At 40.7% G+C, this 57671-nt stretch carries 53 protein-coding genes and 1 pseudogene (1 of these 54 running past the window's edge); 21 read left to right on the plus strand and 33 right to left on the minus strand.

Going from position 1 to position 57671, the window contains the following annotated elements; translation table 11 throughout:
- A pseudogene (locus ACK4HU_RS13140) lies at nucleotides 1-1411 on the minus strand (hypothetical protein); the annotation flags it as partial.
- Between the two features lie 1129 nt (nucleotides 1412-2540).
- Here ACK4HU_RS13140 and ACK4HU_RS13145 point away from each other — a divergent pair.
- Nucleotides 2541-3977 carry an aldehyde dehydrogenase family protein gene (locus tag ACK4HU_RS13145; protein WP_409807453.1) on the plus strand — a complete coding sequence of 479 codons (1437 nt, stop codon included), beginning with the start codon at nucleotides 2541-2543 and terminating at the stop codon, nucleotides 3975-3977.
- A gap of 2 nt (nucleotides 3978-3979) precedes the next feature.
- Nucleotides 3980-4837, plus strand: coding sequence for a prolyl oligopeptidase family serine peptidase (locus ACK4HU_RS13150; protein WP_409807455.1), 858 nt, complete (start codon nucleotides 3980-3982; stop codon nucleotides 4835-4837).
- A gap of 40 nt (nucleotides 4838-4877) precedes the next feature.
- Here ACK4HU_RS13150 and ACK4HU_RS13155 read toward each other — a convergent pair whose 3' ends face one another.
- Nucleotides 4878-5111, minus strand: a complete 234-nt coding sequence (locus tag ACK4HU_RS13155) for a hypothetical protein (RefSeq protein ID WP_409807457.1) — start codon at nucleotides 5109-5111, stop codon at nucleotides 4878-4880.
- Nucleotides 5086-5688, minus strand: a complete 603-nt coding sequence (locus ACK4HU_RS13160) for an RNA polymerase sigma factor (RefSeq protein ID WP_409807459.1) — start codon at nucleotides 5686-5688, stop codon at nucleotides 5086-5088. The genes ACK4HU_RS13155 and ACK4HU_RS13160 overlap by 26 nt, the downstream gene beginning before the upstream one ends.
- Nucleotides 5689-6030: 342 nt before the next feature.
- Here ACK4HU_RS13160 and ACK4HU_RS13165 point away from each other — a divergent pair, with 342 nt between their 5' ends.
- The 3 genes from ACK4HU_RS13165 to ACK4HU_RS13175 are packed head-to-tail and all read left to right on the plus strand — an operon-like array spanning nucleotide 6031 to nucleotide 8024.
- Nucleotides 6031-6375: a DUF3127 domain-containing protein gene (locus ACK4HU_RS13165; RefSeq protein WP_409807461.1), complete on the plus strand. Its 345-nt coding sequence runs from the start codon at nucleotides 6031-6033 to the stop codon at nucleotides 6373-6375.
- Between the two features lie 33 nt (nucleotides 6376-6408).
- Nucleotides 6409-6864, plus strand: coding sequence for a hypothetical protein (locus ACK4HU_RS13170; RefSeq protein ID WP_409807463.1), 456 nt, complete (start codon nucleotides 6409-6411; stop codon nucleotides 6862-6864).
- Between the two features lie 53 nt (nucleotides 6865-6917).
- The gene (locus tag ACK4HU_RS13175; protein WP_409807465.1) at nucleotides 6918-8024 is read left to right on the plus strand and encodes a DUF4221 family protein; all 1107 of its coding nucleotides are present in this window, start codon (nucleotides 6918-6920) and stop codon (nucleotides 8022-8024) included.
- A gap of 12 nt (nucleotides 8025-8036) precedes the next feature.
- On the opposite strand, the gene ACK4HU_RS13180 is transcribed toward ACK4HU_RS13175, so the two are convergent.
- The 3 genes from ACK4HU_RS13180 to ACK4HU_RS13190 all read right to left on the minus strand — a co-directional run bounded on the left by ACK4HU_RS13180 (nucleotide 8037) and on the right by ACK4HU_RS13190 (nucleotide 11063).
- Nucleotides 8037-9611: a ribonuclease E/G gene (locus ACK4HU_RS13180; protein WP_409807467.1), complete on the minus strand. Its 1575-nt coding sequence runs from the start codon at nucleotides 9609-9611 to the stop codon at nucleotides 8037-8039.
- A gap of 190 nt (nucleotides 9612-9801) precedes the next feature.
- Nucleotides 9802-10629 carry a tetratricopeptide repeat protein gene (locus tag ACK4HU_RS13185; RefSeq protein WP_409807469.1) on the minus strand — a complete coding sequence of 276 codons (828 nt, stop codon included), beginning with the start codon at nucleotides 10627-10629 and terminating at the stop codon, nucleotides 9802-9804.
- Between the two features lie 125 nt (nucleotides 10630-10754).
- Nucleotides 10755-11063 carry an HU family DNA-binding protein gene (locus ACK4HU_RS13190; protein WP_092733185.1) on the minus strand — a complete coding sequence of 103 codons (309 nt, stop codon included), beginning with the start codon at nucleotides 11061-11063 and terminating at the stop codon, nucleotides 10755-10757.
- 145 nt (nucleotides 11064-11208) lie between these two features.
- Between ACK4HU_RS13190 and mutY the strand changes: the two genes are divergently transcribed.
- The 5 genes from mutY to ACK4HU_RS13215 all read left to right on the plus strand — a co-directional run bounded on the left by mutY (nucleotide 11209) and on the right by ACK4HU_RS13215 (nucleotide 20572).
- Entirely contained in the window at nucleotides 11209-12273 is a 1065-nt protein-coding gene (gene mutY, locus ACK4HU_RS13195; RefSeq protein ID WP_409807471.1) for an A/G-specific adenine glycosylase, read from the plus strand.
- A 44-nt stretch (nucleotides 12274-12317) separates the two neighbouring features.
- Entirely contained in the window at nucleotides 12318-12791 is a 474-nt protein-coding gene (locus ACK4HU_RS13200; RefSeq protein WP_409807472.1) for a single-stranded DNA-binding protein, read from the plus strand.
- A 73-nt stretch (nucleotides 12792-12864) separates the two neighbouring features.
- Nucleotides 12865-14214: a gliding motility-associated protein GldE gene (gldE, locus tag ACK4HU_RS13205; RefSeq protein ID WP_409807474.1), complete on the plus strand. Its 1350-nt coding sequence runs from the start codon at nucleotides 12865-12867 to the stop codon at nucleotides 14212-14214.
- Between the two features lie 393 nt (nucleotides 14215-14607).
- Complete coding sequence (gltB, locus tag ACK4HU_RS13210) at nucleotides 14608-19098, plus strand: glutamate synthase large subunit (protein ID WP_409807476.1); 4491 nt, start codon at nucleotides 14608-14610, stop codon at nucleotides 19096-19098.
- Between the two features lies 1 nt (nucleotide 19099).
- Nucleotides 19100-20572 carry a glutamate synthase subunit beta gene (locus ACK4HU_RS13215; protein WP_409807478.1) on the plus strand — a complete coding sequence of 491 codons (1473 nt, stop codon included), beginning with the start codon at nucleotides 19100-19102 and terminating at the stop codon, nucleotides 20570-20572.
- A 109-nt stretch (nucleotides 20573-20681) separates the two neighbouring features.
- On the opposite strand, the gene ACK4HU_RS13220 is transcribed toward ACK4HU_RS13215, so the two are convergent.
- Together ACK4HU_RS13220 and ACK4HU_RS13225 are read right to left on the minus strand one after the other, a co-directional pair.
- The gene (locus ACK4HU_RS13220) at nucleotides 20682-21086 is read right to left on the minus strand and encodes a DUF4890 domain-containing protein (protein ID WP_409807479.1); all 405 of its coding nucleotides are present in this window, start codon (nucleotides 21084-21086) and stop codon (nucleotides 20682-20684) included.
- 94 nt (nucleotides 21087-21180) lie between these two features.
- On the minus strand, nucleotides 21181-22509 hold the full coding sequence (locus tag ACK4HU_RS13225; protein ID WP_409807481.1) for an NAD(P)/FAD-dependent oxidoreductase: 1329 nt from the start codon (nucleotides 22507-22509) through the stop codon (nucleotides 21181-21183).
- Between the two features lie 144 nt (nucleotides 22510-22653).
- On the opposite strand from ACK4HU_RS13225, the gene ACK4HU_RS13230 reads away from it, so the two are divergent.
- Together ACK4HU_RS13230 and yjjX are read left to right on the plus strand one after the other, a co-directional pair.
- On the plus strand, nucleotides 22654-23361 hold the full coding sequence (locus ACK4HU_RS13230; protein ID WP_409807483.1) for a YebC/PmpR family DNA-binding transcriptional regulator: 708 nt from the start codon (nucleotides 22654-22656) through the stop codon (nucleotides 23359-23361).
- A gap of 20 nt (nucleotides 23362-23381) precedes the next feature.
- Nucleotides 23382-23948, plus strand: a complete 567-nt coding sequence (gene yjjX, locus ACK4HU_RS13235) for an inosine/xanthosine triphosphatase (protein WP_409807485.1) — start codon at nucleotides 23382-23384, stop codon at nucleotides 23946-23948.
- A gap of 204 nt (nucleotides 23949-24152) precedes the next feature.
- Here yjjX and ACK4HU_RS13240 read toward each other — a convergent pair whose 3' ends face one another.
- Nucleotides 24153-25139 (minus strand): NTPase, encoded by a 987-nt coding sequence (locus ACK4HU_RS13240; RefSeq protein WP_409807486.1) that lies wholly within the window; start codon nucleotides 25137-25139, stop codon nucleotides 24153-24155.
- An 81-nt stretch (nucleotides 25140-25220) separates the two neighbouring features.
- On the opposite strand from ACK4HU_RS13240, the gene ACK4HU_RS13245 reads away from it, so the two are divergent.
- Both ACK4HU_RS13245 and ACK4HU_RS13250 read left to right on the plus strand, forming a co-directional pair.
- Nucleotides 25221-26147 carry a M28 family peptidase gene (locus ACK4HU_RS13245; protein ID WP_409807488.1) on the plus strand — a complete coding sequence of 309 codons (927 nt, stop codon included), beginning with the start codon at nucleotides 25221-25223 and terminating at the stop codon, nucleotides 26145-26147.
- Between the two features lie 43 nt (nucleotides 26148-26190).
- Nucleotides 26191-27969: a chloride channel protein gene (locus ACK4HU_RS13250; protein WP_409807490.1), complete on the plus strand. Its 1779-nt coding sequence runs from the start codon at nucleotides 26191-26193 to the stop codon at nucleotides 27967-27969.
- 422 nt (nucleotides 27970-28391) lie between these two features.
- On the opposite strand, the gene mtgA is transcribed toward ACK4HU_RS13250, so the two are convergent.
- Genes mtgA through ACK4HU_RS13270 form a run of 4 tightly spaced genes read right to left on the minus strand, consistent with a single transcriptional unit; the run spans nucleotide 28392 to nucleotide 33684 of the window.
- The gene (gene mtgA / locus ACK4HU_RS13255; RefSeq protein ID WP_409807492.1) at nucleotides 28392-29087 is read right to left on the minus strand and encodes a monofunctional biosynthetic peptidoglycan transglycosylase; all 696 of its coding nucleotides are present in this window, start codon (nucleotides 29085-29087) and stop codon (nucleotides 28392-28394) included.
- A gap of 6 nt (nucleotides 29088-29093) precedes the next feature.
- Nucleotides 29094-29888, minus strand: a complete 795-nt coding sequence (locus ACK4HU_RS13260; RefSeq protein ID WP_409807494.1) for a class I SAM-dependent methyltransferase — start codon at nucleotides 29886-29888, stop codon at nucleotides 29094-29096.
- Between the two features lie 18 nt (nucleotides 29889-29906).
- The gene (locus ACK4HU_RS13265; RefSeq protein ID WP_409807495.1) at nucleotides 29907-31841 is read right to left on the minus strand and encodes a DUF3857 domain-containing protein; all 1935 of its coding nucleotides are present in this window, start codon (nucleotides 31839-31841) and stop codon (nucleotides 29907-29909) included.
- A complete protein-coding gene (locus ACK4HU_RS13270; RefSeq protein WP_409807497.1) occupies nucleotides 31834-33684 on the minus strand; it encodes a DUF3857 domain-containing protein in 1851 nt (616 codons plus the stop codon). Before ACK4HU_RS13270 ends, ACK4HU_RS13265 begins: the two co-directional genes overlap by 8 nt.
- 199 nt (nucleotides 33685-33883) lie before the next feature.
- Between ACK4HU_RS13270 and ACK4HU_RS13275 the strand changes: the two genes are divergently transcribed.
- Nucleotides 33884-34348, plus strand: a complete 465-nt coding sequence (locus ACK4HU_RS13275; RefSeq protein ID WP_409807498.1) for a MaoC family dehydratase — start codon at nucleotides 33884-33886, stop codon at nucleotides 34346-34348.
- Here ACK4HU_RS13275 and ACK4HU_RS13280 read toward each other — a convergent pair.
- The 7 genes from ACK4HU_RS13280 to ACK4HU_RS13310 all read right to left on the minus strand — a co-directional run bounded on the left by ACK4HU_RS13280 (nucleotide 34336) and on the right by ACK4HU_RS13310 (nucleotide 41901).
- Nucleotides 34336-34542 (minus strand): hypothetical protein, encoded by a 207-nt coding sequence (locus tag ACK4HU_RS13280; RefSeq protein WP_409807500.1) that lies wholly within the window; start codon nucleotides 34540-34542, stop codon nucleotides 34336-34338. The two genes, ACK4HU_RS13275 and ACK4HU_RS13280, sit on opposite strands and share 13 nt — an antisense overlap.
- 1 nt (nucleotide 34543) lies before the next feature.
- A complete protein-coding gene (locus ACK4HU_RS13285) occupies nucleotides 34544-35419 on the minus strand; it encodes an SDH family Clp fold serine proteinase (RefSeq protein WP_409807501.1) in 876 nt (291 codons plus the stop codon).
- Between the two features lie 153 nt (nucleotides 35420-35572).
- Entirely contained in the window at nucleotides 35573-36895 is a 1323-nt protein-coding gene (locus ACK4HU_RS13290; RefSeq protein WP_409807503.1) for a serine hydrolase domain-containing protein, read from the minus strand.
- Nucleotides 36896-36947: 52 nt separating this feature from the next.
- On the minus strand, nucleotides 36948-39386 hold the full coding sequence (locus ACK4HU_RS13295) for an outer membrane beta-barrel protein (RefSeq protein ID WP_409807505.1): 2439 nt from the start codon (nucleotides 39384-39386) through the stop codon (nucleotides 36948-36950).
- Nucleotides 39387-39600: 214 nt separating this feature from the next.
- Entirely contained in the window at nucleotides 39601-40206 is a 606-nt protein-coding gene (locus tag ACK4HU_RS13300) for a superoxide dismutase (protein ID WP_409807506.1), read from the minus strand.
- A 104-nt stretch (nucleotides 40207-40310) separates the two neighbouring features.
- Nucleotides 40311-40790, minus strand: coding sequence for a nucleoside deaminase (locus ACK4HU_RS13305; protein WP_409807508.1), 480 nt, complete (start codon nucleotides 40788-40790; stop codon nucleotides 40311-40313).
- Nucleotides 40765-41901, minus strand: a complete 1137-nt coding sequence (locus ACK4HU_RS13310; protein WP_409807510.1) for a hypothetical protein — start codon at nucleotides 41899-41901, stop codon at nucleotides 40765-40767. The genes ACK4HU_RS13305 and ACK4HU_RS13310 overlap by 26 nt, the downstream gene beginning before the upstream one ends.
- 192 nt (nucleotides 41902-42093) lie before the next feature.
- On the opposite strand from ACK4HU_RS13310, the gene ACK4HU_RS13315 reads away from it, so the two are divergent.
- Both ACK4HU_RS13315 and ACK4HU_RS13320 read left to right on the plus strand, forming a co-directional pair.
- Complete coding sequence (locus tag ACK4HU_RS13315; protein WP_409807512.1) at nucleotides 42094-43305, plus strand: porin; 1212 nt, start codon at nucleotides 42094-42096, stop codon at nucleotides 43303-43305.
- 186 nt (nucleotides 43306-43491) lie between these two features.
- A complete protein-coding gene (locus ACK4HU_RS13320; RefSeq protein ID WP_409807514.1) occupies nucleotides 43492-44601 on the plus strand; it encodes a Na/Pi symporter in 1110 nt (369 codons plus the stop codon).
- A gap of 2 nt (nucleotides 44602-44603) precedes the next feature.
- On the opposite strand, the gene deoC is transcribed toward ACK4HU_RS13320, so the two are convergent.
- Together deoC and ACK4HU_RS13330 are read right to left on the minus strand one after the other, a co-directional pair.
- Nucleotides 44604-45266 carry a deoxyribose-phosphate aldolase gene (deoC, locus tag ACK4HU_RS13325; RefSeq protein ID WP_409807515.1) on the minus strand — a complete coding sequence of 221 codons (663 nt, stop codon included), beginning with the start codon at nucleotides 45264-45266 and terminating at the stop codon, nucleotides 44604-44606.
- Nucleotides 45267-45271: 5 nt separating this feature from the next.
- Nucleotides 45272-46480 (minus strand): NAD(P)-dependent oxidoreductase, encoded by a 1209-nt coding sequence (locus ACK4HU_RS13330; RefSeq protein WP_409807517.1) that lies wholly within the window; start codon nucleotides 46478-46480, stop codon nucleotides 45272-45274.
- 35 nt (nucleotides 46481-46515) lie between these two features.
- Between ACK4HU_RS13330 and ACK4HU_RS13335 the strand changes: the two genes are divergently transcribed.
- Nucleotides 46516-47112: a methyltransferase family protein gene (locus ACK4HU_RS13335; protein WP_409807518.1), complete on the plus strand. Its 597-nt coding sequence runs from the start codon at nucleotides 46516-46518 to the stop codon at nucleotides 47110-47112.
- A 13-nt stretch (nucleotides 47113-47125) separates the two neighbouring features.
- Here ACK4HU_RS13335 and ACK4HU_RS13340 read toward each other — a convergent pair whose 3' ends face one another.
- Genes ACK4HU_RS13340 through ACK4HU_RS13355 form a run of 4 tightly spaced genes read right to left on the minus strand, consistent with a single transcriptional unit; the run spans nucleotide 47126 to nucleotide 50267 of the window.
- Nucleotides 47126-47680, minus strand: coding sequence for an FKBP-type peptidyl-prolyl cis-trans isomerase (locus ACK4HU_RS13340; RefSeq protein ID WP_409807520.1), 555 nt, complete (start codon nucleotides 47678-47680; stop codon nucleotides 47126-47128).
- A 2-nt stretch (nucleotides 47681-47682) separates the two neighbouring features.
- Entirely contained in the window at nucleotides 47683-48228 is a 546-nt protein-coding gene (locus tag ACK4HU_RS13345) for an FKBP-type peptidyl-prolyl cis-trans isomerase (RefSeq protein ID WP_409807522.1), read from the minus strand.
- A 35-nt stretch (nucleotides 48229-48263) separates the two neighbouring features.
- On the minus strand, nucleotides 48264-49190 hold the full coding sequence (locus tag ACK4HU_RS13350) for an FKBP-type peptidyl-prolyl cis-trans isomerase (RefSeq protein ID WP_409807524.1): 927 nt from the start codon (nucleotides 49188-49190) through the stop codon (nucleotides 48264-48266).
- A gap of 42 nt (nucleotides 49191-49232) precedes the next feature.
- A complete protein-coding gene (locus ACK4HU_RS13355; RefSeq protein ID WP_409807526.1) occupies nucleotides 49233-50267 on the minus strand; it encodes a DHH family phosphoesterase in 1035 nt (344 codons plus the stop codon).
- Nucleotides 50268-50454: 187 nt separating this feature from the next.
- On the opposite strand from ACK4HU_RS13355, the gene ACK4HU_RS13360 reads away from it, so the two are divergent.
- Nucleotides 50455-50877, plus strand: coding sequence for a nucleoside-diphosphate kinase (locus ACK4HU_RS13360; RefSeq protein WP_409807527.1), 423 nt, complete (start codon nucleotides 50455-50457; stop codon nucleotides 50875-50877).
- Nucleotides 50878-51013: 136 nt separating this feature from the next.
- Here ACK4HU_RS13360 and ACK4HU_RS13365 read toward each other — a convergent pair whose 3' ends face one another.
- The 5 genes from ACK4HU_RS13365 to ACK4HU_RS13385 form a co-directional block, all read right to left on the minus strand.
- Complete coding sequence (locus ACK4HU_RS13365) at nucleotides 51014-51796, minus strand: hypothetical protein (protein WP_409807529.1); 783 nt, start codon at nucleotides 51794-51796, stop codon at nucleotides 51014-51016.
- Between the two features lie 184 nt (nucleotides 51797-51980).
- Nucleotides 51981-52796, minus strand: coding sequence for a TPM domain-containing protein (locus ACK4HU_RS13370; protein ID WP_409807531.1), 816 nt, complete (start codon nucleotides 52794-52796; stop codon nucleotides 51981-51983).
- Nucleotides 52777-53211, minus strand: coding sequence for a TPM domain-containing protein (locus ACK4HU_RS13375; protein WP_409807533.1), 435 nt, complete (start codon nucleotides 53209-53211; stop codon nucleotides 52777-52779). Before ACK4HU_RS13375 ends, ACK4HU_RS13370 begins: the two co-directional genes overlap by 20 nt.
- Before the next feature lie 2 nt (nucleotides 53212-53213).
- A complete protein-coding gene (locus tag ACK4HU_RS13380) occupies nucleotides 53214-53804 on the minus strand; it encodes a LemA family protein (RefSeq protein ID WP_409807535.1) in 591 nt (196 codons plus the stop codon).
- A gap of 104 nt (nucleotides 53805-53908) precedes the next feature.
- The gene (locus tag ACK4HU_RS13385; protein ID WP_409807537.1) at nucleotides 53909-55165 is read right to left on the minus strand and encodes an aspartyl protease family protein; all 1257 of its coding nucleotides are present in this window, start codon (nucleotides 55163-55165) and stop codon (nucleotides 53909-53911) included.
- A gap of 208 nt (nucleotides 55166-55373) precedes the next feature.
- Here ACK4HU_RS13385 and ACK4HU_RS13390 point away from each other — a divergent pair, with 208 nt between their 5' ends.
- Nucleotides 55374-55853 (plus strand): Fur family transcriptional regulator, encoded by a 480-nt coding sequence (locus ACK4HU_RS13390; protein ID WP_409807539.1) that lies wholly within the window; start codon nucleotides 55374-55376, stop codon nucleotides 55851-55853.
- Here ACK4HU_RS13390 and ACK4HU_RS13395 read toward each other — a convergent pair.
- Entirely contained in the window at nucleotides 55831-56280 is a 450-nt protein-coding gene (locus ACK4HU_RS13395) for an SRPBCC family protein (RefSeq protein WP_409807540.1), read from the minus strand. The two genes, ACK4HU_RS13390 and ACK4HU_RS13395, sit on opposite strands and share 23 nt — an antisense overlap.
- Complete coding sequence (locus ACK4HU_RS13400) at nucleotides 56280-56894, minus strand: heme-copper oxidase subunit III (RefSeq protein ID WP_409807542.1); 615 nt, start codon at nucleotides 56892-56894, stop codon at nucleotides 56280-56282. Before ACK4HU_RS13400 ends, ACK4HU_RS13395 begins: the two co-directional genes overlap by 1 nt.
- Nucleotides 56895-57017: 123 nt before the next feature.
- Between ACK4HU_RS13400 and mfd the strand changes: the two genes are divergently transcribed.
- A protein-coding gene (mfd, locus tag ACK4HU_RS13405) for a transcription-repair coupling factor (RefSeq protein WP_409807543.1) crosses the window boundary here: on the plus strand, nucleotides 57018-57671 show its 5' end (the start). The gene runs 2697 nt beyond the window's last position; the window shows 654 of its 3351 coding nt (coding positions 1-654); the start codon lies at nucleotides 57018-57020; its stop codon lies off the right edge, out of view.

Genomic DNA, 57671 nt, shown 5'->3' on the forward strand with positions numbered 1-57671 from the left:
CATCGTTCACCGCAGCGTACGTGCCCCCTGACGTGATGTTCTTGGCGATGGTCAACGCCGCACGCTGATCCGCAGTCGCAGTCTCCGTGTCGGTATTCGAGGTCACCGTCTCGTTCTTATAGGTCGTGCTGGCAGAGGCCGTGTTGGTCACGCTGCCCGCATTCAGATCCGCCTGGCTAATGGTGTAGGTCGCCGTTACGGTCACACTCGCACCCGGTGCCAATGGACCTGTGCCTGAAGGAATGTTCGCAATCCTGTCATCAGCAACCGCAAACGGTCCTGCCAATTCCACATTGCCACTGTTGGTGATCACATACTCGTAGCTCACCACATCGTTCACCGCAGAGTACGTGCCGCCTGCCGTGATGTTCTTGTCGATGGTCAAGGCAGGGGTCTGCGTAACAGTCACCGTCTTTATATCGGAAGCTGTTACTTCCGGTCCTACTTGAGGTTTTCCTGAAACTGAAGCTGTATTTGTAACACTTCCCGCATTTACATCCGCTTGGGAAATGGTATAATTTGCGGTAAATGTAGCAGTAGCTCCTGCCGCCAAGCTTGGTATAGTGGATGGCGTAATCGCTGACAATCCGACCAAAGGATCGGTTACTGTAACATTACTAAGAACTACATTCCCAGTATTCTTTACTGTAAAGGTGTATGTAACAACTTCGTTAAAATCGTAAACTTCCTTGTTTGAAGTCTTTACGATTTCAATAGATGGCTCGGGGACGACCAAATTACAAATCGGAGGGCGCTCAGCCGATCTTAGGACTGCATTTAACAATAAACGCTGACCATTAATAGCAGTAATGCCTGTGCCTGAATATTCATGACCCCCAAGAAAGTGGATAAATCCGCCTTTTGTGGAAGTAACGCCACTTGCTCTGGCGACATATGATCTATATTGATTTGGTTTAGCTAGCGAAGAAACAATCTTTGTCCCACCAACAGGATCAGTAGTAAAACCCATATCCCGAAGTGATCCTCCTTGAGTAGCCAAAAGTCCCTGAAATTGGGCAAAAGGCTCAAAATGATTGTCATAAACAAAATCGGTAAATTTAGTTTCATCAATAAACCCATTGGTGGCAAAAATTCTACCGGTGACAAATCCTTGGTAAGAACGAACGCCAGCACATTGAGCCAAAAAATTCCCCCCATCCAACACGAAGTTCCTGACCTTTGTAACCTTGCTTGCATCATTGAATTCAGAATGAGGTTCAGTTGCAACTGTAAAGCAGGAATTTCCAGATAGATTATCAGCAGTAGTTAGTTGGTAATGTGTACTTATTTGTAACCCTGCTGCTTTGAAAATATCTTCATGAATACTAGTCTGATTTCCATCATTCAAAAGAGCCACCTTCGGCTTGTGTGTTAAAATCTGTGCTACCTTTACCGTTGTTTCGGATTGCAATTCATAAACATTGACTTTAGTCCCTGTCAGTGCATTAAAACTATCAATTACAATCTGAGCCTGGGCTTCAAACCCCGGAAAGATTGCAATCGGCCCAGACCTAAAATCCCTATTAGCATGACTGCCAATGGTTGGGTAGCGCAGGCGTGCATTGGCACTAAAATCTATACCATCTTTACTTTTTGTATTATCAATAATCCAAACGAGTGGTATATCGGCGTGTAGGAGACGTACCGCAAGACCATAAGCCCTAACGTTAAATGAACTACTGGTGGCTAGAGTACCATTCTGATGAAGATTGTCCATCGGAATAATGAGTGTCCCAGCAGGTAAGTTCTCGGATTGGTTTTGAGCTTGGGCGGTATTTATACTACCAAGAAACAGAAGCATCAAAACAAAAAATAATCCTTCACTGAAATTTCTTAAAAATTTGATTTGAAAAATCCCAAATTTTCTAGGATTGATCTGGCAATTGAATGACCTGGCCATATTATTAAAATTTAAATTTTTCGAGTTCGTAAACGTTTTTCTATACTTTTCTCTTTTTATTCTCTCTCCTTCAAATCTGATTCATTTGAAAAACCCAATTAAGATTGGATTAACGTAGAAGTATTTCAGGACGGTTTTACTCTCACTACATCATATTTGCTGTAAAAATACACTTAATTGTTTTTCATATCCAAACCATTTTTGAAAAATTTTCGATTTATAATGCATTTTTTTTTATTTGAAATACTTTTTTTTGAGAATATTATTCTTTTTGTGGAATAATTTTTAGGTATCTGTTAAACAAAATTAAGGAATAAATTTTTTTTATGGTATGAACTTTGAAGATTTACAGTTGGGGATTTTTTTTCTCATTTAACCCGAGGTCCCTGATTTTTTAAATAAATGGAAATGTGATTTTTGCCATTGGGCAAATTTCCTCTGCTTATAATTTATTTTGAAAGGCCATACCTGTCGGCAGGCAGGTGAAATGCTCCGAAAAATCATTCCACTGTAAAATCCCGTATGTACGGATCATAAGCATTTCATTTTATTAAAACCCTTATTATTAAATATTTCGTACTATAGAATTCAAACATAAAAATTTACAATTGTAATATTTGTTTAACTGAAACATGAGCTCATGCTAGAAATAATTTCCACTGAATCCCCCAAATTTGATTTTTCAACTATTTTTTCCAAGCAGCAGAAAACTTCCCTTCGTTGGAGATCATCAACCTTAGAGGAACGCTCTGCCCGACTGATTAAACTCCGGAACTGGATCAAAGAAAATCAGGATCAAATACGTCAAGCGCTTTGGGAGGATTTCAAAAAACCAGCCTCAGAGGTGGATCTAAGTGAGATCTTTCCCGTAACCTCCGAAATAAATCACACGCTGAAGAATCTGAAAAGCTGGATGAAACCTCAGGGCATCAGTACACCATTGTCAATGATTGGTACTAGTGGAAAAATTTATTTTGAGCCGAAAGGAACTGCCTTAATCATTTCACCTTGGAATTTTCCTTTCAATCTCACAGTCGGTCCTTTGGTTTCGGCAATTGCTGCAGGATGTCCTGCGATGATCAAACCTTCAGAATTCTCCCCTTCCACTTCCACTTTGATCGAAAAAATGGTGAAAGCTGTTTTTCCACCTGAGGAGGTATCTGTTTTTTTGGGTGAAGTAGAGGTGTCTCAGGAACTTCTCAAGCTCCCATTTGATCATATATTCTTCACCGGAAGCCCGGCGGTGGGTAAAATAGTCATGAAAGCTGCGGCAGAACACCTCACGTCAATCACATTGGAGCTCGGAGGAAAATCTCCTGCAATCATCGATGAATCCGCTGACCTGAATGATGCCGCAGGGAAATTAATCTGGGGGAAATTTGTCAATTGTGGGCAAACTTGCATAGCACCTGATTATATATTGGTCCATGAGTCACAGAAAGATCGTTTGATTATGGAATTGAAGGGCTTTCTCCAAAAGTTCTACGATTCCGGGTTTAAAGGAATAGAAAAGTCACCGGATTACGCAAGAATTATTGGACCACGTCATTTCAATAGACTTAGTGGCTATTTGGAAGATGCAGTTTCAAAGGGTGCCACCCTTGAATTTGGAGGAAAAACGGAAAAATCCACATGCTACTTCGAACCTACACTTTTGTCAAATATTGCAAAAGAAATGGACGTGTTCCAAGAAGAAATTTTTGGACCCATTTTACCCATTTTGACTTTTTCTAAAATCGATGATGTCATTGCATTAATCAATTCTAAACCCAAGCCACTCGCACTTTACTACTTTGGAAGTGATACCCGTAATTCCAAAAAGGTGATTGAAGAAACGAGTTCCGGAAATGTAGTAATCAACGATTGTATTATACATTTTCTTCATAACAATTTACCCTTTGGAGGAGTAAATAACAGCGGAATGGGAAAAGCGCATGGCCATGCAGGATTTTTGGCATTCAGTCATGAAAAAGGAGTGCTCAAACAGCGAGTTGGAATAAATAATGTCACGCTGCTTAGACCTCCCTATGGGATCAAAGCCAAAAAAATCATCCAATCCCTAATCAAATGGTTTTAACAATGGAAAAACATGTATTTAAACTTTTGCCAATCTTTGGTTTTGCTTTAGTTCTATTTTTCTCAGCATGCTCTACGGACCCTGGTTCAGAACCTTTCTTGGCGGCGAGGGATATCCTCGACGAATCTTATGGGTCTGATTTAAGACAAAAAATGGATGTTTATTTGCCTGCAGGCAGGACGCAATCCGATACTCCACTCCTTATATATATACACGGGGGTGGTTGGATTGACGGAGACAAAAGTGAGTTTTTGCAGGTAAAACCCATCTTGGAAAAGGAATTCCCGGGCTATGCCTTCGTCTCCCTTAACTACAGACTTTATGATTTTGCGACAGGAAGGAATGGGATTCCAGATCAGGAACAGGATATTATTTCTGCATTCAACTTTATCGAAAGCAAATTACCGACCTGGAATATTTCGGATGATTTCATTATCTCAGGAGCCAGTGCAGGGGGTCATTTGGCCTTACTGCACGCTTATAAAAACAACACCTCAGACATTAAGGCAGCGGTAGTATTCTTTCCACCAACCGATTTAATAGAGCTTTTCCCTTTTAGTAATTTCACCTCATTGGGACTAACGGCCCTCCTTGGAGGAACACCAAGCACGGCTAGGGCCGCATATTTAGCCTCTAGTCCGACGAGCCATATTGATTCCAAAGACGTCCCGACAATTTTTTTTCATGGCAACCTGGACACCGTAGTTCCAATTAGCCAAAGTCAACTTCTGGAACAAAAGCTAAAAAGTGCTGACGTTAGGCATAAGTTCACGCTTGTCCAGGGTCAAGGCCATGGATTTACCTCCGAAACATATACTGCCTCACTTCGGGAGGCTAAGGAATTTATAGGCAAATTTTAAATGAAAAAACCCCGACGTTTGTCAGGGTTACCAATAATTTTCAGACTTTTTGAAGTCCCGTAGAATGCGCCATTGATTTGATGGCGTTTACTACTTTCTCCGAAGGTTGCAGACGAATCTGGTTCAATTGCTCTATCATGCTCAGCATCTCCACGTATTCTTGCATCAGGGATTGTTCGCTATGCAAGGCTTGCATTAAGAGTTCTTGTTCTACCTCGGGCATTTCCTGGTAGATGTACCGTACCAGGTCATTTGGGGTAAATGATTTTATCATAGGCAAAGTTTAGTTGTTTCATTTTCTTCCTTAGGTGGATCAGCGCGTATCGCATTCTCCCCAAGGCGGTATTTATACTGACTCCAGTCTGATCGGCAATCTCCTGAAAACTCATGTCCAGATAATGCCGCATGACCAATACTTCTTTTTGAGCTTCGGGAAGCTCCTCGATCAGTTTCTTTACCATTTCTAGCGTCTCCTCTTTCACACGATGATCCTCGACAGAAGCTTCGGCAAACATCAGAGAATTGAACAGATTTGATCCATCTTCCATCAGAATGGTAGGATAGCGCTTGGACTTACGGAAATAGTCAATGGCTAAGTTATGCGCAATGCGCATCAACCAAGGCTGAAATTTCCCCTCCTCACTATACCGGTCTGAATGGATTGTCTGAACGACTTTCACAAATACGTCCTGGAGCAAATCCTCTGCTACATACTGATCCTTAACGATCAGATAAATTGTGGTAAAAACTTTACTTTGGTATCGATCTACCAAAAGATCAAAAGCAGCTTCGCTGCCATTACGATACTGAGCTATCAACTCGCTGTCCTGCGGACCTATTCGCTTATTCATTTTAAGTTGGTTTATAAACAACGTAGAAGTCTAAGCCATAGTATCGGTTAAGTGTGAAAGAAATAAAAAGGTGAAATCAATTGTGTATTCTGTTCAAGGCATCCAATCTAAGACGTTTTTAGAATACATGTCAAGCATCTGATAAAATTCGAGAGGAAGTTTTGAAAAAGGTCATTTCGCAAACTTTTATTTTAATGAAATCTCTCCGCAAACCTCGCATAGCCAATGTCCATGCCAGAAAACATTTAATAACACACAATTCTTAACTCTTTTTACTCACCAAACAACCCAAAAAATCCCCTCCAATTCCTATCTTCGTAATATTATCAAGATAAAATTAGCATGGATTTAAGCGGAAAAATAATAAGCCAACTGCCTGAAGTAGGAGGAAATTCAAAAACAGGAAATGCTTGGAGAAAGCAGGAATTTATCCTCGAAACTGGTGGACAGTACCCAAAGAAAGTATGTGTGTCACTTTGGGGAGATAAAATTGACCAATTTGGATTGAAAGTGGGTGAACAGGTTACGCTGGGAATCGATGTAGAAAGCCGAGAATATAATGGTCGCTGGTATACAGAAGTCAAAGCCTATAAAGTAGATCGAACTGCAGGTGGTGGGGCTCCTTCAGCAATGCCGGAGGTCGATACCTTCTACTCCGAAAGCGAAGAAGACAAGCTTCCATTTTAAACAAAATTCAGTTTTTTTTAACTTGACTTTTCGATGTGGGACGATTTTGAAGAAAATGAGGAAGAAGATGACGAGAGTGAATTTGATCCTAAAGCACAACGGGATCAAATTTACTCTCATCCATTAATGAAGAAAGCGAAGGAAATTGTATCGCTCACACATGCGCTTGTTGGCAGCTTAGATGAAGCCCGAAAAGAACTCTATGGTGGAATGATGATGGAGGACGCCATGATTATGAGTGCCAAATTTGCCGGTGCTGAGGGTGTAAATGACTATATCCTTAAAATGGAAAATGCCACCATCATGAAAGTCCATGCTCGCCACCTTCACTCCATGACCTACCAACTTGCCATGGAGGAAACTCATGCCGAGGAACATTTGAACTTACTTAGAGAAGCAATTGAAGAGTTCAAGGTATTGTTTGTGGCTTGGGTCAAAAGCTTTGATCCTGCAGATAAGTACGACGATGGTTGGGGACTTTTTACCTAGTGAAAGATTTGGACTAACCTGTTTTTTTCCTTTCTTAGTTGAAAAAAACCAGGATGAATCGACTCTTCTATCTCTCATTAACTATTATTGCAATTTCTTGCAGCCAATCGCGGAAACCAGTTGAAATTAAGGAACTAGATCTATCCGTACTGATTGTAGATACGCTGTATCTTGAAAAGGATACCCTGACAAAAGAATTAGGAAGCGATTTTACCTATTTTGAAACTGACTCCGGTTCGGTATTAATGACTTTTCGAGAAAGAAGATTGCTATTCTATAGCTTTCCGGATGGAAAATTAATCAAGACTCAGTCCTTTGAACGGGAAGGACCAAACGGAATAGGTGGATTTGTCACTGGGAATTTTATTGACACGAATTCAATCTATTTCCTTTCCCAGCAGAAAGAATTGATTAAGGCTGATTTTAATGGCACTGTAATTCAGAGATGGAAATTTCCTGAAATACCTACTGAGAGATTGTATCACAATTTTTCGACTTATCTATTTAATAAAATCCGGAAATCAGGAGACAAGTTATATTTCACTGATGTGCCATTTGTCTTTAAGGAAAGCTTTGCTGAATACGAAAAATGGGGAATTATCTTCGATACCAAAAAAGAACTATTTGACCATTTCTATTTCCGATATCCAAAGGATGTTCTTCAATATACAGATGACGATCAGTTGGGTCTATTTAGTCACACACTAAATATCAATACCAATGAGCACTTAGTATCCTTTTCAATTTCAGATTCTCTGCTTCAAATAAAAGACGGAAAGCAAACTTGGCATTATGCCGGAACGTTAGAGAAACTCCAATTTTTAAAAGGAAAAACTTCTCAGCAGGGAGAATATACCGTTTTCAATCCCAATCACGAAAGCAGCAAATACGAAGCGCTTGACATTGATACCCATTCTAAAAAAATATTGAGGACAGTAAGAATCAAAGGTCCTACTCTTGAAAATCCTGATCAGAAAAAATACAAGTTGTTAGTGTTGAACCCAGATTTTTCTAGAGAAGCTGAATTGTTTTTCAATACCAATGAAATGGGATCATACGGCTTTAATACGCCTAAAGGTTATGTTGTCCAGCTTCATACAAGAACTACAGATGATTTGGTCTCTTATGCTGTTTTAGATTTTTCAAAAATCAACCCATAAAAAAAACGAGACTTATTCAGTCTCGCTTTTTACTAGTTGTAGTTCGATTTCTTCACCAGATTCATCTAGAAATCTGTATTCCGTCACGGGTAGCGAAGAATCTTTGATCAGTTTTATCCATTTGTAATACTTGAAAAACCACCTCATCCGCTGGCTAATCAGGCCTTGGGTGAAGTATGCGTGCAGATAGGGGTGCAGCCCAATTTGTATTTTAGCCACGTTTTGGATGGTGGCAATGTGTGCTAGGTCATGCTCCAACTTGTCGGCAATCAGGATCGAAGCCTGAATCTTACCAGTTCCGTTGCAAGCCGGGCAAGTCTCCTTGGTCACAATATTGACTTCCGGTCTTACCCGCTGTCGGGTGATCTGCATGAGCCCAAATTTGCTCAGCGGCAATACAGTATGCTTGGACCTATCTAGTTTCATCTCCTGCATCATCACTTCATAGATGGCTTTTTTATTATCAGCCTTCTTCATATCGATGAAGTCTACGACGATGATTCCTCCCATATCGCGGAGGCGGAGTTGTCTGGCAATTTCTTTAGCAGCGACCATGTTGGTTTTCAACGCTGTTGATTCTTGGTCACTTTCTTGATTGGACTTGTTGCCACTGTTGACGTCGATGACGTGTAGTGCTTCGGTGTGTTCAATAATGACATAGCCACCCTGAGGTAAGCTCACCGTCTGTCCAAACAAGCTTTTGATTTGCTTTTCGATTCCAAAACTTTCAAAGAGCTTAACTTTACCGTTGTAAAGCTTTACAATTTTTTCTTTTTCAGGGACAATTGACCTGATGTAGGATCTGATCTGATCGTAAGTTGATTCTTCTTCTACGGTGATTGCGTCGAATGATTCGTTGAGCAGGTCCCTGATTAAAGAGGAAGCCATGCTCATCTCTCCGATGATTTTGTCCCGGCTCTTAGCCTTCAACAATTTCTTCATTCCTTCTTCCCACGTATCGAGAAGGTTTCGAAGGTCTTTGTCAAGTTCCGTCACGGATTGACCTTCGGCCACAGTACGGATGATTACTCCGAAGTTGGCAGGTTTGATAGAATTGATGAGTCTAAGAAGCCTTTTTCGCTCGTCGTTGCTTCGGATTTTCTTGGATACATTGACTGTATCGGAGAAAGGTACGAGCACCAGAAAGCGACCGGGCAGAGAGAGCTCACAGGATAGTCGGGGTCCTTTTGTAGAAATGGGTTCTTTGACGACTTGCACCAATACTTGATTGGTCTTGGATAGGACTTTTTCGATTTTACCGATTTTGTCTATCTCAGGATCGTTTTCGAAGCCTTTCAGCAGATAATTGTTGTAGTTGTTGTTGCGCACCATTTTGGTGAACTTCAACATCGAGTTGACATTTGGGCCTAAGTCTTGGTAATGAAGAAAGGCGTCCTTCTCATAGCCTACGTCAATAAACGCAGCATTGAGACCATTGACAATCTTTCTTACCGTTCCTAGGTAAATGTCACCTACTTTAAACTGATTGTCCATCCCTTCGGAATGAAGCTCTACCAGTTGCTTATCATGCAGCAGGGCAATCCGACTTCCGTTTTGAGCAGAATCGATTAACAATTCCGTACTCAAAATTTGGTCTTATATAATGTAAATGAACGTGTTGTTTTACTAAAAACAGGAAAAGAAGAAGTGTATTACTTCTTCTTATGTCTGTTTTTTCTAAGTCTCTTCTTACGCTTGTGCGTAGCGATCTTATGTCTCTTTCTTTTCTTACCGCAAGGCATAGTTTTTAGAATTTAAGGTTTATACTATTGATTTTTTAAAGTCGGTCAAGGTAGCTCTGAACACTTTCCAGAATCATTGGGTCCTGGGTCATTTTCTTTACTTCCTCAAACTGAGCTTTTGCTTTGTTCTTTTCTTTGGACTCAAAGTAGCTCACTGCCAAATAAAATTGACCCTGAAGATTGTCCGGGTGGTACTTTACCAATTCCTCAAATCGCTCAGCGGCTCTTTTATACTGTCCAGATTGCATGGACAGAATTCCCATGTTGAACAACCCATCCTCATTTTGTGGATCCGCTTCGAGAATTTCTCTCATCATCGTGATCCCTTGCATAGGATTGGCCGAAGATACATAAGTCATCGCCACTTTGGTTTTCAAATCCAATCGGCTTGGATCTTTATCCAAAACCTGATTTAGGTAGGTTCTCGTCTTTTCAGCAAGATCTTCCACTTTGGCTTTATCCAAAGCGAATGAAAATGCTTCATAGTAAGCCTTACCTGCTTCTTCGATCAACAACAAGTCTGTGGATTTCAGTTCAACTGCCTTTCCTAAGAAATAAGCAGCACTGTCAAACATTCCACCATTTTGATAAATTGAGGCTAGCGTTTTAGCAGCATCAATTCTTTCAGACGGCTCTCCAGAGGCAGTCAAAGTGGACTTCAACTGATCAGCTTGAGATTGATTGTCGGAAGAAAGCTCATTCGCATGCAATTCGGAAACATTCGGAGAAGAGTTCTCCGCTGTCATAGGGTCTTCTACGGCAGTGGTGCCTGCTTTATTGTCTACGACAACTTTTGGCAAAGCATACAATCCCGAGATGATTACTATTCCTAATACAATGAGAATGAGCTGAGATTTTTTCATCTGATAATAACTTGTTTTTCAAAGGTCAGATGGAATCTCGCATGAGGCACCCTCCCGAAAGATATCGGGACATTCCTCGATAGAACTTGCTTCATGCTCGATTTCATGTCAAATTAGCCTCGGACTTAGTCTTGAGGAGCCAATTCTTTAATCTTCTTGCTATTTTTGATCTTCTCTATAAACACTTTTGAAGGCTTGAAAGCCGGAATATAGTGCTCATCAATAACAATGGCTGTGTTTTTAGAGATGTTACGGGCGATTTTTTTAGCTCTTTTCTTATTGATAAAGCTGCCAAAACCTCTCACGTAAATGTTTTCTCCGTCAGCCATAGAATCCTTCACTACCTTGAAGAATGCCTCAATGGCTTGTGTAACATCATCTTTCTGGATTCCAGTTTTGTCTGAAATCTTGGTGATTACTTCTGCTTTTGTCACAGTGTTTTTAATTTAGAAATTACGAAATAAGCTTAACAACCTATTAACCAAGTGTTTTTGGGACTGCAAATGTACGAGAAGCAAGTCAATTAAAAAACATATTCAAAAAAATTACCTTGATTTGTATTAGAGATATTTACCCCAAATGAATCATAAAACCGCTGAAAATCAGGTCTTTTCCACTCAAATAATTTCTTGGTATCGGGCCAATCCAAGAGAACTTCCCTGGAGAGGCATCAAAGATCCTTATAAAATTTGGCTCTCAGAAATCATACTTCAGCAGACTCGTGTTGCCCAAGGGTTACCTTACTATTATGCATTTTCTGAGACTTATCCGGCTGTAAAGGATTTGGCACTGGCCCCCGAGTCCGATGTATTACGGCTTTGGCAGGGATTGGGCTATTACAGTCGTGCCAGAAATCTGCACAGCTGTGCAAAATACATCTGGTATGAGCTTGGGGGAAACTTCCCTGACAACTATCAAGATTTACTATTATTAAAAGGAGTAGGAAGCTACACGGCCTCAGCCATCGCAAGTTTTGCCTACGGAGAAGCCAAAGCGGTAGTTGATGGAAATGTATTCAGGGTACTGGCCCGATATTTTGGAATCGAGACCGACATCGCCACTGGAAAAGCTAAAAAGCAGTTCGAAACCCTTGCTGATGAACTTATTCCCCAGTCAAATCCCGGAGAGTTCAATCAAGCGATGATGGATTTTGGAGCAAGGTTGTGCGTTCCCAAAAATCCAGATTGTGAAATTTGTCCACTCAAATCTTCCTGCTTTGCATTTCAAAAAGGCCTTGTGAAAGAATTACCAGTAAAAATCAATAAAACCAAAGTTCGAGAGCGAAACCTCCACTACTATGTCATACAGTGTGGTCAAGACTATGTTTGGAATAAGCGCAAAGCTGGAGATATCTGGGAAGGCCTTCATGATTTTCCATTGGAAGAAAATAACGGAATAAGCTTTCAAGGACTTTCTTTGCCCACTTCTGAAAAACCTCAGTCTATTCCCAAAAATTACCGACATATTTTGTCGCACCAAAAACTTAATGCAAGTTTTTCTAAACTTGATATTCCAACTGAAAAGTACCTTGAATTAACACAATGGTGTGAAGAAGAGGGCTATTTCTTAGTTTCTGAAAATGAAATTGAGAGTTTAGCCAAACCCAAATTGATCGTAAATTTTTTGAACGATCAAGGGATTTGAGTAACTTCATAGCTTTCAATTTTTCAACCTAAACACATATAACTATGGCAGGAGTAAACAAAGTAATTCTGGTAGGGAATCTCGGAGCAGATCCCGAAGTGAAGTACCTTGAAGGAGACAATGTTGTTGCAAATTTTAGCTTAGCGACAACAGAATCTTACAAGGATAAGAGTGGTAACCGAGTAGATCAGACTGAATGGCATGATTTGGAGGTTTGGGGTGCTCAAGCAAAAGTCGTGGAGCAATATTTAAAAAAAGGAAGTCAGCTATTTGTAGAGGGAAAAATCCGCACAGAGAAATGGACGGATGAAAACAATCAACCGAGAAGGAGGACAAGAATTCGTGTGCTTAATTTCACCATGCTCGGGGGAAAGCCTGAAGGCATGGGCGGAGGCCCCCAAGCTACAGCTTCGCCAGCAGCAAATCCTAAACCACAAACTGCACAAACTGCGAGTACAGGGTCAAACTCTGCCCCGGATTTGGTTATAGATGATACCGATGATGATTTGCCATTTTAATTGATACTTGATTCCCCTGAAGTTGATTTTCAGGGGAATTGCTTATTTTTGCATCGAACATCTTTTCGCCTACATGGACGACCCCTACCCGAGTTACTATCTGCTTGCTCAGATTACCGAGCCAACATTTAGTTATTTCTTTTTCAATGGATTAATATTGGTTATTCTGTTGATAGGGTCTGCCTTGGCATCAGGCTCAGAAGTCGCATTTTTTTCGCTCACTAATGAAGAAATCGCCTCAATTCAAGAGTCGGAACCAAAAAAAGGCAAACAGGTGGCAAAGCTTCTTGCCAATCCAAAAAAACTCCTCAGTACCATTCTCATTTTAAATAACCTGATCAACATCGGTATGGTCACCCTGACAACGTTTGTTGCTTGGTCACTATTCGGTATGAATGCCACCGGAATTATCGTGATTTTGGTACAAACAGTGGGTATAACTTTTGCGATTGTCTTCTTTGGAGAAATCGTCCCAAAAGTTTATGCAAATCAGGCAAGAATCCCATTTGCCCTCACTTTAGCACCAATTCTCAGTTTTTTCTCCTCCATTTTGATGCCTATATCTTGGTTTTTAATGGTGTTCAGCAATCTCATCGAAAAACGTGTGGAACAAAAAGGATACTCACTTTCTGTTGACCAACTCAATCAAGCACTGGAATTAACTACTGAGGATACTCCAGAGGAAGAAAAAGACATTCTAAAAGGAATCGTAAATTTTGGAACACTGACCGTAAAACAAGTGATGCGAAGCAGAATGGACATCACTGCAGTCGATGGTGAAATAGACTTCCATGAATTAATGGATAAGATAAATAAGAGCGGCTACTCAAGAATTCCGGTTTTTGAGGAGACAATTGACAATATCTCTGGAGTACTCTATATCAAGGACCTTCTTCCTTTCATTGAAAAGGATGAAGATTTCGCATGGAAAGACCTCATCCGTAAAAGCTTTTTCGTGCCAGAAACCAAAAAGGTGGATGCGCTCCTCAAAGACTTCCAAAAAATGCGGGTGCACATGGCTATTGTAGTTGATGAATATGGAGGAACTTCTGGTTTGGTGACATTAGAAGATCTGATCGAAGAAATCATCGGAGAAATCAACGATGAATTTGATGACACAAATGATATCTTCTTCCAGGAAATTGACTCCGATACATTCATTTTTGAAGGCAAGGTCTCACTTAATGACTTTTGTAAAAAACTGGAATTGGATTCACAGGTTTTCGAAGAAGTAAAAGGCGAAAGTGAGTCGCTCGGAGGACTGCTTCTTGAGTTAAATTCCAAGCTTCCAAAAAATGGAACAAAGATTCAATTTGAAGATTTTGAGTTTACCGTTTTAGCAGTGGATGCCCGCAAAATCAAAAAAGTCAAAGTCCACCTCAATAATGGAGAAAAGGATAGCGCAGCTCCATTTACAGACTAAATTTTATTTTTTATTATATTTTGAAATATATATTAAAATCAAAATATTATTCTGCTTTTAAAAAAAATATACAAGTTGTATCATCCCCTTCTGAATTTTCTAAAATAAAAATCTTAGAAAAAAATCACTTTTTTTTTTGAAAACCCATTTTCTGTCATTTTACACTTTTTTATAAAAAAGTGGTTTAATTTTTTAGATAAAACATCATTGTAGCACAAGATTATTAATAATTATTCAAACTTTTAATGCTGAAATCAGTTTTGCTGAAAATACAATAAACTCAGATTTTATCAATAATACTTCATTATTAAGGTCGGTTCTTTGCCTTAATTTTAACAAAAGAATTTTTTTTTGTACTTTTTGGAAATTTTGAACCTATTAAATCAATTGAAAATGCAAGAAGGTTTATATCGATCGGAGTTTGAGCATGACTCCTGCGGTATTGGTGCGGTGGTCGACTTGAGTAATATTCCAACTCATGAGACAATCAGCGATGCCTTATATATGCTTAGTAATATGGAGCACCGTGGCGGAAGGGGTTCAGATCCCAAAACCGGTGACGGTGCCGGTATTTCTATTCAAGTCCCGCATCAGTTCCTCAAAGACGTAACAGCACGCACAGAAATCAATCTACCTGGGCCAGGGTTTTATGGCGTGGGAATGACTTTCTTTCCTAAGAATAAACAGCTTTATCATCGATCCAAAGAATTGCTCAATCAATTGATTGAGGAAATGGATTTTAATCTGATCGGGTATCGTCAGGTGCCTGTCGATGAGACTATCCCAGGATCAGGCGCATTAGAGGTAATGCCTAATATAGAGCAGCTTTTTGTCAGCCATAAAAAGGGGCTGACTGGAATTGAACTGGAAAGGAAACTTTATGTCCTCAGAAACTTTGCTACATCGGAAATCAATTCAAAAATTCCCGGTGTCAATCATGCCTTTTATTTTGCAAGCTTGAGTAGCCTGACACTTGTATACAAAGGTCAACTCAGAACTGATCAAGTGTTGGCTTTTTACAAAGACCTGCAAAACCCGAGAATTGAATCGGCATTCGCAATTGTCCATTCAAGATTTTCTACGAATACATTTCCTAATTGGAGACTCGCACAGCCGTTCCGCTTCCTTTCTCATAATGGTGAGATCAATACCATTCGAGGCAACTTGAATAAAATGAAATCAAAAGAGGCCTTGATGAAATCTAATCTCTTCAGTGATGAAGAATTGGCCAAGTTGATGCCTATTACGAATAAGTTGAATTCAGATTCTGCTAATTTGGATGCAATGGTGGAACTGCTTACCCTTAGCGGTAGATCTCTTCCTCATGCCATGATGATGCTGGTACCGGAAGCTTGGCAGGATAATCAGGTGATGGATCGAGAAAGAAAAGCCTTTTATAAGTTTCATGCATCTTTGGTAGAGCCTTGGGATGGTCCCGCTGCCTTACTTTTCACCGATGGAAAATCAGTAGGTGCAACTTTGGACAGAAATGGACTCCGTCCTCTTCGCTATTTTATTACAAAAGACAATCGACTGGTTCTTTCCTCAGAAGCAGGCGCATTGCCTATTCGAGAAGCTACCATTACAGAAAAAGGAAGAATAAGCCCAGGAAAGATGCTTTGGGCAGACCTTGAGAAAGGTCGAGTGCTTTTTGATGAAGAAGTAAAAGGTGAAATCTGCAGACGACAGCCTTACGAGAAGTGGGTCAATGAGCAGCGAACAAAGCTCCGATTTGTACCGGATCCAGAGGAGTTATCTCACCCTTACTCAACAGAAAATATCAAAAAATGCCAAACAGTATTTGGCTACACTTCTGAGGAGCAAAAAGTAATTCTTGGTCCCATGGGAGACACGGGCTACGAAGCCATTGGTTCCATGGGCGCAGACACCCCTTTAGCGGTGCTTTCTAAGCAAAGTCAGCATATCTCGAATTATTTTAAGCAACTATTCGCTCAGGTAAGTAACCCTCCAATCGACCCGATTCGCGAGCGATTGGTTATGTCGCTTTTCACAAGAATCGGAGAAGGGCACAACATTCTTGAGGAAAGTCCAAAGCACACGAAGCAAATTCACATTTCACAACCGGTTCTCTTGAACGAGGATCTGGAGAAAATCACCCGAATGGAACATTTGGGTTATCGGACTAAAAAGCTCTACGGACATTTTGTAGCAGACCATAAGCCCGGCAGATTACTTGAAGCTTTGGACAAACTTTGCGAGGAAGCCGAAGAAGCCATTCACGCAGGAAAAAATATCCTGATCATTTCTGATAGAAAAAGTTCTGAGGAATTAGCACCCATTCCATCGCTTTTGGCTATCGGTGCGGTACACCAGCATTTGATTATTAAAAAAATCAGGACTCGTGCAGGACTTGTTCTGGAATCAGCAGATATCCGGGAAGTCCATCATTTTGCCTTAGCTATCGGCTATGGAGTTTCCGCTATCAATCCATATCTGGCTTTGGAATCCTTGTTGGAAATGTTTGATAAAGGCCAATTGAAAAAAGTTAAGGACCAAAAAACTTTATTTGAAAATTATCAGGATGCCATCGGCAAAGGACTTCTGAAAGTTCTTTCGAAAATGGGTATTTCTACACTTCAATCGTATCAAGGTGCACAGATTTTCGAAGCACTTGGATTGGGACCTGAAGTTATTGACCGTTGCTTCAAGGGAACGATTTCCAGAATCAGTGGTGTATCATTTGATGATCTAGCTGAAGAGGTTTTGATTCGACATCATGCCGCGTATGAGACCCACAGTCCAATTCTGGAAACAGGGGGAGTATATCAGTGGAAAAGAAGAGGGGAAAAACACATGTTTAATCCTGAAACCATCCACCTTCTTCAAAAATCCACCCGATTGGGTGATTTTGAGCTCTATAAAAAGTTCGCTGCAAAAATTAACGAACAGACCAAAGATGCCTTGACGTTGAGAGGTCTGTTTGAATTCAAAAAACGAATCAGTGTCCCCATTGAAGAAGTAGAGCCAGCAGAGAACATCATGCGCCGCTTTGCTACTGGAGCGATGTCATTTGGTTCAATCTCTCACGAAGCCCATAGCACACTTGCAATTGCCATGAACCGTATCGGTGCAAAAAGTAATTCCGGAGAGGGTGGAGAGGATGAGATCCGCTATGACAAAAAACCAAATGGCGATTGGGAACGATCAGCGATCAAGCAAGTGGCCTCAGGCCGATTTGGTGTCACGAGCCATTACTTAACCAATGCATCGGAACTTCAAATCAAAATGGCCCAAGGTGCAAAACCGGGAGAAGGTGGGCAGCTGCCAGGTCACAAAGTAGATGAGTGGATCGGAAGAGTAAGGCATTCAACACCTGGAGTTGGATTGATTTCTCCGCCTCCACATCACGACATCTATTCTATCGAAGATTTGGCTCAGTTGATTTTCGACTTGAAAAATGCGAATCGAAAGGCTAGAATCAACGTCAAGCTTGTCTCTCAGGCTGGAGTTGGCACAGTAGCAGCAGGAGTGGCAAAAGCCGCAGCTGATGTCATTCTAATTTCAGGTGCTGATGGCGGAACTGGTGCTTCACCCTTGAGTTCCATCCGTCACGCAGGGCTTCCATGGGAGCTTGGTCTTTCGGAAGCGCATCAAACCTTAGTAAAAAACAACCTCAGAAGTCGAGTAGTCCTTCAAACTGACGGACAGCTTAGAACTGGACGAGATCTAGCAATAGCTACCCTTCTAGGTGCTGAGGAGTGGGGCATCGCGACAGGAGCACTGGTGGTTGAGGGTTGCATCATGATGAGAAAGTGTCATCTGAACACCTGTCCGGTAGGCATCGCAACTCAGGATCCTGAATTGCGGAAGCTATTCACTGGAGATCCGGACCATGTCGTGAACTACTTCAGGTTTTTGGTTCAGGACTTACGGGAAATCATGGCTTCACTGGGATTCCGAACCGTAGATGAAATGGTCGGACAAAGCCAAGTACTCCAGTCAACCGGCCATTTAAATCATTGGAAGTGGGATAAAGTCGATCTTTCTCCAATTTTCCACAAAGTGGAAGTTCCTGATCACGTGGGTATTCATAAACAAATCGATCAGGAGTTTGAACTGAAAAAAGTGCTGGACAGGCAGTTAATTAAAACAGCTACCCCTGCCTTGGAGCAAGCGATACCAGTTACCGGAAGTTTCCAAATCAAAAATATAGACCGCTCAGTGGGCGCCATGCTTTCCAATGAGATTTCTAAAATCTATGGGGGACAGGGATTGCCTGAAGATACGATTCAATTCAAATTCACGGGCTCTGCAGGTCAGACATTCGGAGGTTTCCTTGCCAAAGGTGTGAATTTCGAACTGGAAGGAGAAGCAAATGACTATTTTGGAAAGGGGCTATCGGGTGGAAAACTGATCGTGTATCCTAGTCGAAATGCCCGTTTTGCTCCGGAGGAAAATATTATCATCGGTAATGTGGCCTTCTATGGCGCTACTTCAGGTGAAGCCTATATCAATGGCAAAGGTGGCGAACGATTCTGTGTAAGAAATTCAGGAGTAAAAACGGTGATCGAAGGAATCGGAGATCACGGTTGTGAATACATGACCGGGGGATTGATGATCAATCTGGGAGAAATCGGCCGAAACTTCGCTGCAGGGATGAGTGGTGGTATCGCTTATGTTCTCAAGGACTACATCACCGAAATAAATACGGAGATGGTAGATATTGACATTCTTGAAGAAGATGACTTTGTCACAATCAAAGGCTATCTCAAGCGACATGTCAAATTGACCAACAGCAGACTAGGTCAACGATTCTTGGAAGATTGGGACAAAGCGAAAGAACTCTTTATCAAAGTCATTCCTAAGGATTATAAGGCCGTTTTGGTAAAAAGATCACAAGAACAAGCAAAATCACTGGTGTAAGATGGGAGCGAAAGAAGGATTTATTCAATTTAAAAGAGAAACACCTGTCAGTCGAGATCCAAGAGAGCGAGTCAATGACTACAGAGAAATATACGAGCCTTTTTCGGGCGAAAAACTAAATGAGCAAGCTGCACGATGCATGGATTGCGGAGTTCCGTTTTGTCATAATGGTTGTCCACTTGGAAACGTAATCCCGGAATTCAACGATGCGGTTTACAATCAGGAGTGGGGACAAGCCATCAGCATTTTGCGAAGCACAAATAATTTCCCGGAGTTCACAGGCAGAATTTGTCCTGCTCCTTGCGAAGCGAGTTGTGTCTTAGGAATTAATAAAGATCCGGTCGCCATCGAACTAATCGAGAAAAATATTGCTGAGAAAGCTTACGATCTTGGTCTAATTAAAGCTAATCCACCGAAGAATCGGACAGGAAAGAAAGTTGCAGTAATCGGGTCCGGTCCAGCAGGACTTGCTGCTGCAGATCAGCTTAATCAAGCGGGTCATGAGGTTACGCTTTTTGAAAAAGATGCAAAAGTCGGGGGATTACTCCGATACGGTATTCCTGATTTCAAACTTGAAAAGTGGGTCATCGACCGCCGAGTTGCTTTGATGCAAGAGGAAGGAGTGATTTTCGCCACCAATACAGAGATCGGGCAAACCATTCACACTGAGGAAATTCTAAAGACATTCGATGCCGTAGTTTTGTCTACCGGAGCGGCACATCCAAGAGCCTTGAATATCAAAGGGGACAATTACAAAGGCGTTCATTTCGCGATGGAATTTCTGGGCAAACAAAATCAGGTAATTGGTGGAGAGCTTGCTAATAATCCAATTTCTGCGGAGGGAAAACATGTCATTGTCATCGGAGGAGGAGATACAGGAAGCGATTGTATTGGAACTTCCAACCGACACGGGGCAGTATCTATTACTCAACTCGAGCTTTTGCCAAAGCCTCCAAAACAACGGAATTTCTTGAATCCTTGGCCTGAATGGCCTATGACTCTCAAAACTTCCAGTTCACACGAAGAAGGTGCGGAACGAATTTTCTCTATCCTGACCAAAGAATTCACAGGAAATGATGCTGGAGAAGTAACTGGTTTGACCTTAGTAGATATTGAATGGAAAGAAAATGGAGGCCGAATGACTTTTGAGGAAATGCCAGGTACAGAACGAACTGTACCCTGTGATCTTGCATTCATTGCAATTGGCTATTCAGGTCCAGCTCAAAATGGCCTATTACAAGCTTTTGGAGCTGAAACAATGGAAAACAGCCTTCCTAAATCAAAAAACTATCAAAGTACCAATCCAAAAGTTTTCCTAGCTGGCGATATGCGACGTGGGCAGTCCCTAGTTGTGTGGGCAATCTCAGAAGGGAGAGAAACTGCGGTAAAAGTGGATGAATACCTCATGGGTACTTCTTCCCTGCCTATGAAGGACGAATCCTTCTATCAGGTAGATGAGCAAGTCGCGGGATAATGTCAAGGCTATTCCCTCTGGGTTTGCCCTGACCTACCAATAGCACCCTGTTTAGTTGAACCACCTGCGATATAGAAAGCCACCTTTTGGGTGGCTTTCTTCATTTGGTTTAGTTTCCTCCACGTCTTTGTCGAGGCATATTACCTTTCTGGTGAACCTCGCCTCCCGGTCTTCGTTTCCCACGCTGCTCTTGTTTGATTTCCTCCCATTTGGTACGCTGCTCCTCGGTAAGGATCTCATTTACTTTTTCCTGATGGGCTTTCATTTCCCCGGATCTAGCCGCTCTTAATTCTTTTTCTCTTTCCATTTCAGCCTGTCTCTTTTTAGCCTGCTCCAGATTTAATTTCAAAAGCTGGGATTTTTGTTGTTCAGAAAGTTGAAGCTCCGTTGCCATTTTTTCAGTCGCTTTTTGAGCTCTTTCCTCAGGACTGGTTTGTTCTCTTTTTCCCTGTTGAGCGTTCACTTGCAAGCTGGTAAATACCAACAAAGCTGCTCCAATGATCCACATTTTCATACCTGTTTTAGTTTAGTTTCGAAGGTTAGACCTAAGAACTCAACCCTAGTTTAACAGCTCATTAAAATGGGATGTTAATGAATCTTAAAGCCAATTATTCCTCAATCAACTCCTTCCGTTCAGAAGCTCTCACATATTTGGGTTTGATCAGAAGTCTCAAGCTTGGGTCAAAGCTGAGGTAGTTCCAACTCCAATTCAGAAAGATGAATAGTTTATTTTTCACTCCAAGAATCGCCATCAGGTGCACAAAAAGCCAGGTCATCCAAGCCAGAAAGCCCTGAAATTTAAAAAACGGTAAATCTACCACGGCCAATTTTCTACCTACTGTGGCCATAGATCCCAGATCTTTGTATTGAAAAGGTATCAAATCCTGACCTTTTACCTGTCGAAAGAGATTTTTAGAAAGATTCTTGGCTTGTTGGATTGCAACTTGAGCAACTTGGGGGTGGCCTTTAGGGAAATTTCCCCCTGGTAAGAGGCATTGATCGCCTAGGACAAATACTCCTTCAGTATCAACTAGCTGGTTGAATTCATTGACAAGCATTCTGCCATTTCCTGCATATTGGCTGGAATCAAAGCCGTCGATCCGATTAGGCTTAATACCTGCAGCCCAGAGCAACGTTTGGGTTTCAATTGGCTCTTTTCCATTAAGCAAAACCTGCTTTCCGTTGTAATCCTGGACCATGGTACTCAGCATCACGTCTACCCCAAGCTTTTTCAAATAGTCCAGACTATGTGCTTGCGCTTCGGGCGACATCGAAGATAGGAGACTCGGTCCTGCTTCGATCAGGACTACTTTCATGTTTTTAAAGCTAAGCTCTGGATAATCTTTCGGGAATACATTATTCCTCAATTCCGCCATCGCTCCCGCGAGTTCTACTCCAGTTGGTCCTCCGCCAACGATGACCACATTCATGAGCGATTTTCGATCTTCGACATTTGCGATTGTAATCGCACGCTCATAATTGGAGATAATTTTATTCCGAATGTAAAGTGCCTCCGAAACAGTTTTCATCGGAGAAGAATAATACTCGATATTCTTAGCTCCAAAGTAATTGGTGTCTGCTCCCATAGCCAACACCAAAAAATCATAGTCAATGTGCCCGATATCCGTGTAGAGCCGCTTGGCTTTCTGATCTACTTTCAATGCCTCTCCCATTCTGAAACTGACGTTGGGAGTACTATGGAAAATTTTGCGAAGCGGAAATGAAATAGCACTTGGTTCCAACCCAGCAGTAGCTACTTGATAAAAAAGTGGTTGAAATTGGTGGTAATTGTTTTTATCCAGGAGAATGATCTGAAAAGCACTATTTCTAAGTTCTCTGGCAAGTTTGAGGCCCGCAAACCCTCCGCCTACTACTACTATTTTGGGAAGATTGAGCTTTGGAAGGTTAGGAATCGGTTGATTGGCAAAGTGGTTCATGGGAATTAGGTTTTTATCTTATACGAAGTCAAGGGAGTGTCGAACATAGGATTTCCAAAAAGTTACCCAATCTGAGAAAAAAAGAAGCCATTCGGCTAAGTGAAAAGAATTGCTAATTTTGCCCACCTCTAATAAATCAAATCCATGGGAAGAGCATTTGAATTCCGAAAAGAACGAAAGTTCAAGCGTTGGGACAAAATGTCCAAAGTCTTTACCAGACTGGGGAAAGAAATTGTGATGGCAGTCAAAGCCGGTGGTCCTGACCCAAACAGCAATGCAAAACTCCGCACTGTAATACAAAATGCCAAGGGTGCCCAAATGCCAAAGGATCGAATCGAAGCTGCGATCAAACGTGCATCCAACAAGGACGAGAAAGACTATGAGGAGATCGTATATGAAGGTTATGGCCCATTTGGAATAGCGTTTATAGTAGAAACTTCAACGGATAATACAAATCGTACAGTCGCTAACGTGCGTTCCTACTTTTCAAAAGCGGGCGGAGCAATGGGGACTTCAGGCTCAGTAAGCTTTATGTTTGACAGAAAAGCTGTATTTCGCTTTGATAAGGCTGATCATGATTTGGATGAATTAGAACTAGAACTCATCGACTTTGGACTAACCGAGATTGCAGAAAACGAGGGTGAAATCTTTGCTTATACCGAATTTGAAGATTTTGGCTCCATGCAAAAAGCATTAGAAGACCAAGGTATTGAAGTGATTTCGGCAGATTTTCAGAGATTCCCGACCACTTTGACTGAACTCACCGAAGAACAAGAAGATATTATCCACAAACTTATCGATCGTCTGGAAGAAGACGATGATGTCAACCAAGTATTTACTAACATGGCTTAGGTCTTGCCTAGCTTTTTTTTATGAATTTCAAAAGAAGACAAAATTTCCAGCCCTCAGACAAACTCCTTGTTTTGGTAGGAAGCAAGAATCCGGTTAAAATCTCCTGCACCGAAGATGCCTTCACCAGAGCTTTCAACAAAAGTTTTTTGGTGGAGGGAATTAATGCTGCCTCTGGTGTCTCAGAACAGCCATTGGGAGATCAGGAGACGCTATTGGGTGCAAAAAACAGGGCCCAGAATTCCATGGAGGTATTTCCGGAAGCAAATTATTGGGTAGGAATAGAAGGAGGATTGGATGAGGATGAGCGTGGAATGTTTGCTTTTGCATGGATTTATATACTTGATAAAGATGGTAAATCAAGCCAATCCAAAACCGGTACTTTTTACATTCCAAATGCTGTTGCAAAACTAGTAAAAGAAGGAATGGAACTGGGAGCAGCCGACGATGCAGTGTTCTCACAAGAAAACTCCAAGCAGCAGGGAGGCTCAGTTGGGCTTTTGACAAATGGAATCGTGGACAGAAATGAGTATTACCGTCAGGCGATTATTTTGGCGCTCATCCCTTTTTTGAATGAAAATCTGTTCTAAGGAAAAGTTATTCTTGAAAAAATTCAAGAAACAGAATGGGTTTTAAAAATTTTATAGATGAAATTGGATTTTTAGAATATTATTTCTTCATTTATAAAATATCAGTCTTCATTGACAAAAAATTGCATTTAATCATCTCTTGAAGTAAAAGTTGTTATAATCACCCCAACCTTAAGTCAAGTGCTAAACCTCCTCCGGGAGGTTTTATTTTTTCAGATTATTCAGGAAGTTGGTCAATGCTACCTTCCAATCTGTAGCGGCATCCCACTCTGGTCCGATATACAATTCGTCTCTCACGATCAATTTGATATAGTATTTCACCACGGTTTTGGATCCTTCTTCCCCACCTATTGGAGCAAGTCCCATACTCTGCATGAGGTCTGTTTGCCTACCCTCCACTTTGACCAACAGAAATTGTACACGGTCTCGAACCAGTTCCTGATTTGTTTTGGCCTCGGTTAACCATTCAATTTGATGAGGATAAAGATTCTCGAAAATTCCCTGAATCTGTGTTTTTTGAGCTGCTTGTTCAGCTAAAATTGCCTCCTGAGACTTTCCAAGTAAATCATACCTAAAATAACTAAGCGCACCAGTCTCGGCTGATGACCCTTCCAAAGGAATCCCCAATTTGAACACCTCCAAGTTGAGTGGGTTCCTTGGGAAGAATTTTTGTTCAGACTGTGCTGTTTCTTGACTGCTAATGCGAGGAAATTCTGCCACATCAATTACCAATAAATTTTTTGAACGCGTAGACTTTCCGGACTGCGCCAAAAGCGAACCTGCTTCGTTCCAGTCTTTTCCTGTGACCCCAAAAAGTGCGGTGGTGTTTACAATTTTGCCATCTCCACTAAATGGCCCAATGTGTATGCTGAGACTTTCCTTTTTTCTTGAAACCAAAATGACATTCTTTACCTGCCGCATCAAAAAGGCCTTGGCAAAATCTGCCTGTCGCGCCTCAGAAAGAATGACCTGTTCCAGTTCAAAATAGGCGACAGGATCAGCACCGGCCTCGATTAAATGAATGTGGACACTGTCGGCAAGCTGCTGCCAACTCAAAACAGGTCTGGATGCCGGATCAGTGGAAACCAAAACGACAGATTTGCCATCAAAAAAACTCTCCGGAATTCCTCCCTGAGCCAAAACGAAGTTAATTGAGCTTAAAAAAAGGAGCCCAAAACAGATATATTTCATCAATTTCAATAGCGGTGACAATAAGGCTAGTATTTTTACGAATATACATAACGATTTATGGATCACCAGATACATTTAAAATTGAAAAAAATCATCTTTTTACTTCTTTGCTCGATTTATTCAAGTCTTTCTTTTTCCCAAAGTATAGATTCAAAAAAGCTATTGAAGCACATTGAATACCTCTCTTCCGACGAATTAGCCGGAAGAAAGCCACTGAGTGAGGGAAGTTTGGCTGCTCGGAAATATATTCTCGATGAATTGACCGGGTATGAAAATGTGGAGGCGCTTTATCCGGATTTCATCCAATTTTTTTCCTTCACCAATCATTTGAAAAAATATGAGGATGCGGCAAATCTCGTGGCTTTCATTCCTGGAAGCAGTTCGAGAAAAGTCATTGTAGTCACAGCGCACTACGATCACGTGGGGACTGGAAGGGCCGACGCCAATGGTGACTCAATCTACAATGGGGCTGATGACAATGCCTCTGGTACTGCGGCTTTGATGGTGCTAGCTGAATATTTCTCTAAAAACAGGCCCCTTCACAGCATGATGTTTGTTGCATTGGATGCTGAAGAAATGGGGCTAAGGGGAGCGAAAGCGTTGGTAGATGATTTCCCATATCCTTTGGAGCAGATTCTCCTGAATGTAAATATGGATATGCTCTCCCGAAGTGATAAAAATGAACTTTATGCATCCGGAACCTATCATAATCCTCAATTCAGGCCTATATTGGAAAGAGCATCCGCAGGATCTAACCCAATTTTAAAACTGGGTCACGATGTACCTGGTACAGGAAGGGAAGATTGGACAAAATCTTCCGACCACGGTGCTTTTTTTGACAAGAAAATCCCACACCTCTATTTCGGTGTGGAGGATCACGTGGACTATCACAAGCCCTCAGATGAATTTAAAAATATCCAACCTGAGTTTTACATCAACGCTGTTAATCTGGTCTTAAAATGTGTCCTTGCACTTGATAAGGATTTATACAATGAAAATGAGAAGTAGCTTAAACCTGAAGTAATTAACCCAGTCTTTAATTTCACTTGTTTTGCCAAAGAATGATCTAATCACAAAATTTTTAATCTGGAGGCTTCGACACCTCAGCAATCAGGCTTTCATACTTATCCTGAGTGGTTTGATCGGAGTGTTTTCTGGTTTGGCAGCGGTCACTTTGATCACGGCGGTTCACGCCATTCAAAAATTCCTTACGGATGATTTTTATACCGAGTATGCCAATTTCATGTACATCATTTATCCCCTTATTGGGATTTCGTCTGCCTATTTGATCGGGAGATATATTTTAAAGGATATTGGTGGACATGGAATTCCTGATGTGCTTTTTAATATTTCTAAAAAAGCCAGCATCATCCCACGAGTCAAAATTTACAGTAGGGTGATTACTTCAGCCCTAACGGTTGGATTTGGCGGATCGGTCGGCTTGGAAGCTCCGATGGTGATGACAGGATCAGCCATTGGATCAAATGTGGGTCTCCTGATGCACCTAAATGCAAAAAAGAGAACCTTGTTGATTGGCTGCGGAGCAGCCGGGGCTATTTCTGCAATATTTGGAGCGCCTATCGGAGCGGTTATTTTTGCTATAGAAGTAATCTTATTAGAGATCAGTACTGCCAGCTTCATTCCTCTATTGATAGCCTCTGTGATGGGCTCGCTTACTTCCATGATCCTGATTGGTGATGAGTCACTCTTTAATTTCGATTTAAAGGAATCCTTTATCGCAGCTCACATGCCCTATTACCTTTTGCTGGGGATTATCTGTGGGCTTGTCTCCCTCTATTTTAGTAGAATGGTGAGAGCTACGGAAAAAATCATGGATGACATCGGCGATCAATGGATGCGAACGATGTACGGGGGGGCAATATTGGGAATTATGGTATTTCTTTTCCCTCCCATTTATGGAGAGGGATATGGAACACTCAATATGCTCATCGACGGCAATTCAGGTCAGATTCTGGATAAAAGTCCATTTTTTTCCACTATTGAAAACCCAATAATGATTATCATTTTCTTAGGACTCATTGTATTAGTCAAGCCAATTGCTTCTGCTGTGACTATCGGATCGGGTGGTAGTGGAGGGATTTTCGCTCCTTCCCTTTATGTTGGGGGAATTGTAGGATTTCTTTTTGCTTACTCCAAAAATATGCTGGGATTCCATATTCCATTACCAATGGCACACTTTACGCTCGTTGCGATGTGCGGACTTATGGCGGGAGTCCAACATGCGCCCTTGTCCGCCATATTCTTAATTGCAGAAATTACGGGAGGATACGAGCTTTTTGTCCCTTTGATGTTTGTTTCGGCGATTGCTTATACTACTACTACTTATTTTCAGAAAGACAGTTTGTACAAACTTCAACTCAAAGATCAGGGCAAACTTCTCCCAGAGACAAAAGATCAAGAGCTGTTGGACGCCATTGATATTTCTCAAGTAATTGAGCGGGATTTGCTTCCTATCCATCCCAATGCGCAACTCAAAAACCTGATTGATCTGGTAAAAATCTCAAAGAGAAATATTTTTCCAGTGGTAGATGAAAATCAGTTACTAAGGGGGATTATTACACTCGATGATTTTAGAGATATAATGTTTGACACTGAAAAGCAGGAAACAGTATTGGTAGGACAATTGATGCATAGCCCCCCAGAAATCCTATTGGTTACTGAAAATATGCAATTAGCAATGGATAAATTTGAAAGATCCGGTGCATGGAATCTTCCTGTAGTGGAAGATGGAAGGTATTTGGGCTTTGTTTCCAAGTCTCGAATATTCAATACCTATCGAAAAAGACTGATTCGTCAAAAGCAGGATTAAGCCCAAAATAGAAGAAAATTTGGATCACCGAATTATCCACGTATTGGCCTATATTTCATCTTGATTTTCTTGCAGTTACCTATTATTATCCACAAAATCGAATTTAGAATAATAGGTTTATTTAATTGATTTTCAACAATTTGTAAAGTCAAAGTTTGCAGGTGTGGATAAATAATCGGAAATGTGGATAAATTTCTCTTGCGTTTTTTAAACTTCGAATACAGCATTTTAAAGGCCTTTTCCCACACCAAAATTCCAATTCATTTATCACCAAATTTTCAGCAGCAAACCTTTAATTTTAAAATAAAATTTGGAATTAAATCCCGCAATCTTAAAGCAATAATATTTAACGGATAAAAATTAAAAGCTTAATCAATGCAATATTGATTTTATACTATTTTAATATGTAAAATTCAATAAAATCAAACACCAAACCCAACTGGTTCAAGATTATTCATTTGTCTCAAAATCCATGTTTGCCTTCCTCGAATGTAAGCTGTGGGATTGGAAGGCTTCCACCTCCGGGGATTTGGCAAAACTGCGGCAATCATTGCCGCCTCATTCCGATTTAGCTTCGATGCAGGCTTTTTATAGAATGTTTGCGCCGCTGCTTCAATTCCATAGATGCCATCACCCATTTCGATCACATTGAGATACACCTCGACAATGCGTTCTTTAGACCAAAAGAACTCCACCAAAACTGTAAAGTAAGCTTCCAGGCCTTTTCTGATGTAACTCCGACTGGGCCAAAGAAACACATTCTTCACTGTCTGCTGCGTAATAGTACTTGCGCCCTTTATTCGCTTGCCTTTTTTGTTGTTTTCCCAGGCTTTTTTCATTGCTTCAACATCAAAGCCATTATGGTCCAGAAATTTTTGATCCTCAGCAGCTATCACAGCTTGCGGGGCATTTTTAGAAATTTCAGAAATAGAAACCCAGTCTTTATACAATCTAACTTCTTTTTCTGAGTCAAATGCCTGTTCAAAAACCCGTATGACCATCAACGGAGTGATGGGAACGGGTATAAATCGATATATAATCACAAGACCGATAGTAAGCCCAAAAAACCAAAGAGCAGATTTCCAAAATATTCTCCAAATTAAGCTTACTATCCTCATGCGTTTCTATACCGTTGCTTTTGCCTGCACAAATTGGTAGAAAAAAACTGCATTTTCATCTTCTAGAATTCGATCCAGTTCAAATTCCATCTGATCAATGTCATTTTGGGTGACTGAACCAGACTCCAAAAGTCCCGGGGCCACACTTTTCATGAGAATCTTCCAAAAATCTATAAATCTCTTGAGTTCAGCCCGATTACTTTGGTCGAGATGAAATCCATTACGCAGAAGTTGAATTTCCTTAAACCCTGCATGAAAAAGTAAATTGCCCAATTGACTGCCTACATCTGGATTCCCACCAAAACTTAATTGCTGTTCATTGTATTTTTGATAGTAAAAATCCATGGCAGGAGATTTTGGTCTACAATAAAATGTAGAATTAAAGACTTCTGTGATGTGAATTTTTGCGCTAGGTAAAAGATGTTCCCTTACTCGGCGGAGCACCTGCAGAGGATCGGTCATATGCTCAAGGGCCCAACAAATAAATGCTGAATCGAATTCTTCACCTAAAACTAGCTTTTCAGCATTTTGATGAACAAATGTAACCCGGTCAGAATTGTCTTTCAGGTTTTCCTGAGCCTTCGCCAATTGCGCTTCAGAAAAATCTACCGAAGTGATCTTCAACTCAGGATACAGCCCCAACAACACGCCCGTCTGGGCACCGACACCGCTACCTATCTCAAGAAGTTTATTGCATCCCGAAAAATCTACTGTCGGATAAATGAGCGGTGCCAAAAAACCTGCTTGATCAATTAACCTCTGCTGCTCCTGAGAGTTGAACCCATGAATATATTTTTCCATTACTATTTAAGACAGATACTAAGGGGTTACGGTTTTTTTTAAAATAACCGGGGCAGCAAGTTTTGAAGCCACACTTTCCATGAAAAACTTTAAGTCACCATAACTATTCGGCAATATCAATGGATTTTTGATTTCCAATCTTGCAGTTATTTTAAAAATAGATCCGAGCTCTTCAGTCGAATAGGTAAATCCAAGGGGTGAACCAGCGATTGTGATGGATTCATTGGTGGGGTAGTCATCGAGTTCATAGCCTTCCGGGATGATTAAATTTGCCGTATATGTTTCATTGAACGCATATTCAAAATCAATCGGAAATACTCGAAAATCCTGAGTAAATGGATTTGAAGAAAACTCAGAAATCTGAATCGGATTGAAAACGATCAAATCCATTTCAGCAGCATTTTTCAAAACTGACTGAAAATTTATATTGACGATATTCTTCTCTTTCAGTTGATCATCTACACTCACATTTCGGATTTCATAGGCTGTGTAATTTTCACCGAACATATCCTTAAGCGGTTTATTATTTTTCTCAAGAATGTGCACCTGACGCGCTGTGGCTAAGCCTTGATAAAAATAAGTTCGGATGGTATTGTCGATGATCAAATCTCCGGACTCCGTGTCAAGCTTTATGTTGGAAAAAACCAGTTTATTTGAACTGTGCTTGATGTCTATTGGGATAAGTCTACTGGCATTCTTTTCCAGAAAAAGTCCTGCTTTCACATGCTTATCCAAATCCACATAGCCAAATGGAGCTAGTGGATCACTCAAGTCCAAAAACTGAAGCTTTCCGTCAAGCTTAGTAAGAAGTAGAATTTCATCAAATTGATTTAAAAAAGGAAATGACACTATCTCACTTCTACCGTATCCTTTACTCCCAATCAGTACTGGATTGCATTCTATCCCCTGGGACTTGAGTATACCCATATAGGCTAAAATAAGCTCGCCTGGCGCTCCTTTTTTTGATTTGAGTAATTGGGGAAGTGTTTGTTTGGTATAGATCCAATCCGCCCCTTCATTGATAAAATTATCTCTCACATAGTAATATGCCACTTCAGCTTTTTCTTTCTGTGATCCCTTACTAAGATCCAATGATAAAACTTCTCGTTCCAGTGGATTGGTTCGATAAAATCCTTTTCCAGAATAATATTCAATCAACTCATCTCCAAGCTTTTCCCAAGTATTTAAAAAATCTGTCCATTCAGGTCCGGAGGTGGTAGTAGCACGTTGATATTTGGAAAGTTGAAACTCCACCCGATCCACATAATCCTGGTAATTCTTCATATAGGGCTCTCCCTTGAGCGAATGGAGATCCCTAAGAGTCCAGCTATAAGTGCCATTATCCGCGTTTTTCACTAATCTATGAAAGAAGTTATCTCCCTGCCCTATCATTTTGTATTCCAGCTGTGGAATCATCGTGATCTGATATTTAGAAAAAAGCACCGGAATAGTTCGTTGAAAGGACCAACCATCCAGAAACTCAATGTTTTTATCTGCCTTCTTGTAAGAATATTCAAGTATGGAACCTACCTGAACATTTGGAAAAGAAATTCTGTATTCCTTATAGCCATTTCCAAGATCCACCTGAAAAATACTTTCCTTTCCTAGGGTAGTTACCACAGGAACACCATTTTCAAAATTGGTAATCTGAGCCTTGATTCCATTGACCACTTCTACATTGGTAGTGCCTGCAAAATATTTGATCAGGATATCCGCATTTTCTTTGCCTGCATCAGTCAGAATTTTAATTCGATAGAAATAATTGGTTTCGAGAATGGAGCTGAAAAAGCGAGAGTCAGCAGATGCTACCAAATAAGCTGCAGATGCCCCTGGCTCGTAACTCACCTCCTTTAGATCAATTTCATTTTGGGTAAATCCACCCATCTTGGGTGTTTGCGCAACCACAAGCAAGGGAAAAAAAATCGTGCAGAAAATAAATGATAACTTATTCATAAGTGGATAAATTACTTAATGTTGATTTTGTGAAAAGGATCGTGCGGTCAAAGGCCGTGTTGATTTTTTTTAACAGCTCAGTTTCTTGATCCTTTTCCGGTTTTTCTGAAAGTTGGAGACTAATTTCACGACGTACTTTCAGGGTTTTTCCTTCAAGTATGATGGATAAAAATCCGCTCAGGTTTTCTTCATTCAGAATCACCTCCGGGAAATTTCCTTCGGGTTGCCAAGCTTTGGGGAGCTCAATTTCATACTCGTCCACTTGCTTGAGGGATTTGTTCTCCAAATGACTGGGCCCCAATTTTCCCAAAAATGATTTCAAAACCACTCTTTTCGCTGTGGATTGGGAAAATTTCTGAACCACCCCTTCATAGTTGATTTCAGACTTGGGGAGTGAGTCCTGATTCAGGATATCAATGTTGTAATTCTGGACAATCAATCCTGAAATCGCCGAATTTCTATTGAGGAAGTCCCGTTGTTGACGTTCGTCAAGGTTATTCTTGATGTAGCTCATTCCTTGTGAAAAATTCCCGAATAATTGTTGTTTAGCGCTGATTGTAGCATTCCCCTGCGGATCAATGATTACTCTTGACTGCGACTGAATTAGATTCCATTCCTCCGTATCATAAGTGGGGGTTTTTGTCAGATATCCACCGCCCTCTTTGGTCACCAATACATATCTATCACTCGTGAAGTCTCCCAGAAATCCTGCCGGAAGCAGGTTGGAGGTACATTCCAGCCAGATGGGATTCGAATCTGTCGGAACTTGTAGGATCACATGGTTGAATTGGAGTGCTGAAAATTCTGTCTCAATAGCTTTGGCATCTGAACCAGCACGGACGAGTGTATAATTTGACGGAATTCCCACGGTCGCCAACATTGCTTTCATCAGGTTAGTGAGTGCCTTACAGTCTCCGTAAGCATTCTTGACCACATCCGTAGCTGTCATGGATTGCCAGCCTCCGATTCCCAATTGAATACTTACATACCTGAAATTTTTCTGAAGGAAGGTATATAGGATTTTTACCTTTTCGTAAGGTTCATCCACTCCGACTACCATTTCATGAAGCCTTGCCTTGAAATCATCAGGGAGGGAATCTCTACCTTTATTTAGTTCATTTTGCCAAGAGGCAAGTTCCGACCAGTTATTCATTTGACCTTGATATTGACCTAGGGCAAATTTGATCGGTGCCAAAAGTAATTTTGAATCCGCAGGCTTCCCTTGAGCAGCTATATTTTGTTCTGACCAGGTGATTGTGGAAATACCACTTACTTCTGATTGAGTTTTTTCACCTGATAAACTGATCTCCTTATACTTCACTCCCAAGTCGGCCGGATAGATCACAGTATAGGTAGATTCTTTTACTTTTTGATTGATATGAGGCACTGGTGACCAACTGGGAAGGAAAAAATTGGACTTAGAAGATACCTCCGACCGGATCGTCACTTCAACAGGATATTTGACCGCAGTGACATCGTAGTATTTATATCTTACATCTTCAAATACAGAAACATTTGAAATGTAAGGCCTATCGCCCATATCTTTCAGTCTTGCTTTCTTGAGTGATTTTCCAGTAAGACCATCCTTTATTTCCAGCTCAAAACTCTTAATTTCATTTAGTTTATCGTAAGGAAGTGCGGTGGAAGCATGATTAAGCCCATCTGCCGAAGTAATGGTAAGCTTCCGCTCATCGACAAGTGTATAGGTAAAATCTGCTTTGACCGTTAAAGTCTTCCTTTGAGCAAGAGTTGAATAGAAAGGAACTTCTTTTTGAATTGAGACGGTGTCTTTGAACATCACAAACTCAGAAATCAGAAAAATTCCCAAAAGGACTTTAAACATTGAATTGCGGTGAATTTTGAGCAAAATAGGAGATTAGTTTTTATTCATTACATCACCTATAAATTATTTTTAAAAATATAATTTCATTAAACTTTTTTTGTCATTAACCCGCTTAAAATTGAATTCAAGGTTAAGACTCTGTTTTGTTTTTAAGAAATAATCTCTGCTATTTTGATCTTTTACCAAATCCAAATTAACAATGACCCCAACAGTAATCGGCAGTTTTGAAGAGTTTGAAAAGCATAATGGAAAGGAGCTTGGCACTTCGGAATTTTTCAAAATTACCCAGACCCAAATCAACCTTTTTGCCGATGCGACACACGATCACCAATGGATTCATACTGATCCTGAGCGGGCAAAGGTAGAAGGTGCCTTCGGAAACACGATTGCTCATGGTTATCTGACGCTGAGTATTGTCCCCCACCTTTGGGAGCAAATCGTCCGGGTAGAAAACCTCAAAATGATGATCAACTATGGCATCGAAAATCTGAGGTTTGCCCAGGCCGTGACTGTGGATAGCGAAGTACGATTGGTAGCCAAATTGAAAAATATCGCAAATCTCCGTGGTACAGTAAAAGCTGAAGTGGAAGTTAAACTGGAAATCAAGGACCAAAAAAAACCGGCTTTCACCGGTGTTTTGATTTTCTTGTATCACTTCAAATGATCAACTACGTCCTTTTGATAAAGTCTTTTACCAATCGTGTCTAATGGAGGAATTGAATATCCAATAGGTGAGTTTAATCCCAACTTTCGTATTTTCTCATAGAAATCCTTTAATTCCTTGAAATGGGTATCGTCCTTTAATACCGTTTCCATTTTTTCTGATTCTTTTTGAATTTTTTCTGCTAGGGTTTCCATTTTAGAAATAATTTCTATTGTGTAAAAATACTTTGAATCCATTTCTCGCAATGAATTCAGTTAGGAAATCATTGTAATTTCTGATAAGGGGTCTTAAATTTTCATTTTCGGAATAATCCTCTATTTCTAACCTTAAAATTCTCTTTAAAGTTGTGATATTAATCATTCTTCCATGAGAATGCCAGATTTTATTATCTCCCAATTTATCGGCAATTTCTTGAGCTCTCATTTCCTTTTCATCTTGGGTCACCATATTTCCTATTTTTTCGGGATCAGTTCTGTGGCATTCCCAATCTTGAAACTTGAAATCTACCAACCATTTCTTAAGTAAGGTAATAGTCAATTCTTTTGCTTGTTCATAACTTCTAAGCATTGCTAAATCTTGATTTTGCAAAATCAAAAACTCTGCCTGAGAAATAGTTCCTGCCTGGGCCTTGGCTAATAATTCATTTACCTTGTCAAGGTAACCTAAGGCTGGAACATATGTTGTTCCGTTAAAAACCTGCGGGTCAATTGGACCAAGAGAAGAAGAATAATCCATAAAAATTTTATCTCCAGACATACAAAAAATTGTTCCAGCCGACATAGCATAATCCGGTACTACAAAATAAACTTCCTTATAATGGTATCGAATAATTTCTACCATTTTCTCAACTGTTTCCGCACTCCCTCCTGGAGTATTCAAAATAATTGTTAATCTGTCTCTCGGATCTTCCTCCTCGTCAACCTTTAAACTTTCAATAAAGTCCCTAAATAGTTTTTCATATGAAGGATGAATTTCACCAAAATAAAAAACCACATCCGAATTAAAATAAGTCTCCAACCTTTTTAAGTTGTCAGTTAAAATCTCCTTAATCTTTTTATCAAAAATCTGCATTGCGAAAAATGGTTATTATATGACTCTAATTATTAATTTAAAAAAATTTCTTTGGAAAATTCGACAAATCCAAATTTTAGTCATCATGAGAACTCAGATTATTATTTAAGTTCATTTAAAGAAAATTAAATTTTAACTAGCTCTTCAAATACACTACTGCTTCTTAAAGAGAAAAGTCATCCCTCCTTGCTTCAGCGTAACCTCGCTTTTTTCAGGATCAAAGATAAAAATCGCCCCAGCCTGCTTGAATTCAAAGGTGTGAGGTGCAGTTGGCTCGAGTGCTGTGGCTGCCTGACCACTTGGCTTGGCGATTAACTTATTTCCTTCACGCTCAAAAATCAGCTTCAGTGGAATTTGATCTGAGGCATACTCTCCCTCATAATTCTCCAAATCTTCAGCACTCAATGCCAGCGTCTTAAAGTTTGGAATGGTGAAATCTTTCTCGAAATAAGAATTCAACATGGCTAACAAAATTTCATTGTTGTCATAATTCAATCCATTGGAAAGTACAGAAATCGTCACCTTATCCTCAGGAAAATAAGCTAAGAATGACCGGAAACCATCGACACCTCCCGAATGACCGTAGCTTTTTCGTTCATAGAAAGGATAGGAAAACATTCCTCGTCCGTAGCCATCCTTCATCTCCATCATTCTTTTAAGGTTCTCTTCAGAAATCAGCTTCCCAGAAAATAAAGCATAAATGAAGCGATTCAAATCTTTGGCGTCAGAAGCAATTGCCCCTGCACCGAGCGGTATGCTCGGGTCAGTTTCGACATCTTTAACCCATTTTTCTTTGTAATTGTAAGAATAACTTTCTCCCTTACTGGGATCACTTGCCGCGAAAACAGAAGTACTTTCCAAATTCATTGGTTTTACAATTTGTTCTTCCAAAATCTTAGGAAAAGACTTTTCATTAACCTGCTCTAAAATATAAGTCAACAAAACAAAGTTGGAATTGCTGTAGTCTGCCTTAGTATCTGGATCAAAGCTACTACCCCCTTTTACAATGATTTCCACCAGATCATTCTCTGAAATGGGTTTGGTGTTGTAGCTGAAATAATCCGGATTGTTGGTGAAATTATGAATTCCACTTCGATGCTGAAGTAGCATACTCAGTGTAATCTTTTCCGCGTTTTTGATCTGTGGATAGAAATCAGCCAATTTCTGATCGAGTTTGAGCTTTCCGGCTTCCACTGCTTTCAATACCAGCACCGTTGTAAACATCTTGGAAATTGATCCGATCCGGTAGTGAGTTTCGGTGGTTGCTTTGATTTGAGCATCATAATCTGCATATCCCAAGGCTCTTTCGAAAACAGGTTTACCTTCAGTTGCCAAAAGCACTGTCCCCATGAATTTATCATGCTTTTCCAGGGAATCAAGGAATTGATTAAGCTTTGAAAAATCCTGATTTTGGGCAAAACACGTGGAAATCGCAGTTGCAAGGAAAAATAGGATTGTGGCTGATAATGTCTTCATTTTGTCAATTGTTAAATAAAAAAACCTTCCCAAAAATGGGAAGGTTTGAGATTTAATCCAATCTATTTCGCTCTTCGGAGCTTCCGGTGTTAGATTTGACTCGGAAACTTTCCCCTTTGGCAAAGTTGTATCTCAGGGTGAACCTTACTCCCTGATTACTTCTATACTGTCGGAAGCTCGTGTCAATATCCGCAAACTGAACATTAGCTTTGATGACTTGGCTACGGAAAAGATCCGTTCCGTTGACTGAGATGGAAAGTTTGTCTTTCATTACTGACTTAGTCACGCCGGCATCCACCCACCCAAATCCACCAATTCTACCTTGACCCCAGATCTGTGGCCCGAGATACATGCCCATTACTTCCATTCTAAATCCTTTTGGCAAGGTGAAATTTTGCTGCGTCCGAGCCATATAAGACACTTGTTCTACATCCAGGAAATTCTCTCCAATCTGAGTTTGGAACTGATTATAGTTCACCTGTATCATGTTCGATGTATTCCACCACTTTTTGATCTCCACAGGGACAATAGCTCGGAAATTGGCGTTCCGAGTTTGCTCAAAATTGTCTGTGAAAGTAGTAGTGGTCCGATCCTCCTGATTTTGTGAAAACACCTGCATAAAGGCATTCTCAGTGATACTGTAACCTAGGGTAAATTGATAGACCCCCTTGACCACGTGATTCATATCAAAGTTGGTCGAATATTGCGGCTGTAGATTCGGGTTGCCTTGCTCTGAGGTCAGGGGATCAATGTAGTAGATAAAGGGATTGAGCAGCCTGTAATTTGGACGGGTTATCCTTCGGTTGGCATTATACACTACTTGATAGTTATCGCTCACTTTGTGCTGCACAAATACGCTTGGAAACAGATTGAAATAGTTCTGTTTGTTCACCTCGTTTAGCGTGACCGAGTTACCGATGATATCGGAATATTCTCCTCTCAACCCTGCCTGATAGCTTAGCTTAGGATTGAATGAGCCCTTCAAAGACGCATATGCAGCGAGAACATTTTCATTGTAGACAAACCTGTTCGAATTAGGATCTTGTTCAAAAGGCCCTTCATTTTGAGCTCTACTCAAATCCAGATCATTGTCAGACTCTACCCAGCTTCCTTTCAGGCCTGACTCGAATGTTTTTCCACCTTTCAGAGCTTTGGTGAAGTCCACCTTTGCGGTAAAAATGGTGTAATACATATCATTCAGCGTCCGAATTTTATCGGTATTAGCTAAACCTGGATCATTATTTTCTGCCCAATACCTGTTGTCCAGTAGTGAGGAACTTTCGGAGGCCATGATTGTAAAATCTACATCCGCGGAAATTTTGCTTCCGAGCGTATCCAGTTTGGCATCATAGTGCAAGTTGGTAAACAGGCGATCTCTACGCCCTTTAGAATCATTCAAAGACTCAAGAAAATTATTGAATTGCTGTCTGGGGTTAGTAATTACTGTTTCTGACAAACTGGAATTAACATCTGTGGAAGTAGAGGCCTGCACGTTCAATCCTAAGTTTTGATTTTTGTTTAATTCATAGTTTGCCGAACCGTTGAATGAGGGTGTTTTATAACGGGAAGTGATTCTGGAATTCTGATTGAAATTGGATATTCCTTGCTCAAGAGTAAAATTTCGATTGATGTCAATATCATTGAATTGTGCAAATTCATTATAGTTGACTGTACCGGTAGAGGACAATTTCCCCTTCTTTACATTCAGCGTCATTCCGGCATTAGGTGCGAATTGCCCATTATATTGACCTCCTACCTGAATATTTCCAAAAACCCCGTCCACATTATTCTTTTTCAAAATAATATTGATCACACCGGCAGAACCCTCCGCATCAAATCGCGCTGATGGATTATTGATCACTTCTATACTTTTGATGTTGTCAGCAGGCATGGATCGCAGGAAATTGGCCAGATCAGTTGAACTCATATAGGTGGGTCGATCATTGATCATTACAGTAGCACCAGTGCGGCCGTTCAAATTGATATTGCCATCCTGATCTACAAATATCCCTGGAGATCTGCCTACTACGTCCAGGGCATTCGAGCCCTCGGCCATGACAGTTCCTTCAATATTGATGATCGTCTTGTCAGCTTCAATTATTATCTCGGGACGGGAGGCTTTGACGGTCACTTCATCCAGTCCGGTCATTTCATCCGAAATCTTAAGTGTTCCAAAATCCTTATTTATCCCTGGAATAAGATCGAAGGGATCAGTGGAAAAAGCCGCATAACCAATGGAAGATACTATCAATTTTACCTTGGCTGTTTTGGTTGATTCAATAAGGAAAGCTCCGTTCTCATCTGAGACTGCACCATCTACCAACGTGCCGTCCAAAAGGACAAGAGCTACGTTGGCATAGGGTACTGGTTCACCTTTTTGGTCGGTGATTTTTCCGGATATTTTAGCGACCTCCTTAGGTGTGGCGGCTAGATTGCTTATCCCCAGAAAATAAATAAGCATGGATAGAAAAAGAAAGGTAGATGTTTTCATTTTGAAATAGTTGGCTTAGTCAATTCGATATGCCACTCTATAGGAAAATGAAGTGCCAAGCCTCTGAATCTGCTCAAAACAGCCAGAAAGGCATTTTTTTTTATTTTTCAAAAATTTGAATGTATCAATTCCGAACAGTATATTCTTCGGTTTAGGACAAAAAAATCCCCGAACAGATGCTCGGGGATCTTATTTCTTAACCTAAGGATTTGCCTTATTTGGCAGCCGCAAAACGCTTGCTTACCTCTTCCCAGTTGACCAAATTCCAGAAAGCGGCTACATAATCAGGTCTTCTGTTTTGGTAGTTTAGATAATAAGCATGTTCCCACACATCAAGGCCTAGAAGTGGTGTTCCTTTGATTTCGGCGACATCCATCAATGGATTGTCCTGATTAGCGGAAGAGACCACCTCGAGCTGTCCGGAAGTAGTTACGATCAGCCAAGCCCAGCCAGATCCAAATCTTGTTGCGGCAGCTTTGTTGAAGGTCTCTTTGAAAGAATCAAAATTAAGAAACTTAGCATTGATGGCGCTTGCAAGATCGCCCTGAGGTTCACCTCCACCGGATGGAGAGAGGATGTTCCAAAAAAGACTATGATTAAAATGTCCTCCGCCGTTGTTTCTGACTGCGGCATTTGAGCCAGCTACTTTCATCAGTTCTTCGAGAGACTTACCTTCCAGATTAGTACCGGCTACGGCATTGTTCAGGTTGGTTACATAACCGTTGTGGTGCTTTCCATGGTGAATTTCCATTGTTCGAGCATCAATATGAGGCTCCAAGGCATCAAAAGCATAAGGTAGATTGGGAAGTGTAAAAGCCATATTATGTTAGTTTTGAGTTAAAGAATTTTATTTAAATGAGTTGTTAAACTGTGATTTGTCAACCGCTCCACTCGAAAAAAGGTTCTCCAAAGCTAAAAAAAGCCTTACTCGCGCAATCTTTTGAAAAATTCCAAAACCAAACTTTCCGACTCTTTAGCTAAAATTCCAGAAAAAACCAGAGTCTTGGGATGAAGCATGGCAGGATTACTTTGCCTGAAACCTCTTTTGGGGTCCGAAGCTCCAAAATACAATTCACTGATCTGAGACCAATACAATGCTCCTGCACACATGGGGCAGGGTTCCAAAGTCACATAGAGTCTACAATCAGTAAGGTACTTGGCCCCGAGTGTATTCGCAGCAGCAGTAATGGCGAGCATTTCTGCATGGGCAGTCACATCATTGAGCCGCTCGGTTTGGTTATATGCCCTTCCTATGATTTTGTTTTTGGACACAACTACTGCACCCACAGGTATCTCACCTTCTTCGAAGGCGATTTTGGCTTGTTTCAAAGCCTCGTTCATGAAATATTCGTGCGTATAGAGCTCCAAATTCGATTCGTTATTGGAAGAAAGCAAAAATCTCATCCCGTACTCCTTTATTGATTATGATGGCCAAAATAAGAGAGACCAACAAACCAACAGTAGCTTTGAAAAAATCTTTTCTGCCCAATCTAAAGGCCCTAACCAACCAAGCATTGCGCTTTTTCGCTTTACCATGCTTTCCTAAAGCTATGGCCAATTCACGTCCAGCCAACAATCCGATGAACACCCAAGTAGTGCTCATCGGCACGTTATTGTACATCTTGAAATAGAACAAAATGACGGCATAAACCAAATCCACAATAGTTGCCGCACGAACGTCAGTGACATTAGATTTTTCATCTACAATCACCTGAATTTTGTCGCCTTTCATGTAAAACAAAAATCCCAGTCCCGTAAACACAAATCCTGCGTAAACAACAAGTTCAATGACATCAAGTTGGCGAGGTAAAAACACTGCAATATTTGCTGCATCCTGCATGATCCATACAGACCACAGGATGCCGGATGTGACCCACTGAAAATAAACCCAATAAGGAGAAGCTTCGCCTTTGAGGTAATTTTTAACAAAACGCTCTAAGGAAAACCATACAATCATGGCAAGGGTGAATGCCAGAATATATCCAAAAAAGCTCTTGAACATTACGTCCACAATTGTTCCCGCTTTATAAGTAAAGACATTCAATAATAAAAAAGTGGTGGACACCGGCATTCTGAGTCTTGTCATCACCAAAAGAACAATTGGAGCAGCGAGTTGTAAAAACACAAAACTCTCCGGAGCTTTTTCTAGTCCAGGAACATTCAAGCGTTGAAAAGTCACATCTCCCGCATTTGTAAACCAACTATAAGTCACAGTTCCGACCCAAATCAATCCCATAAAAAGCCAAAGGATATACCAAGGCCTTTTATTATTTGAAGCGATGAACGTACCTATCGTTTGAATACTGTCATTTGCAATAGCCGAATAAGCGGCTAAAACAAAGCCAAACCACATTGCAGCATAAGTGTATGGTGTGATTAGCCCTGCAATTGAAATGAGAATACATACTACAATCAGAAACGGACGCTCACTTTTGGTAAAATCAAAAAGGGAATAAGTCTTTCTCGAGAGTTTTTCCTGATTGATGTTTTGGTCAATTGCTTTTTTTGGGGCCATAATTAGGCTGGTGGAGGAACGGCGACAAAATTAAATAAGATATTCGCTTCTAGTATTAATTAATTGTTAACTAAGAGGAAATCTTATTCTTAAGGTCAAATTTCAGAGGATAACATTCAATATTTGCGTCAATTCCAATAACCCATTTGGATTTGTCAAAAAATCGAAAATTTGCTCAATCAGAAAATTACCGTGAAAAGAGTACAGTATTTAAAAATTTCCCTTTTCCTCTTTACAAATTCAATTTCATTAAGTGCTCAAGATATACCTAACTGGAGAGCCAGAGCAGTGCTCAGTGACAGTGCCTTTGTTGATGTTTTACAGTATTTCCAGGTTTGGAATGTAGTGACCTTAAAGTCAGTGTATGAGCAAGCACCTTCCAGATTAGACACCTATATCCGACGCGCTCGATTTGGACTAGGAGGACAACTCAATAGCAAAGCGTTATTCTATGTGGGTTTTACTTATGACGGTATTGGTAAGGACACTTTGAGTGCTTCAGCAGGTGGTCCAAACCCGAATGACAATCTGACTTTCTCGATTCGAGATGCTTTTTTTACCTATAGGTTCCACCCACTTTTCAATTTGACGCTTGGATACTTTAGGCCACGAGCGGGCAAAGAGTCGATCTACACTTCAGCCTTTAATATTTCTCAAGAGAAGGGTCAGCCCAGTTTTCATCCGAGAGTCCACATGGTAGGAAGAGCAATTGGACGAGAAACCGGGATAAATTTCGGAGGATTCAAAAGAGGTAAAACCCATAGCTTTTTGTACGATCTTGGTTTTTTTGACACCAATCATCCGGCAATTAGAGGTGAAGGGCTTGTTTGGTCTCCACTCCTGACCGCCAGAGGGGTATGGATGATTGGAGACCCGGAATTTGAAACCTATGGTCTGGTTTATTCCCAATCCGGATTTTTGGAGAGAAAAGGATTAAGTCTTGGAGCCAATGTCACCTATCAAAGTAAAACCGACTTGTTTCAAAACAATATGGTCTATGGAATTGATGCCCAGCTAAATTATGGCCCCTTGGATTTACTTGGGGAGTATATGTGGCTTTACAGAGAAACACCAATTAAAGGGAATATTAGGTCCTCCATGGACAACTCCTATGTCATCAAAGGGGCTTGGAATATTGCACTGCAAAAATTCCAAATCTTACAGTTTTCTCTGATGCGAACTGCTACTACACCCGACAATCAATTCCTTGACGCTGGACTTAACTCCTGGACAAATGCAAATTTGCATGAAGAATGGGCAGGCGGATTGAATTGGATGTTGAATAGAAACCGACTAAAACTTGGGCTTCACTATGTGCAAGGTAAAAGACATTTTTTCGGAAATGAGGGAAACAGAGTAGGAGATTTTAGCTATATCAATCCTTCCTTACAATGGATGATGTAAGATAGAGCTAACCAAAACCTAATATTCAAAATAGCGCTTGACAGAACTTTCCATTTTCTTTTAGGCTTTTGTCAAACAACACGTAAAAAATTTCAACTTTGACACGCAAATCTTAGATTTTTAAAAAAAATATAAATCAATCATTGAACTCATAAACCTTTGAACTAAGGTTATGCTAAAATTTGAATGGAAGAACTTGTAAAAGAAAAATCGACCGGAGACAAAGTCAGAAACTATCTGATCGTGTTTTTTTCTCTCTTGCTCTTCATTTTTGCAATCGACTTGCTCACGGTAGCAATGGGCCGTCTCAATAATGATGTCGCTCGGGACATCATTCAAGCCACTCGAAATCCCTTCATCAGTCTTTTTGTAGGATTGCTTGTCACTGCGCTAGTTCAAAGCAGCTCTACTGTCACTGCGAGTATTGTAGCAATCGTAGCCTCCGGCAACATGACTTTACAGCAGGCTGTGCCCATGGTACTAGGTGCAAACATCGGTACCACACTGACTTCAACCCTTGTTTCTTTTACTTTCATCACAAAGAGAAAAGAATTCAAAAGAGCACTTTCGTCTGGAATCTCACATGATATTTTCAATATTTTGAATGTGATCATTTTATTTCCCCTGGAACTTTATTTCAATTTCTTGTCAAAAACGTCAGAAAAGTTAGCCAAACTCTTCGTGTCCAACGAGAACGTGACAGAGAACTTTGAATACAACAGGATCTTCACAAGGGGAACTACCGAATGGATTGTTGAAAATATAAACATCCCATTTCTATCAACTCTCGTTGCCATTTTCCTTGTGTTTTTTTCCATCAAAGTCATGACTACTTCTGTTTACAAAAACTTTGTACTCGACACCTTTCAGGATATCAGTAAGATCATTTTCAAAAATTCCGGGGTATCCTTCATCTATGGAATATTCTTCACAGCGGCTGTTCAATCCAGCACTGTGACGACTTGTCTGGTAGTTCCATTAGTCGCAAATCGAAAAGTAAGTCTGGCAAAGTCTTTTCCTTTTATTATCGGAGCTAATATCGGTACGACTATCACTGCTGTTATTGCATCCATGTATAAAACTGAAGCGGCGATTGCTTTAGCCATTGCCCATGTACTCTTCAATTTTATTGGAGCATTGATATTTTTGCCTTTCCCGGAAATACGTCAAATCCCCATTAAACTTGCTGACTTTATGGGAGACACCTCAGTGCGGAATCGATTTTTCGGCTTTGCTTACATCCTCTTGACTTTCTTCATCATTCCTTTCTTACTGATTTATTTCAGTCGGGAATAGCCTTAGCGCAATGAACGATTGGATTCCATGATTGACTTGGCTGAACTGGTTCCAATTCGATCTGCGCCCGCCCTAATCAGCTCAAGAGCAAAATCCAAGGTCTTAATTCCCCCACTTGCTTTGATGCCTAGAGATGAGGAAAGCGTTTCCCTCATTAGACGGATATCGTCCGCTTTGGCTCCTGTCGGGGCATATCCTGTGGATGTTTTGACAAAATCTGCTCCGGCATCTTGGCAGATTAGACAGGCCTCACGTATCTGATCAGGAGTCAGATAGGCTGTTTCAATGATCACTTTGAGAATTCTTTCTTCCGAATGACAGATTTTTGCCAATTGAGCAATTTCGATTTTAGGCCAGTTCATGCCGGAATGAAAAGCTGTCTGCGACCATACCAAATCCAATTCATCAGCACCATTCAGAATGGCTTCTTTTGTCTCAGCAATTTTGGTCGCAGTATCTTCAAAACCAAATGGAAAGCCAATTACCGTCACTACCTGAATATCCTCCATTTTCAAGTCTCGTTTGGCTTTTTTGACCCAAAAAGGAGGTACGCATACCCCAATGAATTGCTCTTCAATCGCATCCTTAATCAATAGATCAACCTCTCGGTCGGTCATAGTTGGACGCAATAAGGTCGATTCTAAAAAACGGTTTAAATTTTTCATTTTTCTTATCCTTCAGAATCAACAAAATCCTTCAAATACATAAACTCCAAGGTCAAATCACCATCCCTTGCCACAGTTGCCCGCTCCAAAATTGGTGAATTCTCTTCCATTAGCGCAGGAATCACCCATTGCTCCAGCATCTGACCAAATGCACGGGAGGATTCTCTCGGAAGTTCACATGGTAAATTATCTATCGCCATCACTGAGATACTGGTTTGACTTCCAAAAGCAGGGATTTCTATTCCCCGCTCACGCTCTACATCATACACCGGGTCTAAAATATTGGAGGCCCTAAGTGTAGTAGGAATCGAACCACCAATATCACAGGTCACATCAGCTATTACAGAAAGTGAAAAGTCAGGCGAGTTGATGTCCTCTATCTTAAATAATCGCGGCGCTTCGGGATCCCAATAGGCCGCTGCAATTAGCATTTCCCCAGCTTCGGCAAACTTGAGAAAGTGACTTTCATACTTCTCAGGGGAGGAATAAAATTCCTCACGGTCGTATCCTCCATCAGCCTTTCTTCGATTGTAATCAGCCGATTTAAGGACAGTGAAAATCGGCTCTTCGAAATATAAATGAAGGAATTCATGCGTCTCCACTTCAGGAATATTCAAAGCTTCAAGGATTTCTTTTACCCCATTCCCAACTCTACCGGAACCAGTTACCACAATTTTGATCGGAGGAAGTTGAACGTTCTTTAATTCACTTTTCAGTTCCGTAAGATCTTTACACTCGGAGGCACGCTTAATATCATACAAAGCTGTCTTTTTCCCATAGGTCCAGAAGGCATTATAAGCTCCTACAATTCCCGCCCATCGACCAAAAGCTACTACGCGATTTCCATTGTCATCTTTGAGTACTTCGTAGTCGATTAAGCGGATATTCTTATCCAGGATCGCACGAAGTAAGGCCTTGTTATAGCGTTGTTTTTTAATGGTATGTGAAAAAAAGAAATAAGTCTTATCAGCTATTAACTCTGAGACGGGAACTTCTTTCACTCCGAAAAATACATCGCTATCAGAAATATCATCCGAGACTTCAATTCCTGCTTCGACATATTCTTGGTCTGAATAACTACGATGTGGACTTGACTCGATTACAAAGGTCAATTGGTCTCCCAATCGCTCGTTCAAACTTTTTAATTGATCCGGGCAAAAAGGCACTCGCCTGTCAGGTGGGTTTTTTCCTTCACGGATTATTCCGATGTTCATAAAAATTCTGGTAAACCGGGTTTAAAATCTCACAAATGACAAATCTATTGATGGTCCTTAGTTGGGGACTATTCTACTTTCTCCACACAGCACTTGCTGCTTCCAAGTTAAAAATAATTTTGGAGTCAAAATGGCCAAATAGCTACAAGTGGTATAGATTATTCTATTCCATTTTAGCCAGCGTTCTTTTTGTGGGCATTCTGGTTCAAGCGATTTTTCTTCCAGTGGAAGTCGTGTTTGTGCCTGGTAAATTCAGCCAATATGCGGGCTACATGATAGCGACTGCAGGAGTAATTGTCCTTTTACGGTCTTTAAAGCAAATATCGCTGGTTTCGTTTCTAGGCTGGCGCCCCAAAAGAACAGAGAAGGAAGTTCCAGAATTAATCATTTCAGGAATTTATTCCCAAATCAGGCATCCGCTGTATTTGGGATTGTTGGGGATATTTCTTGGATATTTTGTGGTTTCAGGTACGATCGGAGCCTTGATCCATTTGGGCTGTCTTATCGTCTATTTACCCATTGGAATTTACTTCGAGGAAAAAAATCTTATCTCATTTTTTGGAGATAGCTACCGAACCTATCAACAAGACGTACCTGCAATCTTCCCAAGAATCCATAAAAAAAGGGCCTAAGCCCCTGATTTCTTTAATCTATACCAAGGAAGTCAACCTTAAATAGTAATATCGAATTTTCCGGAATTCGATCATTATTCTTCTGATCACGATATGCACGAGGTGAAGGAATTACAAAGATTGCCTTTGACCTCGGTCTAAGTCTACTAAATCCAATATCCCAGCCTTCAATTACACTATTGGTCCTTAAACCGAAGCTAAAAGGACCGTAAACTCTATTTTCGACAAATATATCGTTGGCTTTTGCGATTGTTTCAAGAGACGTGTCAAATACAGCCCCATCCTTCATCAGTGATCCAATATAATTTGTGTAGACAATGGTATTAGGAGTTGGCCTTGTGCCTACACCCTCTTCCTGCACAATTATCACCACACCACTTCGATCATGAATCCGATAGATACTGTCAATTTTTGCAGTATCTAAAAAAGCCACAATCTTGACACTGTCAATTTTAAGATTTGCTGCTACATCGTACGCCGGACCGGTATCGAATGGATTATTGGGTTCGCAGGCAATCATGGAAAATATGCCCAGCAAAAACAAAATCGGTATGAGTCTTTTAATCATGGTTAATTTTGTGGCACTTTGGTCACTTTTATCAAATCAAGTTCAAAAATCAATGGAGCGTTAGCTGGTACCGGGCCACTCGATGAAGTACCGTAACCCAACCTAGAGGGGAAGATAACTGTAGCTTTTTCACCCTCTCTCATGAGAGAAATAGCAAATTCAAAGCCTACAATCGCAAAGTTGAATCCGGGACGAAATTTAAGCGGCTCATATTTTCGCGTGCTGTTAAAAATACCGTTATCCTTGGCTACTTGTTCAATTGAGGTGTCAAATACTTGATCACTCAGAAGCCTCCCAGTATAATTAACCCGTACAGTATCACCTCTTACCACACTTAATGCAGTAGAATCCCTAGCAACTTGCCAGAACATATAAAACCCTTCTTCCTCCTCCTTATATTCCTTCACACTAGTGATAGGTTTCTCAAGGAGGTATTTTTCAATCGCTTCTTTATTTTGCACTAAGATTACCTCTTGCGTTTGATCTTGGTCTATGCAAGAAACTGTACCAAGAAGAAAAGCTGCAAATACGATCAATCGGAAGTTCATATGTTCTGGTTTAGTTTAAACTTTACTCAGAAATCTTATTTCTGTACGTCGGTTACTTCTACGTCAAAGATTAAAATTGAGTTTGCCGGAATCATTGCTCCTGCTCCTGCCTCGCCATAAGCCAAAGGTGAAGGGATCAGGAATTTTGCCTTGGATCCTTTCTTCAGTAACATCAGACCTTCGTCCCATCCTGGGATTACTTGGCCCATACCTACATTGACAGATAGTGGTTCATAAGGACGTCCTTCGTTGAAGATTCCATTTGTCTTCGCAATCTCCGGCCAAGAAGTATCAAACAAAGTCCCGTTAAGCAAATAACCGGCATAGTTCACATACATGGTAGTGCCTGGGGTAGTTGCCTCGCCTGTTCCTTCTTTTTCGATTACATAATAAAGACCGTTTTCAGTCTTCTGTACATTCAAACCTTTTTCAGTTGCATAAGCCTCGATAGTTTTTGCTTCTTCCACTACAAGAACTTTCGCTCTTTCGATGCTTTTCGTTTGCTCAGCCATCATGACTTCTTGGTAATATACCTGCATGGCAGAGTCAGTTTTGACATCAAATGCTCCCAATTTCACTTTAACCACATCGTCTTCTTTCAAGAAGGGAGGATGGTTACCGTTGAAAATAATTTTTGCAGTAGACTTAAAATTGATTGAGTCCCCTTTTCTTAGAGTCAGGAAAATTTCATCCATTCCATTTTGTGGAGAAAGGGTATCATTCGCCATTAGGTAACCTGGGAATGGCTGATCGATCGTGCTGTAAATAACCGAATCACTGGCAGTGGTGATTTCTAAGTTATAAAGAAGGAAATCTCCGTTAGGAGCTTTTTCTTTTCCTTCTTTGATGTATGAGTACTCGATTCCGTCCTTTTCAGTGACTTTTTTCTTCTGACATGAAGAAATAGTGCTCGCTCCAAACATCAGAACGAGGATTGCCATTAGGCTTTTTGTGTTTTGCATAAACGATTGGTGAATTTTCTGATTAATGTTTTTGTGCCTGAATTATCCTGCGGTGACTGTCTCAGAAGGAAACAGCTCATCCTGGCATTTTTCAACAAGGGATTCAAATAGATCAACGGTTTCTTTCAGGCTTGCGTCAGATTTTCCTCCGGCAGCATTTTTATGTCCACCTCCGTTGAAGTAGGACGTAGCAAATTTATTTATTGCTACATCGCTGCTGGATCGGAAGGATATTTTTATTCCGTCTTCCCGCTCTGAAAATAAGGCTGCGATATCAATTCCGTCCAAAGATAAGGCATAATTGACCAATCCTTCGGTGTCCCCTGTTTGGCTTTGATATTTTTTAAGATCTTTTTTGCTGATTACAAAGTAGGCAGTATGCAAATCCTCCCGGACTACTAATCTTCTTGTGATCGCAAATCCAATAAATTTAAGTCGGTTGACTGAGTTGGAATCATAGATCCAGTTGGAGATCTGGGAGCAATCGGCCCCTTTATCGATCAATTCCGCAACGACTAGGTGAACATTCTTGGTAGTATTAGGATGACGGAATCCTCCCGTATCGGTCATAATACCTGAATAAAGGCAATCAGCGATATCTTTATCTATTTCATCCTTATCGCCCAATTCCACAATCAGTTCGTAAATCAATTCGCAGGTTGCGGCCGCCATGGTGCTCCAATACCTAAAGTCCGCAAAATCCTCAGGTTCTTGGTGATGGTCAATATTCACAACGAAGGCATTGGACTTTCGAATCATCTCACCCAACTCATTGACCCTGCCGAGCACGGAGAAATCAAGGCAAAAGATCATATCAGCTTCCTTCAATTTCTGGGTTGCTAATTCTGTGTCTTTGGGGTTACTGAAGTCCAGCACGGATTCATTCCCTTTCATCCAAGTTAGGAAAGAGGGATAATCGGATGGAGTCACTACGGTGACTTCGTGTCCTTTTTTGAGCAGGTAATTCGCCAAACCCAAAGACGAACCCAATGCATCTGCATCAGGCTTGACATGAGTTGTGATGAATATTTTCTTAGGTGCGGAAAGTTCTTTTTTAAACGAGTCTAAAGCTTCCATTAATATTATTTCAGCAGCACTTCTGGCCTTAGTAGCCTGCAAATGTCTGCAAATTTTCCAGAAATCCCAAAGAACTCATTTATCTGAAAATTAGAGGAATAGCCCAGAATTTCAGAAAGTACGCAGGAATATGCTGGGAAAACCCTTATTTTTGCGGCCAAATTAAACCAAGATAAAACAACATCCCATGGCAAGTAACAGAACATTCACGATGATCAAGCCGGACGCATTTGAGGCTGGAAACTCAGGGGCTATCCTAAAAATGATCGAAGAGGCAGGCTTCAAAATTGTGGCCATGAAAGCTACCCAGTTGACTCCTGATTTGGCGGGTAAATTTTATGAAGTGCATAAAGAAAGACCCTTCTACGCAGACCTATGCAGGTATATGTCTTCAGGACCGATCATTGCAGCGATTCTGGAGAAAGATAATGCAGTGGAAGATTTTCGCACTTTGATCGGAGCTACCAATCCTGCAAATGCAGCAGAAGGTACCATCAGAAAGATTTTTGCTACATCAATCGAAGCTAACGCTGTTCACGGATCTGACTCAGATGAGAATGCGGCAATCGAAGGAAACTTCTACTTTTCTCAATCGGAAAGAGTTCTTTAATAATTTTACTTTAGGCAAGATTCATAAAAAAAGCGCTCCGAGAAGCGCTTTTTTTATTTTGTAAGGAGGTGGTTTTTGCTTTTTGTCAAATTTCACGAAGCGACTTTTGGACCAATTTTTAAGAATTTTCCTTTATCTACTCATAAAAAAACTCAGCGTAGTTTTTTTGCTGAAAGGAAAAGTAGGGATCAAACTCAAACTGTGCGATGAGCCTTCCCTTCTGGTCGTAGACATATCGATACCAATCCTGTCTTGGACCCTCTAACCTTCCATTTTGGCTCGCCTCTTTCGCCACCAATAGATCGGCCTCATAGCGATAAAACATGAAGTTGAGCTCAACTTCTTTATCAGTTTTGATAGCACTCCATTCACGCGCGATTCTGTCTTGTTGGTCATAGGCAAAATTCTGTGACTCTACACCATTTCCAGCAGAAGTCTCCATACTAATCAATCTTCCTTTTTCATCATATCGGTAAGTTACTGCCAGATAGCGTGGTTTTTCTGCTGATGTAGCATACCTCTCTATCAACTTCCCTTCCGAATCATAGATATAATCAGCTGTGTTCATCCACTCTGGTAACATCCCACTTCGATACCTGAAGGAATGGATGTACCGCAGTTTTTCGTTCTCATATCTCTGCAACGAGATCTCCAAAGTATCTCCATCGGCACCTTTTTGAATGCGGTAACTAAATTCACCTCCAACTGGATAATAAAAATCTAGAGTAATGAAGGGTCTTTTGGGATCACAGCAATAGCTAATCGACCTTACCACCTTCCCCGTACCCGTAGCCAAAGGCATTTGCATCACATCCCTGAGTTGCTCCTCCAGGGTGAGAGGGTCAGATATAGGAGCTCCGGTCTCTTCACAACCCGACAAGAAAATTAAACCAAGCAAGATGACTAAGATATGCCTCATTGTCTTTTAGTTTAAAAATGGAACCTAACCTTAACGTATCAGATATCAACAAATTATCGCATGCCCACTTAAAAAGCAAGTTTTATTAAGGGCATGAATTAATCAATAGTGTTTTTGAAAGGCGAGAAAGCAAAAAAGCACCTCTTATGAAGTGCTTTTAATGTTCTATTGTTACCATTAGAAGTTACCAGCTTCCGCCTGCACCACCACCTCCAAAGGATCCACCACCGAAGCCGCCAAATCCTCCGCCGCCCCCTCCGAAGCCTCCTCCAAATGATCCACGACCGGAAGAAAAATCACCAAACTTACCTCCACCGCCACCCCTTAGCATATTAGCTAACATGATGGTGGTCCAAAGGTCAATCCCTCCACCTTTTCCTCCCATATGGTTATCGTTGTCTTTTCTGTTTTTGATCAAAGGAAGGATAACAAAAACGAAAAAGAAAAGCAGCAATAGGAAGAAGGCACCTCCATGGTCCCCGTCTGATTGCACGTCTTCTGCTTTGTACTCTCCGGAGGCCAATTTGAAAATCATGTCAGTTGCCTGATCCAATCCCTGATAATAGGATTCCATTTTGAAATTTGGAGTGATCAAATTCGTGACTATTCTTTTGGCCAACGCATCGGGCACGACACCCTCCATTCCCCGACCTGTTGCGATAAAGACTTTCCGGTCATCCATCGCAGCCAAAATCAGAATACCATTATCCTTTGAGCTTCCTATTCCCCAATTCTCACCTAGACGCTGAGAATAATCAGCAATCTCATATTCTCCCGTGGATCGCATCATCACGATGGCGATCTGTGTAGAAGTACTGTCATTGTATGCCACCAGCTTTTGTTCCAAACGAGCGACTTCATCTGCCGAAAGCGTTCCGGTAAAGTCTGTCACCAGGCGTGGTGGATTAGGTATTGTAGGAAAATCCTGTGCATGTATCTGCCCGAATAACAGGACAAAAAATAACAGGAAAGGTGGCTGTTTAGCCAAAAGATATTTCATCAGAAAGTTCGTTTTGATCACCCTTTTGGTCAAATGGGAAATGAGCTCCCAGTTGATCTCCGGCTTGATGTATTCCTGCGATGAGCCCTTGCGTAAATTTTCCTTCTCGAAAAAGAGCGGTCATTGCGTCTTTCGTACTCACCCAAAAGTCTTTGGGAACCACAGCATTGATTCCTGCATCACCAAGAATTGCAAATTTGTGATCCAAAACCGCCAAGTAAAACAATACTCCATTTCGGTCTTTGGTTTGGTACATTTTTAAGGTTTCAAAAACCTCCGCTGCACGATCCAGTACGTCACCTTTGCAATGATTTTCGATGTGAACCTGAATTTCTCCAGAGGTACGGGTCTCAGCAGACTGAATCGCAGCTGTGATCTGAGCCTTTTCCTCCGGAGAAAATAATTTTTCAGCCATAATTAAAATTGAACTGTTGGTGCATTTTGAGCTCCTTCGGAAGCCTTGAATGTTCCTTTTATTTCAAATCCGTACCAGCCCGCAAAAATATTGTTTGGAAAAGTTCGGATGCTCGCATTGTATGCCACTACGGATTCATTGAAGTTTCTTCTGGCTACAGCAATCCGATTTTCAGTTCCTTCCAGTTGTGCCTGAAGCTCCAGAAAGTTTTGATTAGCCTTAAGATCGGGATATCGTTCTACTGTCACGAGTAATCGGCTCAAAGCACCTGAAAGTTGGTCCTGCGCTTGTTGAAACTGTGCAAGATTTTCAGGAGTCAAGTTTGTCGGATCGATCGTCATAGAAGTGGCTTTCGAGCGAGCTTCAATAACGCCGGTAAGCGTCTCTTGTTCGAAATCCGCATAGCCTTTTACAGTGGCTACTAGATTGGGAATGAGGTCAGCACGACGCTGGTATTGAGTTTCGACTTCAGCCCACTGTCCGTTAACTTGCTCTTCTGACTGAACAAATTGGTTGTAACTCCCAACTGCTTTGGTGTATAGATAGATACCCAAAACAGCAATAATTGCAACAGGGATAAGGAATTTTTTCATAGTTCAAAGGTTGTGTTTAAAAACGAGTGGTTACACGGATTTTCATCAAGTGTGTTTAAATCTGGATGCAAAGTTATCCAAATTATCTCTTGTGAAAGGATTATTTATATCTGCTTTTTGAGATAAATGCTAACCTTATAGTCGCTATAGTTAGTAAGATCATCACCCTGATAGCGTCTCATTTCTAACTGAACTTCCTTGCCTTCTTCTGACCGAAAGAGCTTGAAAACATCAGAGAGCTCCCAAAGAAAAACCGGAATCTTATTGACTTTCAAAATTTCATCATAGGGCAAAATACCCGTTTTATAAGCAGGAGAATTCAAACGGACTTCACTTACATAAAATCGGTTTTCATCGGTGGGGATTTTTTTCACAATCAGCCCACTCATGTCAAATTCGAATGGTGCATAAAAATTTTCCCCTTTCCTGATGTAGGCTTTTTTTCTTGGATAATCCAGTAGTAAACGAGTCCTTCCAAGCACCTCAGACCCCAAACTTCCTTGCCTTCCTGTAGCTACAATGATTTCACTGAAGGTATTCATGTCAGGATAGGAGGTGAGAACTTCTTTCATATTTAGCCCTCTCAATTTGAGGGTGTTTACCCTGCCGATATACCCGTAAAGCACACCTCCTAGGGATTGCCCTAGCTGCGATTCAATAAACACGGGAGGCATTCTGATGTCATCTGATGTCTCTTGATTAAGCAAGAGCCCGTGATTTGCCCCTGTATCTATCAATAACTTAGCGGTGATGGTTGGTCCTCGCTTTTGATTAATCTTAGCCTTAATATAGGACTTGTTTTCCTCTAGTGAGATGTCAAACTTTCGATAAAAAGGAGGCTTCCATTTTAAGGAGTTTGATTTATAAAAGTCTATGAAGGCTCCATCATAATGGATCTTGACGGGATTAAACTTGAAAAATTCGTAGCCAATAATACCATAAACAGGAACCCCAATCACTGATTCCAACTCGAAGAAATCTTCCTCTAATACCAATAGACTTTGCATTTTTCCTTCAATAAGACCTAGGTCTAGCGTATTGATTGGTGACACCTGAGCCATGATTACTGTGGAGCCGTCAGCTCCGGCAATGCTCAGCCTTCGGGTATATTCCAAATCCAATACATCTCCGAGAGTCTTGCTAAAAAGGATGTTAGAACGAACTCCTGTATCAATGAGAAAATTAATAGGTTCATTGCCGTTGATCCTAACGGGAAGAATTATTAAACTATTAGAACTATAAAATGGGATCCTTACCTTTCTAGCCTCTTCTTTCATAAAGAAGCCCGGAACTTGACCCTTTGCAAAGTCAATGGTAAGAAAAAATAAAATCGGCAGAAGAATTAGTTTTCTAAAGATCATTTGGGTTGGGGCGATCATTATTAGAAGTTAATTAGATTTTTAATAGCCTTCTACTACCTTAACCTCTATTTGCTTGTTTAAATGTTGAAATAATTCAATGAATTATTCTACCTAATTTAGACTGAAACCAAATTAACTTACTACACTCTATATCATTTGACAAAAATAACCTAATACCTCATCTTTAATAATTAACCACAAAACCTACATGGCGGATACAGCGCTAATCGAGAAAGCAAAAAAAATTTTCGAAAACTTCCTGCTCAAACAGGGTAACAGGAAAACTCCTGAGCGATTTTCCGTCCTCGACGAGCTATATATTCTCCCCGAAGATGAGCATATTGATGTAGAAGGGCTTTTTCTCAAAATGAGGAATAAAGGCTACACCATCAGCCGAGCGACCATTTACAATACCCTCGATCTACTCGTGGAAAGTAGCTTGGCGGTCAAGCATCAATTCAAAGACAAAGTGGCACTTTATGAACAAGCCCTCACATATAAGCATCATGATCATCATGTCTGCAACCAATGTCAAAAAATCCGTGAGTTCTCAGACCCAAAAATAAACGAGATTAAAGAGTCGATGGGTAGAGAGTTCCAATCAAAAATCACCAGTCACTCTCTCGTCTTATATGGTGACTGTCGAATTGAAAACTGTGAAAACCTCAGCCCACTTCAGACCTTCTGAAAATTCGTTTATAAATCGGCTTTCTAAAAGCAAACTGAAGCCATAAAGCCGGATAGAGTAAATAAGTCAAAATCCCGAATGGTGCTTCATATTCGATTTCATCCCTGATTATTGATCCTATTCCTGAAGAAATAATCCGATGCTTGTGTTTCCATTTTTTAAGAAAAAAGGGTAGCTCCACACCTTCATCTATAAAGTAAAACTCTAGGTCAGTGGTATTGTCTTCAATGATCTCACTCGTCCATTTTTGTTTGAAAAAAATGAAATTCAGTTCCAGCGTGACCAGATCACCTTTTTCTGAACCATCGAAGCGAAGTAATTTGACTGGAGGAAATGGTGGGCTCAGTTTAGTGAAAAGCGTTTCATTGAATCCGGCTTTGACATCCAGATATCCTTGTTCAACATGAGTTTCGAGATGGATTTGCATCAAAAGCTAAGGACAAATAGAAAAAACAAAACCAACCAGATGGCATCCATAAAGTGCCAATATAGAGTAAAAAGGCGGATCCGCATTTTTTCAAAAGGATTAGTGACTAAGATTAACTTTCGAACCCCGTCTTCCTGTGTTTTGCGAAGCTGAATTAAAAGAATAAGCGCAAAAATCATCGCCCCAAGCAAATGGAAAATGTGAATGCCGGAGAGTAAGTAAAGGAAACTTCCACTTGGTAGGCCTGTAAAATTAATTCCCATATCTGTGAGTTCCCTCCATCCAGCGAATTGTAGAATAGTAAATATTAACCCCAACATGAAGGTATTTCTTAAAGAGCTTTCGAGCTTTGGGATATTCTCTTCCTGATAGTAAAGTCTCATTTTGGCAGCTGTATATCCTGAAACAATAAGCAGAAATGTGGAAATCAAAAATGCTACGGGAATCCTTTGATTTAACCCTTCCAATTGATTCAATCCTGAAGAAATGAACGCCACCGCCAAAAACAAAAAAATCAGTCCGCTTCCAAACATGCCTAAATAGAGCATTGTCTCATAGGGATGGAGATTTTCCACCCGCTGAAACCAGGTTTGAGGTTCTTTGGTACGATTCATTTACAGGAAAACATTTTGATTGATGCTTGGTTCAGAAATTTATCAAATACACCAGTATTAGCCCGAAAAAGGTCAGAATAACCTAAATTTGGCCTTCGCAATTTTCTCCTAACCTTTCCTGCTTTGGATCGTCAGTCCTTTCTCACTATTTATCAATCCGACCCCATTTTTCAGACGCTTGCCCTTCAGCTTGCATCCTCCGAAAAGTTCAAAATGCAACTTCGAGGGCTATCAGGGAGTTTGGACATGATTCTTTTGGCTTCATTTTTTGAAAAAAACGGAGGCTTTCACCTGATTATTGCTCAGGATAAGGAGGAAGCGGCGTATTTCAATTCAGATTTACAAAATCTGCTTCAAACGGAGCAGCATATGATTTTTCCGGGGAGCTTTAAGCGCCCTTATCAATATGACGAAGTGGACAATGCCAATGTCCTGATGCGGGCTGAAATCATGAATCAGATTTTGGAGAGCAAAGGAGAATCTCGAATCGTGATCACCTATCCTGAGGCACTTTACGAAAAAGTAATTAACAAGCGTTCGCTCGTGGAAAACACGTTCACTGCACGAGTCGGCGAATCAGTGGACATGGAGTTTGTCTCAGAAATTTTGGCGAGCTACGATTTTGAGCGGACCGACTTTGTGTATGAACCCGGGCAATTTGCCATTCGAGGTGGAATTCTGGATGTTTTTTCATACAGCAATGAGCATCCCTATCGATTAGAACTTTTTGGAAAAGAAATCGAAAGCATCCGAACCTTCGATCCTGAAACACAACTT

The sequence above is a fragment of the Algoriphagus sp. genome (assembly GCF_046296635.1).
Classification (GTDB): domain Bacteria; phylum Bacteroidota; class Bacteroidia; order Cytophagales; family Cyclobacteriaceae; genus Algoriphagus.

Coding starts and splice junctions, on each gene's coding strand:
- ACK4HU_RS13145 (WP_409807453.1), top strand. CDS start 2,541: ATGCTAGAAATAATTTCCACTGAATCCCCCAAATTTGATTTTTCAACT.
- ACK4HU_RS13150 (WP_409807455.1), top strand. CDS start 3,980: ATGGAAAAACATGTATTTAAACTTTTGCCAATCTTTGGTTTTGCTTTA.
- ACK4HU_RS13155 (WP_409807457.1), bottom strand. CDS start 5,111: ATGATAAAATCATTTACCCCAAATGACCTGGTACGGTACATCTACCAG.
- ACK4HU_RS13160 (WP_409807459.1), bottom strand. CDS start 5,688: ATGAATAAGCGAATAGGTCCGCAGGACAGCGAGTTGATAGCTCAGTAT.
- ACK4HU_RS13165 (WP_409807461.1), top strand. CDS start 6,031: ATGGATTTAAGCGGAAAAATAATAAGCCAACTGCCTGAAGTAGGAGGA.
- ACK4HU_RS13170 (WP_409807463.1), top strand. CDS start 6,409: ATGTGGGACGATTTTGAAGAAAATGAGGAAGAAGATGACGAGAGTGAA.
- ACK4HU_RS13175 (WP_409807465.1), top strand. CDS start 6,918: ATGAATCGACTCTTCTATCTCTCATTAACTATTATTGCAATTTCTTGC.
- ACK4HU_RS13185 (WP_409807469.1), bottom strand. CDS start 10,629: ATGAAAAAATCTCAGCTCATTCTCATTGTATTAGGAATAGTAATCATC.
- mutY (WP_409807471.1), top strand. CDS start 11,209: ATGAATCATAAAACCGCTGAAAATCAGGTCTTTTCCACTCAAATAATT.
- ACK4HU_RS13200 (WP_409807472.1), top strand. CDS start 12,318: ATGGCAGGAGTAAACAAAGTAATTCTGGTAGGGAATCTCGGAGCAGAT.
- gldE (WP_409807474.1), top strand. CDS start 12,865: ATGGACGACCCCTACCCGAGTTACTATCTGCTTGCTCAGATTACCGAG.
- gltB (WP_409807476.1), top strand. CDS start 14,608: ATGCAAGAAGGTTTATATCGATCGGAGTTTGAGCATGACTCCTGCGGT.
- ACK4HU_RS13215 (WP_409807478.1), top strand. CDS start 19,100: ATGGGAGCGAAAGAAGGATTTATTCAATTTAAAAGAGAAACACCTGTC.
- ACK4HU_RS13220 (WP_409807479.1), bottom strand. CDS start 21,086: ATGAAAATGTGGATCATTGGAGCAGCTTTGTTGGTATTTACCAGCTTG.
- ACK4HU_RS13225 (WP_409807481.1), bottom strand. CDS start 22,509: ATGAACCACTTTGCCAATCAACCGATTCCTAACCTTCCAAAGCTCAAT.
- ACK4HU_RS13230 (WP_409807483.1), top strand. CDS start 22,654: ATGGGAAGAGCATTTGAATTCCGAAAAGAACGAAAGTTCAAGCGTTGG.
- yjjX (WP_409807485.1), top strand. CDS start 23,382: ATGAATTTCAAAAGAAGACAAAATTTCCAGCCCTCAGACAAACTCCTT.
- ACK4HU_RS13240 (WP_409807486.1), bottom strand. CDS start 25,139: ATGAAATATATCTGTTTTGGGCTCCTTTTTTTAAGCTCAATTAACTTC.
- mtgA (WP_409807492.1), bottom strand. CDS start 29,087: ATGAGGATAGTAAGCTTAATTTGGAGAATATTTTGGAAATCTGCTCTT.
- ACK4HU_RS13260 (WP_409807494.1), bottom strand. CDS start 29,888: ATGGAAAAATATATTCATGGGTTCAACTCTCAGGAGCAGCAGAGGTTA.
- ACK4HU_RS13265 (WP_409807495.1), bottom strand. CDS start 31,841: ATGAATAAGTTATCATTTATTTTCTGCACGATTTTTTTTCCCTTGCTT.
- ACK4HU_RS13270 (WP_409807497.1), bottom strand. CDS start 33,684: ATGTTTAAAGTCCTTTTGGGAATTTTTCTGATTTCTGAGTTTGTGATG.
- ACK4HU_RS13275 (WP_409807498.1), top strand. CDS start 33,884: ATGACCCCAACAGTAATCGGCAGTTTTGAAGAGTTTGAAAAGCATAAT.
- ACK4HU_RS13280 (WP_409807500.1), bottom strand. CDS start 34,542: ATGGAAACCCTAGCAGAAAAAATTCAAAAAGAATCAGAAAAAATGGAA.
- ACK4HU_RS13285 (WP_409807501.1), bottom strand. CDS start 35,419: ATGCAGATTTTTGATAAAAAGATTAAGGAGATTTTAACTGACAACTTA.
- ACK4HU_RS13290 (WP_409807503.1), bottom strand. CDS start 36,895: ATGAAGACATTATCAGCCACAATCCTATTTTTCCTTGCAACTGCGATT.
- ACK4HU_RS13295 (WP_409807505.1), bottom strand. CDS start 39,386: ATGAAAACATCTACCTTTCTTTTTCTATCCATGCTTATTTATTTTCTG.
- ACK4HU_RS13300 (WP_409807506.1), bottom strand. CDS start 40,206: ATGGCTTTTACACTTCCCAATCTACCTTATGCTTTTGATGCCTTGGAG.
- ACK4HU_RS13305 (WP_409807508.1), bottom strand. CDS start 40,790: ATGAGATTTTTGCTTTCTTCCAATAACGAATCGAATTTGGAGCTCTAT.
- ACK4HU_RS13310 (WP_409807510.1), bottom strand. CDS start 41,901: ATGGCCCCAAAAAAAGCAATTGACCAAAACATCAATCAGGAAAAACTC.
- ACK4HU_RS13320 (WP_409807514.1), top strand. CDS start 43,492: ATGGAAGAACTTGTAAAAGAAAAATCGACCGGAGACAAAGTCAGAAAC.
- deoC (WP_409807515.1), bottom strand. CDS start 45,266: ATGAAAAATTTAAACCGTTTTTTAGAATCGACCTTATTGCGTCCAACT.
- ACK4HU_RS13330 (WP_409807517.1), bottom strand. CDS start 46,480: ATGAACATCGGAATAATCCGTGAAGGAAAAAACCCACCTGACAGGCGA.
- ACK4HU_RS13335 (WP_409807518.1), top strand. CDS start 46,516: ATGACAAATCTATTGATGGTCCTTAGTTGGGGACTATTCTACTTTCTC.
- ACK4HU_RS13340 (WP_409807520.1), bottom strand. CDS start 47,680: ATGATTAAAAGACTCATACCGATTTTGTTTTTGCTGGGCATATTTTCC.
- ACK4HU_RS13345 (WP_409807522.1), bottom strand. CDS start 48,228: ATGAACTTCCGATTGATCGTATTTGCAGCTTTTCTTCTTGGTACAGTT.
- ACK4HU_RS13350 (WP_409807524.1), bottom strand. CDS start 49,190: ATGCAAAACACAAAAAGCCTAATGGCAATCCTCGTTCTGATGTTTGGA.
- ACK4HU_RS13355 (WP_409807526.1), bottom strand. CDS start 50,267: ATGGAAGCTTTAGACTCGTTTAAAAAAGAACTTTCCGCACCTAAGAAA.
- ACK4HU_RS13360 (WP_409807527.1), top strand. CDS start 50,455: ATGGCAAGTAACAGAACATTCACGATGATCAAGCCGGACGCATTTGAG.
- ACK4HU_RS13365 (WP_409807529.1), bottom strand. CDS start 51,796: ATGAGGCATATCTTAGTCATCTTGCTTGGTTTAATTTTCTTGTCGGGT.
- ACK4HU_RS13370 (WP_409807531.1), bottom strand. CDS start 52,796: ATGAAATATCTTTTGGCTAAACAGCCACCTTTCCTGTTATTTTTTGTC.
- ACK4HU_RS13375 (WP_409807533.1), bottom strand. CDS start 53,211: ATGGCTGAAAAATTATTTTCTCCGGAGGAAAAGGCTCAGATCACAGCT.
- ACK4HU_RS13380 (WP_409807535.1), bottom strand. CDS start 53,804: ATGAAAAAATTCCTTATCCCTGTTGCAATTATTGCTGTTTTGGGTATC.
- ACK4HU_RS13385 (WP_409807537.1), bottom strand. CDS start 55,165: ATGATCTTTAGAAAACTAATTCTTCTGCCGATTTTATTTTTTCTTACC.
- ACK4HU_RS13390 (WP_409807539.1), top strand. CDS start 55,374: ATGGCGGATACAGCGCTAATCGAGAAAGCAAAAAAAATTTTCGAAAAC.
- ACK4HU_RS13395 (WP_409807540.1), bottom strand. CDS start 56,280: ATGCAAATCCATCTCGAAACTCATGTTGAACAAGGATATCTGGATGTC.
- ACK4HU_RS13400 (WP_409807542.1), bottom strand. CDS start 56,894: ATGAATCGTACCAAAGAACCTCAAACCTGGTTTCAGCGGGTGGAAAAT.